Genomic DNA, 45,126 nt, shown 5'->3' on the forward strand with positions numbered 1-45,126 from the left:
GGAACTGGGCAAGACCAACGGTATTACCGCGGACAGCGGCATCAGCTTCGACAAGGTGATGCTCGCGTTCAACAACGACAACAACAGCCCCTTCTCCGACGAGCAGATCCGCAAGATGACGCGATACGCCATCGATGCGAAGACCATCGCCAAGAACGCGCCCGACGCGTACGCGCCGCTAGGAGGGCCGATCAGCCCGCTGGAAGACGGGTATGAGGACCTGAGCGGCCTGTACCCCTACAATCTCGAACAGGGGCAACGGATGCGCACGTATTTCGGAGTGAACTACATCGCGCCAATCGACATTCTGGTGCCGAAGGAATACGAAAGCATCGGCAACGACGTGAAAACCGCCATCGAAAACCTCAACATCAACACCAATCTGGAAGTGCTCGATTCCGCCGCGGACGTGACGGAACGCATGAACGCCGGCACCTATAACATCGCGCTGACCACCATGAGCGACGAAGGTGACGCAAGCGTCTTCGACAACGGCCAGTCCGTGTTCCATTTCGAGAACGGCGACGCGCAGCAGGCTTACGCCAATGCCATGGCCGCGACCAACGACAACGATTATCAGGCCCGCATGCGCGATTACGCGCGCGCCGTCAGCGAAAACGCGGCCAGCGACTGGCTGTACACACGTAAGAACTTCCTTGCCGTTTCCGATGGGCTGCAGGGGTATCCGAAGAATCTGACCGACCGTCTGCTGCCGTTGAACAGATTGACGCTGCACTGATTTTTCCACGGTTTTTTATGTGGATTTTCCGCGATTTGCCTGCGATTCCGGCATTCGGTTCGATAGGCGCTGATACGACGGCAGTTGTCACATTCGCTTTCTAGACTAGCGACTATGACTGAAAGCCAAGATAACACCATCAACGCGAACCTCACGCCGCTGCCCGACAGGGTCGGCGTGGACGGTCTCGAAGACAAGTGGCGTGGCGTCTGGGACGAGAGCGGAGTCTACAAGTTCCAGGGCACCCGCGACCGCAAGGCCGTCTATTCCATCGATACCCCGCCGCCCACCGTTTCGGGCCACCTGCATGTGGGCCACGTGTTCTCCTACACGCATACCGATGTGATCGCGCGTTTCAAGCGCATGAACGGCTACGACGTGTTCTACCCGATGGGCTGGGACGACAACGGCCTGCCGACCGAACGCCGTGTGCAGAACTATTACGGCGTGCGCGTGGACACTTCCCTGAAGTACGATCCGAATTTCGTGCCGCCGTTCGAAGGCACCGATGGCAAGAAGATCGACGCCAAGGACCAGGTGCCGATCTCCCGTAAGAACTTCATCGAACTGTGTGAAAAGCTCACCGCCCAGGACGAGAAGCAGTTCGAGGCGCTGTGGCGCTCCCTCGGCCTGTCCATCGACTGGTCGCAGACCTACCACACCATCGGCGAGCATCCGCAGCGCGTGGCCCAGAAAGCGTTCCTGCGCAACCTGGCTCGCGGAGAGGCGTATCAGAAGGACGCCCCGGGCCTGTGGGACGTGACGTTCCAGACCGCAGTGGCGCAGGCCGAACTGGAATCGCGCGAATACCCGGGCTTCTACCACAAGTTGGCCTTCCGTTTCGAAGACGGCACCCCGATCTACATCGAGACCACCCGTCCGGAACTGCTGGCCGCCTGCGGCGCGCTGATCGCGCATCCGGACGACGAGCGTTACAAGCAGTATTTCGGCCAGTACGTCTACTCCCCGCTGTTCCATGTGAAGGTGCCGATTCTGGCGCATAAGGCGGCGGAAATGGACAAGGGCGCCGGCATCGCCATGTGCTGTACGTTCGGCGACGTGACCGACGTCGAATGGTGGCGCGATCTGAACCTGCCGCTGCGTTCCATCATCCAGCGCAACGGGCGCATCGTCATGGACACCCCGGATTGGATCGAAGACGAGGAAGGCAAGCGTATCTTCCAGGAGACCGCGGGCAAGACCACGTTCTCCGCACGTAAGGTCATCGTCGACGAGCTGCGCGCTGCCGGCGATCTGGACGGCGAGCCGACCCCGACCAAGCGTATGACGAACTTCTACGAGAAGGGCGACAAGCCGCTCGAAATCGTCACCTCCCGCCAGTGGTACCTAAAGAACGGCGGCACCGACGAGAAGCTGAACGCCGAGCTCATCGCGCGCGGCAAGGAGCTGAACTTCCACCCCGATTTCATGCGCGTGCGCTACGAGAACTGGGTGCACGGCCTCAACGGCGACTGGCTGATCTCCCGCCAGCGCTTCTTCGGCGTTCCGTTCCCGCTGTGGTACCCGGTGAAGGAGGATGGCACCCCGGATTACGATCATCCGATCACCCCGAGCGAGGACCGTCTGCCGATCGATCCGACCGACGATGTGCCGGAAGGCTACACCGAGGACCAGCGTGACGTGCCGGGCGGCTTCACCGCCGAGCCGGACATCATGGATACTTGGGCCACCTCGTCGCTCACCCCGCAGATCGTGACCCGCTGGGAGGAACCGGGCGAGGAGAACCAGGCGATCTTCAATGCCACCTTCCCGATGGATCTGCGTCCGCAGGGCCAGGACATCATCCGCACTTGGCTGTTCTCCACCATGGATCGCGCGCATCTCGAGAACAAGTGCCTGCCGTGGGCCAACACCACGCTGTCGGGCTGGATCCTCGATCCGGACCACAAGAAGATGTCGAAGTCCAAGGGCAACGTGGTCGTGCCGGACAAGCCGATCAAGCAGTTCGGCGCCGACGCGGTGCGTTACTGGGCCGCCGCCGCCCGTCTGGGTCTGGATGCCACGTACGACGAAGGCCAGATGAAGATCGGCCGCCGTCTTGCCATCAAGCTGCTCAACGCCACCAAGTTCGCGCTGGCCATCGGACGTGAGGACGAGAACCATCACGTGGGCGCTCCGGCAGTCGCCGCATGGAACCCGGCCGACGTGACCGAGCCGATCGACCGTTCCGCGATGTCCAAGATGGCCGCCGTGGTCCGCGAAGCCACCGACGATCTCAACAACTACGAGCATTCCAAGGCTCTGGAAGTCATCGAGAACTACTTCTGGCAGTTCTGCGACGACTACATCGAGCTGGTCAAGAACCGCGCCTACGGCACCGCCGATTCCACCGGCAACGTGCCGAGCGAGGCCGCGGTGAAGTCCGCACGCACCACGCTGGGCCTGGGTCTTGATGCGTTCGCGCGCCTGCTGGCCCCGTACCTGCCGTATGCCACCGAAGAGGTGTGGAGCTGGATGCATGAGGGCGAAGGCTCCGTGCACCGCGCAGCATGGCCTGCGGCCGACGTGTACGCGGCCGCCGCCGGCGACGCATCCGCCGATCTGCTTGCTCATGCCGGTGAGGCTCTGGCCGCGCTGCGTGGCATCAAGTCGAAGGCCAAGGTTTCGATGAAGACCCCGATCCTGTCCGTGACGCTGGCCGCCGCGGATGAGGTTCGCACGGCCGTCGAGGCCGCGCTGGGCGATATTGCCGAAGCTGGTCGCGTGACCGGACCGATCGCCTTCACCGCACCGGCTGCCGCCGAGGGTGAGGACGAGGCCGCCGATGTGACGGTCGCCGAAAGCGAGCTAGGCGAACCGCCGGCCAAGAAACCGAAGAAGTGAGTCTCTGAGGTGAGCCGCCAGCGGCTTTTGTAGCGCAGCCGCTCACTTCACCCACATACGAGGGGCCTTTCCTTTGCATGAAGGAGAGGCCCCTCGTATATCCCGTCACTGTCTGCAACTAACCGTGCCCCCTTTTGCTCATATTCAGTCAAAATCGCGGGAAAAATGCTTTCGTGAGCGAAAAGGGGTATAAATCGCAGGCAAAACGGTCGAAATCATATCCCCTTTTGCTCACGTCCGTGCAGAATCGCCCTAAATCGCAAGACGTGCGCGCATAGAACCGTCCTTATCCCGTTCTCGGCTGTTCTCAGCGTACATTCCCGCCCCTGCGCACAAACCCGTACGCGAAAAAATGGTTTTTATGGGAGTAATCTCAACGAATGCACAAGCGGAGGCGGAAATCGCAATCAAAAACCCCGAAACGTACCACGTAAGCAACGGAGCACTATCGGATTTAGCGCATCGCACAAACCGCGTGCTCTACAACACCGGAACGGACAGGAGGTACTGCGGGCCAGCGGACGAATTTCCGGAACCGTTCCCACCCAATCCGGCCTGCAGCGCATCGTCGAAAACTTCCGCAGCGGCGGCCAATTCGACCGTCTCGTCAATCAAATCGCCATTATCCGGCGTGAAACCGGTTTTCGCCAAGCCATAGCCGGCAACCGGCAACGAACTGGACATCGAATCGGCGGAAGAAGAGGAATCGGAACCGCTGTTCTTCGAAGAGCCGTCCACTCCCCCGACTTTCGCCACATTCTTCGACGTGGTGTCCGCTGCGGCGCCGAACGACGGGCGTAGTCCGCCCGCGTAGCTCATCACATCATCCATGCTGATGGCGTTCTTGTCATCGACCAAGCTGGTCGAATCGGCGGTGTTGTTCTTCGCCTGCGCGCGTTCGGCCTTGCGTTGCGCACGGGACCGCCGTTTCTCGGCTTTCGCGCACAACGATTGGCTGGCGGAGGCGGAACGCAACGTGTCCAGCACAGAAGCGTCATCGGCAGCGCCCGATTCGGACGTGTCGTCATCCGAATCCAGCTGGTCGGCGAATCGCAGCACGATCTGGTGGAATGCGCTGGCCTGTCCGGTGTGCTCGCTGGCGTCCGCCAACGCGGTCATCGCCGCGGACACCTTGTCGGACGCGGTTTTGAGCTTCTCATTGTCTTTGATGCCGGCACGCACGTCGGCGATCGCCTGGGTTTTGTAGCTGCCAGCCGTGCCTGCGGTGGCGCCCAGTTCCTTAAGCCGAGCCGTGTATGCGTCGGTGAAATCCATCGAATACGGGATCATGGCCGCGGACAGCTGCGATTGGCCGGCACTGTAGTCTTTGGAGCCGCGCTGTTGTTCCTCGCCGGCGCGCTTGGTGAGCTCGTTCACCAAGCCGGATGTGCCACGCTGTTCGATGGTGCGAATCACCTCGTCGACGGCGTCGGCCGCGCCGATATGCCGGTATGCGGCGCTCACGTCGTTGACGGCGTTGGCCAGGTCTGCCACGGATTTAGCTACGGAGGTATCGCCGTTCAGTTCGGACGCGGTGCCGAGAATGGCGGGAAGCTGTGTGGCGTTGCCGATCGAACCGGACAGATGCGTGGTGTATGAGCCCACGTACGCGTCGATGTAGCCGTCGAACGCCTGATCGTGTGCTTTGGAACGTACGGCGATGGTCTGTTTGGCAAGCGCTTTCTCGTTGTCTCTGAGCTGTTCCAGTTGGGCGATGAGCTTGCGGTTGCGTTGCGAGCCGACGTTGGTCAGACCGTCCACCAAGGTGGTTGCGCGCTTGGTCAGGTCAGGCAGTGATTGCTGAACGTTGCCTTCCACCGCGGCGATGGACAGTGAGCTCATGGTGAAGTGCTTCGCCGTCACGTAGGCGTTGAAGGTCAGGTCCTCGCCCGGTTTGCCGACCGCAGCCACCAGGGTCGAGGTGTTGTCGGATGAGACGAGCACGCCGTCATCGGCGGTCACGTCACTGCCGACGCGTCCGGGAATGGTGAAGGCGACGATTGGCGTCAGATTGGCGGTCACGTCGGGTTTCGTGGCATGCAGGGCGATGCGTATGCCGATCATGCCGGAAGCGCCGGAAACGTCGGAAACGCTTACGTCGGGCCCGTTGAGGGTGAAGGAGGCGGATATTTTCCACGGCAATGCGACAACGCCTTTGGGAACGCGTTTCGACGTGGAGGATCCGCTGTTGGTCAGGAAAAGGCGGCCTGGTTTGTCGATGGAGGTGTAGGCGCTCATCACGTCATCATGCGATGCATCGGCCGCGTACTGCCCATTCTGTTGCAAGGCCGATATCGCGTCGTTCACGCCGACTGCCGCGACGGGAGCGGCGGTGATGACGGCGACCGCGATCGCCGCGGCAAGCGGGCGTCGGGCACCGGATGGACGGTTCGCGGTGGCGTGGCGCATGCCGGACCTCTCAATCGCAATCGAAACAACTTCCCAAGGCATTTAATGTAGTGCCCGGCATGCCCGTCGGCAATGGACGTTCGCGCGGGGCGCGCGGAAAACGGACGGCTCAGGCGAAAACGTCGAGTACGCCCGGGTCTCCCCCGTTTTCGGCGATGCGCTTGTGGCGGCGCTTGGCCTCGGTCACCACGAATTCGCGGTACATTTCGGCGATTTCCGGATCCAGTCCGGCTTCGTCGGCAATGCGATGCAGACGCTCGATCTGGGCATGTTCACGCTGGTAATCGGCCGGCGCGAAGCCCGCACGCGCCTTGAGCACACCCACCTGCGACGTGTATTTGAACCGTTCCGCCAGCAGCGAGACGATGGCGGTGTCGACGTTGTCTATCGATTGGCGCAGCGAGGCGATTTTAGCCACCACATCGGCCACTTCGGGGTTGTTCTGCGCGGTGCGCGCGTCGATGATGGTTTCGGATTCGGTTTCTTCTTCTGGCCGAAGCCAGTCATGTTCGCTGTCGCTCATGGGTATAAGCCTACCGCGCACCCTACCGCGGCATCTGCCGAACAGCGGTCACTTCGCGAAGTAACGCTGCAGCACGATGGTGGTTTCGGTGCTGACCGACACCGTGCGATGGATGAGGTTCAACAGCTCTTCGAGCTTGCTGGGCGATTCGACGCGAACGGTGAGCATGAAGCTGGGCGAACCGGCGACGGAATCGCAGGACATGATGCCGTCGATGTTTTTAAGCTTGTCTGGAATCTCGGCTTCCTGGGAGTAATCGATGGGCGTGACCGCGATGTAGGCGTTCACCGCAAGGCCGCGGCGCTCGTCGTCGATAACCGCCTTGTAGCCGCGGATCACGCCGCGACGCTCAAGCTTCTGCACGCGCGACTGCACGGCGGACACGGACAGGCCTGTCGCCTCGGAAAGGTGGGACAGCGTGGCTCGGCCATCCTTTTCAAGCATGTCGAGGATTACGCCATCGGTCGCGTCGAGCTGGCTCGCAACCGTACGTGCGTCTACCGGACCATTGTCACTGTTGGCCATTCATACCCCTTTTCCAACAATCCACTGCACCGGCCGCAATCGACCGTTCCCACTGCAGTTCCATGTTCTTTTTCTTCCTTACCATACCCACTACCGCGCACATACCGTCGCGGAATCGCCGCAGTTTATCCGGACGGCGCAACGCTGTCATGAAATATCTTTGTTTTATTTAGCTCATACCCCCATATCGACCATATATATATTTTTCCCATTTATCTTTTCTCGTCGTATTTTTACCTATTTTTTAATTGACAACGTTGTCCAAAAAGTGGCCAATTTCACGAAATTCGTCGAAACGTACGCATAGGAAAGGGGCTACACGGCGATTGCCATGCAGCCCCTCAAACCTTCAGATTCGCTTGCAGCCGACGACTCAGTTGCCGTTGGTGGCGTTGCCGCTCTGCTGGATGAGCGACGCCATGAAATCGCGGTTGGTCGCTGTCTTCTTCAGGCGTGGCACGAGCGTCTGGTAGGCCTGTTCCGGCTCGAGGCCGCCCAGCAGGCGACGCAGACGGTAGATGATCGGCAGTTCCTGCGGATCGGTGATGAGCTCCTCGCGGCGGGTGCCGGAGGCGTTCACGTCGATGGCCGGGAACAGGCGCTTGTCGGCGAGCTCACGGCTCAGGCGCAGTTCCATGTTGCCGGTGCCCTTGAATTCCTCGAAGATCACCTCGTCCATCTTGGAACCGGTTTCCACCAGCGCGGAGGAGATGATGGTCAGGGAGCCGCCGTTTTCGATGTTGCGGGCGGCGCCGAAGAACTTCTTCGGCGGGTACAGCGCCTGCGCGTCCACACCACCGGACAGGATGCGGCCGGAGGCCGGCGCGGCGATGTTGTAGGCGCGGGCCAGACGGGTCATGGAGTCGAGCAGCACCACCACGTCCTGGCCGAGCTCCACGAGACGCTTGGCGCGTTCGATGGCCAGTTCGGCGACGGTGGTGTGGTCGGAGGCCGGACGGTCGAAGGTGGAGGAGATGACCTCGCCCTGCACCGTGCGTTCCATGTCGGTGACTTCCTCCGGACGTTCGTCCACGAGGACGACCATCAGGTGGACTTCCGGATTGTTGGTGGCGATCGCGTTGGCGATGTTCTGCAGGGTGATGGTCTTGCCGGCCTTCGGCGGGGACACGATCAGGCCACGCTGGCCCTTGCCGATCGGCGCCACGATGTCGATGAGGCGGCCGGTGAGCTTGTTCGGCGTGGTCTCCTGCTTCAGGCGTTCCTGCGGATACAGCGGGGTGAGCTTGCTGAACTGCGGACGATGCTGCGCTTCCTCGACGCTCATGCCGTTGATGGAGTCGATGGACTGCAGCGGCACGAACTTCTGACGCTGGTTGCGACGTTCGCCTTCACGCGGGGCGCGGATGGAGCCGTGCACGGCGTCGCCCTTGCGCAGGCCATACTTCTTGACCTGGCCCATGGAAACATACACGTCGTTCGGTCCCGGCAGGTAGCCGGACGTACGCACGAACGCGTAGGAGTCGAGCACGTCGACGATGCCGGCGACCGGCACGAGGTCTTCCTTCGGCTCGTCGCGATGCTGGTCACGGTCGGCGCGATCCATACGATCGTTGCGCTGGTCGCGGTCGGCGTTGCGGTCCATGCGGTCGGCGCGATCGTTACGGTCGTTGCGATCATTGCGATCGCCCCTGCCGCGACGCTCGTCACGCTCGTCGTAATCGCGGTCACGGACACGCATACGGCGGCCACGGCGATCGTTGCGTCCACGGCTGTGACGGTATTCGTTGTCTTCGGTCTCGTCGCGACGCTTATCATCATCGGCGTCTTCCTGCGACGGCAGCGTGGCGAGGATGTCATCAAGGTCGCGCACGACGTCTTCGCTCTTCGGCCCGTCCGCCACGCGACGGCGGCGACGCGGCTCGAAATCGTCCCTACGGTCGTCATCACGACGGCGACGGCGGTCATCCTGCTTCGGAGCGGCATCGTCAAGGCCCAGTTCGGCGAGCAGGTCGGCGCCGGCTTCGGCGTCACGATGGCGACGACGCTTCGGCGCTTCATCGTTCGGCTTCAACGCGTCCACCGCTGCCACGGCATCCGCGACTTCGGAGGATTCCGCGGACTTGGCCTGCTTGGCACGGACGGGGCGTTCCTCCTGCTTGGCTTCATCGGCCTTCTTGTCCTTTGCCGATTTGACCTCAGCGTCTGCGGCGGGAGCGGACTTTGGCGCGCGCACGGTGACGCCGGCCGGAGCCTGGCCGCCGGAACGGGCGGCTTGAAGTGTTGCGATCAGTTCGGTCTTGCGCATGGTGGAGACACCACGAAGTCCCATCTGCTTGGCGAGCTCCTTGAGCTCGGGCAGTTTCATATCATCGAGATTAGGGCTTGTTGCCACTGGTAGTTGCCTTTCCTTGGCTTCCACAGGCATGCGCCCGCGACAGCTGTAAAAAAGAATTGCGGAAAATTTCCGTCGAATGAAAAGTCCGCCGCGAAACATCGCGGTTTTCGAACTGTCCTAACCATACAACGCAACCCAGACCAACGCAAAGCGGGCACGCGCGGTCCGCCCGTGCGGTTCGCGCACCGCGCAATCGCAATAAAAATCGCAATGAAAAAGCCCATGCCAAAAAGCATGGGCTTGATCAAAGTTACGCTGCGAAAAATAAATAACGCGTGCGAAGACGCCCGTCTGAGGCCGAAGGCGTACAAAGGTACGTCGAGCGCCGGAGAAAGGGCGTATGCGCACGCGTTATTTATTTTTCTACTTTTCTTCGTGGTAGGACTTGTCAGTGTTGACCGACCACACGTTGTCTTTCGACGTTTCGCCGCTCTTGATGTCCTTGACGGCTTCGATGGCGGTGGCCATGGAGTGGTCCATGTTGTTGTAACGGTGCTGTCCGTTACGGCCAACGCAGTACAGGTTGCCGAAGGAGTCGAGGTAGTCGACGAGTTCGGGCATGCGGTCGTAGGTGTCGAAGTAGGCCGGGTAAGCCTTCTTGACGCGTTCGCGGTGGGAGTCGAGCACGTCCTGCGGGCCGTTGATGACCTGCATGCGGGTGAGCTCCTGGATGGCGAACTTGGTGGCTTCCTCGTCGGTCATGTTCCAGAAGGAGTCGCCTTCCTCGCAGAAGTATTCGAGGCCGATCCACACGGTGTTGTCGACATCCTTGACCAGGTACGGGCTCCAGTTGTTGAAGATCTGCAGACGGCCGACCTTGTAGCCCGGATCCTGCACGTAAATCCAGCAATCCGGCACGATCGGCGGGTTGCCGAGGGTCGGAATGTCGGTGGTGTTGGTCAGGCGCAGGTGCTTGACGAGCAGGCCGACGGTGACGAAATCGCGGTACGGCAGGCCGTTGGCGATTTCGGTCATATCCTTCGGAGCCGGCTGGTCGGAGGCGTCCACGGCGTTGACAAGGTCCTTGACCGGCATGGAAGAAATGAAGTCGTCCGCGGCCATTTCGGTGCGGTTGCCTTCGGAATCCTCGTACACGACGGATGCGATCTTGCCGTCCTTCTGGCGAATTTCCACCACATTGGCGTCGGTGATGACCTTCACGCCGGCGGCTTCGCAGTTGGATTCGACGGTTTCCCACAGCTGGCCCGGGCCGAGCTTCGGATACCAGAATTCCTCGATGAGGGAGGTTTCGACTTCGGAGTTGTCGCGCTTCTTCGGCAGGAGCTTCTGGAAGGCGTTCTTCAGCACGCCCATGATGCTCAGGCCCTTGACGCGCTGTGCGCCCCAGTCGGCGGAGATTTCGGACGGGTGACGGCCCCACAGCTTCTCGGTGTAGCCCTCGAAGAACATGGAGTAGAGCTTACGGCCGAAACGGTTGATGTAGAAGTTCTCCAGGTTGGTTTCCGGCAGCTTGTGCACCATGGACTTCAGGTAGCTGAAGCCGGCGACCATGGTGAGCTTGAAGCCCATGGCCTTCAGGGTGTTGGCGCTCAGGGAAATCGGGTAGTCGAGGAAGTGGCGGTTCCAGTAGATGCGGGACACGCGGTGGCGCTTGAGCATCACCTTGTCTTCGATTTCCGGATCCGGGCCGCCCGGCTCCATATCATGCTCGCGGTGGAGCTTCTTGTCATCATAGCTGGGTGCGCCCTGCAGCGGCAGAACGTCCTTCCACCAGTCCATGATGCGGTCGTCCTTCGAGAAGAAGCGGTGGCCGCCGATATCCATACGATTGCCGTCATGCTTGACGGTGCGGGAGATGCCGCCGAATTCGCGGGTGGCTTCCAGCACGGTCACGTCGTACTGTTCGGAGCCACCGTCCTTGACGAGCTCCCAAGCGGCAGTCAGGCCGGCAGGGCCGCCACCGATGATGACCACGGATTGCTTTTGCGTCACTTTGAAGTCTCCTTACAAACAAAATCGAAGATATTCTACCCGAAGGTAGGGAAACGCACAGCGCACCTGTGCGCATGCACACAAAATCACCGCCAAGTCCGACAGCAATCGCCCTGATAGAAGGAAAACCAGCCGTACGGCTTCCGCCGAAGACTGGTTTTCCGTAGGTCTGCTACATGCTGTCGGGAATGTCGATGTCGGTTTTCTGCACTTCCTCGACGTTCACGTCCTTGAACGTGACGATGCGCACGTTCTTGACGAAACGGCTGGAACGGTAGACGTCCCACACCCACGCGTCGGTCAGCCGCACGTCGAAGTAGACGTCCTGGCCGGCGGAACGCACGTTGAAATCGACCTTGTTGGCCAGATAGAAGCGGCGCTCGGTCTCCACAACGTAGGTGAACAGTTTGATGACGTCGCGGTATTCCTTGTATAGGGACAGCTCGGCGTCGGTTTCGTAGTTGTCGAGGTCCTCGGCGCTCATCGTCTGCCTTCCGTGTCGCGCTTGCGGCCACGTCCAAGCGTGCGCCACCAAGCATCCTTCGAGGTTTTGCGCTCATCCGAGCTGTACGGCCAGTTGTTGTCGGCATCGCCGGCCTTCTGGTCCGTCTTCGCCGTTCCGGATGCTTCGTTCGGCTGCGATTCCTGCGATGGCGCGGCAGACGTCTCGTCGGCGGAGGTCTGCGCCGTGTCTCCACTCTGGCCTGCCGCTGCGGCATCGTCCGCATCGCCCTTATGTACGGAGTTGAGTTGGATGGCGATCGAGTGTTCGCGGGCGCTCAACGCCTCCTTGACGCCCGGATTGTCTTCGATCACGTGCATGCCGAACGCGTCGAGCGAGCGGATCGGGTCGAATTCGTCGACGAGCGTGTCCATGACGATGAGGTCCTGGTAACGGTTCTCCGACGCGTTCCACAGGGCATCGCGCGAACGGCCGGACGGCACGAAGCCGAGCGACTGGTAGACGGATACGGAACGCGTGTTCTGTTCCGGCACGGCCACCCAAATGCGGTGCATGCCGAGGCCCGCCGGTTCCGGCGCGAAGCCGTACGTCATCACGCGGGGCATGATGTCTCGCGAGTAGCCGCGGCCGCGGTAGTCCTTGCCGAGCACCACTTGGATGCGGGCGGAACGTGCCCAGCCGTCGATGTCGATGAGGAAGATCATGCCGATCACGTTGTCGGAAGAGGCCGCGTCAAGCTCGCCGTCGCCGTCATGGTCGGCTTCGGTGACGATGGACCATGCGATGGTACGACGAGATTCCGGATCCCCCACGCCGGATTCGTTCGATTTTTCGCCATTGGACCATGCCACGGAACGACGCACCCACGCGTTCACAGCGCCACGTTCGGCCACGCGGTCCTTGCCGGTGATGCCGGATGCGCCGACGTACGCCTCAATGACCTCCATGCGTGCGATGTCGTCGATGGTGGCGGGGCGCAAGTGCACCATCTCGCCCTTGATGGGCGGAATGACGATGCGTTCCGGCAGCTCCCTCGCCCGCTGGTCCGTCGTCTGTTCCTTCGCTGTGGTTTCAGCGTACTCTGACATGATTATCGTTCCCTATGTTTCTCGGCGCGGTCCCTCGCCGCACCCATACCGACGGTATTGTACCCGACTGAACGCCAGCTGGGAGTTTTGTTAGGCAAAATCCCTGTGAAACCTCCCCAGCCGACGCGTGAATCGTATGAAAAGGCATGTAAAAGCAGATAAAAAGCAACAAAATGCAGAAAGGCGTGCGTTTTTACGATTCCTCTCATCGCAAAAACGCACGCCTTTCGATGCCATCAATCAGGCAACGTTCGGCAATCGCCGGAATGTCACTTGATCTTGCCCATCACGATCTTGGTGACGGCCTTCGCGTCGGCCTGGCCGCGGGTGGCGCGCATGACAGCGCCGATAATCGCGCCCATCGGCTTCATGTTGCCGCTCTTGAGCTTCTCGACGATGTCCGGGTTGGCCGCGAGTGCCTCGTCGACGGCCTTTTCGAGCGCGCCGTCGTCGGAAACGACCTGGAAGCCGTGCTTCTTGACGACCTCGTCCGGAGTGCCTTCGCCGGCGAGCACGCCTGCGACGGTCTGCTTGGCGAGCTTGTCGTTGAGCTTGCCGTCGGCGATGAGCTTCTCGACCTCGGCGACGTCGGCCGGGGTGATCGGCAGCTCTTCAAGGCTCACGCCCTTGTTGTTGGCTTCGCGGGACAGCTCGCCCAGCCACCACTTCTTGGCGCCCGAGGCGGAAGCGCCGGCCTTGACGGTGTCCTCGAGCAGGTCCAGAGCGTCGGCGTTGAGCACGTCGCGCATCTCCAGATCGTTGAAGCCCCACTCGCCCTTCAGGCGGTTGCGGCGCTCACGAGGCATTTCCGGCATCTGGGCCTTCATCTCCTCGATGTGCTCCTTGGTGATGTGCAGCATCACCAGATCCGGATCCGGGAAGTAGCGGTAGTCGTCGGCGTCGGACTTCACGCGGCCGCCGGCGGTGGTCTGCGAGGCCTCGTCCCAGTGACGGGTCTCCTGCAGAATCTCGCCGCCTTCGGAAAGGATGGCGGCCTGGCGGCGGATCTCGTACTGGATAGTCTTCTCGATGCCACGGAACGAGTTCACGTTCTTGGTTTCGGAACGGGTGCCGAACGGATCGGACGGGCTGTTGCGCAGCGACACGTTCACGTCGGCGCGCATGTTGCCCTGCTCCATGCGGGCATGGGAGATGTTCAGCGCACGCACGATGTCGCGGATGGCGCGCATGTAGGCGCCTGCGATTTCGGGGGCGCGGTCTCCTGCGCCTTCGATCGGCTTGGTCACGATTTCGATCAGCGGCACGCCGGCGCGGTTGTAGTCGACCAGCGAGTGGTCGGCGCCTTCGATACGGCCGTCAGCGCCACCGACGTGGGTGTTCTTGCCGGCGTCGTCTTCGATGTGGGCGCGCTCGATCGGCACACGGAAGATGGTGCCGTCCTCAAGCTCCACGTCGAGGTAGCCGTTGCCGTTGGTCGGCTTGTCATACTGCGAGATCTGGTAATCGCGCGGCATGTCCGGGTAGAAGTAGTTCTTACGGGCGAACTGGCTCCATTCGGCGATTTCGCAGTGCAGGGCGAGACCCAGCTTGATCGCGTAATCGACGGCGGTCTTGTTGACCACCGGCAGGGAGCCCGGCAGGCCGAGGCTCACCGGGGTGAGCTGGGTGTTCGGCTCGCCGCCGAAGTGGACTTCGGCCGGGCAGAACAGCTTCGTGGTGGTGGACAGCTCCACGTGGGTTTCCAGACCGATGACCGGGTCGAACTTCTTGACGGCATCGGCGTACTTCATCAACTTTTCAGCCATTTTGTTTTCTTTCCTCCGATGCTTCCTACTTGTCCAGTCCGTCGAGCCACGGGGTCTTCAGGGACTGCCAGATCGGGCCGTTCCAGCTTTCCTCGAGGGCCGCTTCGAGAGCGGCGGCGGGCTTGTACATGACCTCGTCGCGCTGCTGCGGGGCGAGGAACTGGAAGCCGACCGGCAGGCCGTCGTCGCTCAGGCCGGCCGGGATGCTCATGGCCGGCACGCCGGCGAGGTTGGCCGGAATGGTGGTGATGTCGATGGCGTACATGGCCATCGGGTCCTCGGTCTTCTCGCCGAACTTGAAGGCGGTGACCGGGCTGGTCGGGCCGACGAGCACGTCGACCTTTTCGAAGGCCTTCTTGAAGTCGTCGATGATCAGGGTGCGGACTTTCTGCGCGGAGCCGTACCAGGCATCGTAGTAGCCGGCGGACAGCGCGTAGGTGCCGAGGATGATACGGCGCTTGACTTCGTCGCCGAAGCCGGCCTCACGGGTGTAGGCCATCATGTTGGCGGCGGTCTGCGGAACGCCTGCCGGCGGCATGACGCGCAGGCCGTAGCGCATGCCATCGTAACGGGCCAGGTTGGAGCTGACCTCGGACGGCATGATGATGTAGTAGGCGCCGAGGGAGTACGGCAGGTGCGGCAGGGACACTTCGATGACCTCCGCGCCCATTTCCTCAAGCTTCTTGACGCCTTCGTTGAAGCGGGCCATGACGCCCGGCTGGAAGCCTTCGCCGCCGAGCTCCTTGATCAGGCCGACCTTGAGGCCCTTCAGATCGCGCTTCATGCCTTCACGGGCTGCGGCGACCATCGGACGCGGGCCTTCCGGAATGGAGGTGGAATCGCGCTTGTCGTGTCCGCCGATCACTTCCTGCAGCAGGGCCGAGTCGAGCACCGTACGGGAGCACGGGCCGATCTGGTCGAGCGAGGAGGCCATGGCGATCGCACCAAAACGGGAGACGCCGCCGTAGGTCGGCTTGACGCCGACGGTACCGGTCAGCGAGCCCGGCTGGCGGATGGAGCCGCCGGTGTCGGTACCCAGGGCGAGCGGAGCTTCGAATGCGGCCACTGCGGCTGCGGAACCGCCGCCGGAACCGCCCGGCACGCGCTCGGTATCCCACGGATTGTGGGTGGTCTGGTAGGCGGAGTGCTCGGTGGAGGAGCCTTGCGCGAATTCATCGAGGTTGGTCTTGCCCAACAGCGGCATGCCCGCGGCCTTGAGCTTCTCGATGACGGTGGCGTCGTACGGCGGCACCCAGCCTTCGAGGATCTTGGATGCGGCGGTGGTTTCGATGCCCTTGGTGACGATCATGTCCTTGATGGCGATTGGCACGCCGGCGAGTTCCGGCATCTGCGCCTTGTCCTCATCGGACTTGGCGTCGAAGGCGTCGGCCTGTTCGAGGGCCTGGTCGGCGGAGACCTTCAGGAAGGCCTTGACGCTCGGTTCGGCGGATTCGATGACCGCAAGGTGGGCTTCGACCAGCTCACGGCTGGAAACTTCCTTGGCCTTGATCTTGGCCGCCATCTCGGCGGCGGAAAGCTTGACGAGTTCGGTGGTGCTCATATCACTCCTGTCCCAGAATGCGCGGTGCGACGAACATGCCGGCCTCGGAGACCGGGGCGCCTGCGGTGGCTTCGGCCTGGGTCAGCGGGGTCTCGGGTACGTCCGGACGCAGGTAGGCTTCCAGCGGGACCGGGTTCGCGGTCGGTTCCACGTCGTCGGTGGCGACTTCCTGGACCTTGTTGATGGATTCGGCGATGACGTTCAGATCGCCCTGCAGACGGGTGATTTCCTCGTCCGTGAGTGCGATTCGGGCCAGATCGCCCAAATGCACGATTTCTTCTTTGGTGAAAGTAGGCATGACCCTAACAGTAACGCGTCTGCGTGACGAGCGTGTGCCCTATTTCGTGCCCCGTTCGCAACCCGGCCGCGACTGGCCGCCATCCGTTCGACGGCCGTTCCGTCGCCTGGTCGGCGAGCACGCATCCGCTATTGCGGCAAAGCGACGCTTAACGGCTTTTCTTGCCGCGTGCCGATGGCGCGATCAGGCTTGCGGCGCGGCGTGCTGGGCGATCCAGGCGTGCATGGAGACCGCGGCGGCGGCGCCGGCGTTGATGGAACGGACCGAGCCGAATTGGGAGATGTAGACCACGTCATCGGCCAGTTCGAGCGCTTTTTCGGACAGGCCCGGGCCTTCCGCGCCGAAAAGCATGAGGCAGCGTTTGGGGAAATGGTAGGTTTCCATGGGCACCGCGCCGGGAATGATGTCGAGCGCGATGACGCGGGCGGCTTGCAGTTCTGCTATTTTCGCGTCCAAAGCTTCCAGTTGGGCCATGGTTTCGCTTGTGTTCGGGGCAGTGCCGGAAGTGCCGTCCGTCGCGGCTGCGGAGCCACGCATATGGAAGGCGATGGCGGCGGCTTGCGATTGGGCGGCGGCGATTTCGCCGGCGACGCGCAGTTTCCAACATTCGACAAGTTCCGTTATGGATGGATGGTTTTCGACGTGCTGGTACAGCTCCGTCATGAGCGCGCCCTTGCGATTCCATTTGTGCGGGCCGACAATGTGCACGCGGCGCGCTTGGAACGCGTTGGCGGTGCGCACCATGGAGCCGATGTTGAAATCGTGGGTCCAGTTCTCCACGGCGACTTCGAAATCGTGGCGCCCGCGGGAGTCCAGGTCGGCTTTGATGGCCGCGACCGTCCAGTAGCGGTAGCGGTCGAGCACGTTGCGGCGGTCGCCTTCGTCGAGCAGGGTGGAGTCGAAGCGGATGTCGTAATTGGGGGATGACGCATCGTCCGGGCGTGGTTCGCCTGGATGGGTTTGCGACCACGGTCCTACGCCGACCTCGCGGAACGTCGGTTCGCCGGATGCCTGTGCGGCAACATCGATGGGATTGGGATCGTGCACGTTCTCCCCTTCATAGGAACAGCAATACAAATATGTCAAAGGCCCGCGCATCCGTATGCATCATCATGCTTGTCATCGCACATTCGACGACGTCAACGGCAGATATGTTTGCGGTCGGTCGGCGGGAAACTCGGTGTTCAGTGGAGTTCGGATTCCTTGAACACTTCGACGAACGGCAGTTCGGATTCCTCCGAAGTGACCGGGTTGATGACCTTGATGGTCGGGTCGACCATGTCGACACCGCCGATCAGCGAGGCAACGGCCAGCACTTTGGCGCCTTCGTTCTCCACCACGGAGAAGTCGAGGCTCAGCTCGTTGCCGTTGCGCAGGGTGACCAGCGATGAGGTCTGCACATACGATTTTTCAGACAGCCAGGAGTCGATCAGCACCACGCGTTTGCCGGCAATCGACGGACCCTTGATGGACGGATAGACGAAGTCCATGACGAAACCGTCCAAATCCTCACCACGGGAGGCGGCGGCCTGGATCATGGCGGAGACCAGCGGCACGGCCGCGGCGGTCAATGCGCCGACCGCGTCGAAATCGTCGACGGAATAGCCGGCTTCCTCCAACGTGTCGAGCAGGATATGGCCGACGATGGAGGCTCCACGATGGTCGAACAGCACGGAGGAGAGTTCCGAGAACGGCTTGTCCTTCATTTCGGCCTGCAGCAGCGTCTTGAGCTGGTCGCGAGGTTCGAGCATGGCGAAATCGACGGTGGATTCCGTCGAAGCGGAAACAGACTGGCCCGCAGCGGAATCATGCGTCGGAACCGGTGTCGTCTTGCGGAAAGTGTTCTCTTCGGTCATGGTTCCAGCCTATCCTTTCGGCTCGTCATTCACCGCGCGGTATGGGTGATTTATGAGCGATTAGCATGGTCATTCGGCGTTGGTCTCGGGAGCGGACAACTCGCGGATATCCCCTTTTTCGGGCGCGATCATGTCGACGGTGCCGATGACCTTGCTCTGGTCGACGCGTTGCAGTTTGCGCACGGTGACCAGCACGCGCGATTCGAGCGACGCGGCGAACGAGTTGTATGCGCCGACCGTTTTGGTGATGGCGGAACCCAGTTTGGTGGCCCGCTCCCCCAATACTGCAAACCGTTCGTACAGCTCTCGGGACAGGTCGAACAGCATTTTCGCGTCATCGGTCAGGCTTTGCTGCTGCCATGCGTATGCCACGGATTTGAGCACCGCCCATAGGGTGATCGGCGAGGTCAGCGCGACTTTCTGCGCGAATGCGTCGTCCATCAGTGTCGGGTCGGTTTCCAATGCGGCCTGCAGCAACGATTCGTTGGGGATGAACGCGATCACGAAATCCGGAGCATCGCCGAACGCGTTCCAATAGGCTTTGTCTCCCAGGGTCTTCACATGGTCTCGTACCGCTTTGGCATGGGAATGCAGCAGCTCGTTCTTGCGGGCCAGTTCCTCCGGTGAGGCGGTGTCTGGAATCTCGCATGCGCGCTGGTAGTCGGCGTATGGCGCTTTCGCGTCGATCGGAATGGTTTTGCCGCCCGGCATGTGGATGATCATATCCGGCCGTTGCGTATGTCCATCGGCGTCGGTGACCACAACCTGGGTGTCGAAATCGACATGTTCCAACAGACCCGCCGATTCCACGATGTTGCGCAGCTGCGCCTCGCCCCACGCGCCACGCACCTTGTTGTTGCGCAATGCCGATGATAGGGCGCTCGTCTCGCGATCCAATCGCGCCTGCTGTTCGCCAAGACCTTTGAGCTGTTCGCCGAGCGCTCCCATCTCATGCTTGCGGCCCTCTTCGATTTGCGCGACCTTCGTCTGCAGGGCGTCGAGGTTCTTCTGCACCGGAGCCAGTGCGGAGAGCACCTTGCTTTGCTCCTGCAGTTTCCGTTCGCTTTCGGCTTGACGACGGTTCGCTTCTTCGGCGGCACGCTGCCGTTCACGTTCCACGCGCATTTCCTCGGCACGCTGGGCCTGAGCCAATTGCGATTTGAGATACGTCAGCTGTTGGCTGAATCCTTCCGCCTGCGTACGGTATTGCACAACAGCCGCGTTGAGATCGCTGATGTCCTGTTTGTCCGCCTCGATCTGCGCCTTCGCCTCGTTCAGGTCGGATTCCTTCGCGCCACGGGCCATATCCTGCCCTTTGGCACGGCCCGCGAAGAAGCCCGCAGCCGCTCCGAGCGCGGCCACGATCACCAGCAATATCACTACAAACACAGGATTATCGAACATACGTTCGATGGTATCACGTCGTCAGGAACACATCAATCCACGCATCCACATTCATTCGCAAGACCGACCGCATGCCACACAACCGTGCACTATGCTGAAATCAGCCGAACGCGAAATGCATCAGCCCAACACGAAGGGACATTATGGGATTCGATCTGTTTTTGGCGGCCGTGTCGATTGTGGCCGCATCCATCGCCACCTGGGCGTTGTTGCGGCTGTTTCCAAGCTCGGACGCACGCCAGGCGATTCCGCTGCGGACGGACGGCGGATTTGCCGACCCATCCCACACGACCGACGGTGGAGTGACGATAGACGGCAAAGTGACGGCAGACGGCGAATCGACATCTGACATCGACGGACAACCCACCGACCACCTCGGCAAGCGCCTCGTCATCGCGCTTATCCTGACCATTCCAACGTTCGTCATCACATTACTGGCGCTGGCCAAAATCGCCATGCCGGGCTGGCTGACGAATCCGTGGCCGCACGCCATCGTCATCACGCCGGTCATGTTCTATTGCGCGGCGCCGATTCACCACCGCGGCCTGCCCGCATTGCAGCGGCGACATCCGAACGGCGATTCGCTGGTTTCGCTTGGCATGGCGATTGTTTACGCGTACAGCCTGCTGCTGTGCGTGGTGTCGTGGATTTTCCCGGCCGGCTCGCGCGATCCGTATTTCGCGTTCGTCGGCGTGGTCGCGACGCTTTCGCTGGCTGGCACGCTTGTCCGGCGACACGCGACGACCGCGCAGCAGACGGCAGAAACAGAAAAGGCGCAATCGGCACAGTCAACAGAATCAACAGAATCGGCGCGATCTCAAGCGAAATCCCCTGAGCCAACGCAAGAAAAAAGCGCGGAAGAATTGCTCTTCCGCGCTGTGGTAGGTCATGCGATCCGCGCACGTGTGCTGCAGATCACCACGTCGGTGACGATGGTGGTCGCGGTGTGGACGTGCGCGTTGTGGCTGGCGTTCGGCGTGCAACCGAAGCTGGCGATCGCCATACTGCTCGGTTCGACCGTGCTGTCGGTCGCAGGCCTGGTATTGCAGGCTTACGACCGACAGGTAACCAATCGATAATCGTCACTCAGCTGGGTTCGGGACGTCGGCGGAATCGTCCGTCTTCTCCTCGCCCATATCCTCCAGCTGGTCCGCGGCCCACGCGGACAGCTCCAGGTGGTCGCCGCCGGTCTGGTCCACCAGCACGGTGTCGCCGTCGTGCACTTCGCCGGCCAGCAGCATGCGGGCAAGCTGGTCGCCGACTTCGGTCTGCACCAGGCGACGCAGCGGACGTGCACCGTACGCCGGATCGTAACCGGTGTTGGCAAGCCATTCGCGCGCCGAATCGGTCACGTCGAGCGTGATGCGGCGGTCGGTCAGACGTGCGGACACCTGCGCGACCTGAATGTCCACGATGCCGCCGAGCTCCTCGCGGGTCAGCGGATGGAACATGACCAGTTCGTCCAGACGGTTGATGAATTCCGGCTTGAACTGCATGTGCACGGCGTCCATCACGGCCTTCTTCTTGGCGTCCGCGTCCATGTCGGGATTGACGAGGAACTGCGAGCCCAGGTTGGAGGTCATGATCAGAATCGTGTTCTTGAAGTCCACGGTCCTGCCCTGGCCGTCGGTCAGGCGACCGTCGTCAAGCACCTGCAGCAGCACGTCGAAGACTTCCGGATTGGCCTTTTCCACCTCGTCGAACAGCACCACCGAATACGGACGGCGACGCACGGCTTCGGTAAGCTGGCCACCCTCTTCGTAGCCGATGTAGCCTGGCGCGGCGCCGATCAGGCGGGACACGGAGGCCTTCTCCATGTATTCGCTCATGTCGATGCGCACCATGGCCTTCTCGTCATCGAATAGGAAGTCGGCGAGCGCCTTGGCCAGTTCGGTCTTGCCCACGCCGGTGGGGCCGAGGAACAGGAACGATCCGGTCGGACGGTTCGGGTCGGAGATGCCGGCACGCGAGCGACGCACGGCGTCGGAAACCGCTTGGATGGCTTCCTTCTGGCCGATCACGCGCTTGCCGAGGTACTCCTCCATGTGCAGGAGCTTCTCGTTTTCGCCCTGCATAAGACGGCCCACGGGGATGCCGGTCCAGTCGGAGACGATTTCGGCGATGGAGTCGGCGTCGACGCGGTCGGGGACCATCGGCACGTCGGCGTTGGCATTGTCGACTCCGCCCGATTCCGCCTCGTTCTTCTCGGCTTGGGCGATTTCCTTCTGGATGGCCGGGATTTCGCCGTAGTTGATGGCTGACGATTTCGCCAGGTCGCCTTCGCGCTCGTACTTTTCGGCTTGCGTACGCAGCTCGTCGAGCTTCTTGCGCAGGTCGCCGATACGGTTGTGGCCGTTCTTTTCGGCGTCCCAACGCGCTTTCAGCCCGTTGAGCTTTTCGCTTTTGTCGGCGATTTCCTGGTTCAAATCGGCGAGACGGTCCTTGGCGCTGTCGTCCAGTTCCGCTTCGGCCTTTTCCGCGGCCTTGTCGTTCTTCGGATTGCCCAGCAGGTACGACTTCTCCATCTTGAGACGGTCCACCTGGCGGCGCAGTTCGTCGATTTCCTCAGGCGAGGAGTCGAGTTCCATGCGCAGGTGCGCTGCGGCCTCGTCCACCAGATCGATGGCCTTGTCCGGCAGCTGGCGTCCGGAAATGTAGCGGTTCGACAGGGTTGCCGCCGCGACCAGCGCGTCGTCGCCGATGGTCACCTTGTGGTGGGCCTCATACTTCGGCGCGATGCCGCGCAGGATGGCGACGGTGTCCTCCACGCTCGGCTCGCCGACGAACACCTGCTGGAAACGACGTTCGAGCGCCGGATCCTTTTCGATGTTCTCACGGTATTCGTCCAGTGTGGTGGCGCCGATCAGGCGCAGTTCGCCACGGGCCAGCATGGGCTTGAGCATATTGCCCGCGTCCATGGAGCCTTCGGCCGCGCCCGCGCCGACGATGGTGTGGATCTCGTCGATGAAGGTGATGATCTGCCCGTCGGCCTTCTTGATCTCCTCAAGCACGCTCTTCAGACGTTCCTCGAATTCGCCACGGTACTTGGAACCAGCCACCATGGAGCCCAGGTCAAGCGAGATAAGCTTCTTGTTCTGCAGGGTGGTCGGCACGTCGCCGGCGACGATGCGCTGCGCCAGGCCTTCGACGACGGCGGTTTTGCCGACGCCAGGCTCGCCGATCAGCACAGGATTGTTCTTGGTACGGCGGGACAGGATCTGGATGACGCGGCGGATTTCCTGGTCACGGCCGATCACCGGGTCGAGCTTGCCTTCCTTCGCGGCGGCCGTCAAATCGGTGGAGTACTTCTCCAAAGCTTTATACGAGCCTTCCGCGTCGGCGCTGGTCACCTTGCGGTCGCTGCCGCGCGCGGCGGTCAGGGCGTTACGCAGCTTATCCGCGGTAAGACCGTTCTTTTCCAAGATGTCCGCGCTTTGATTAGGTTTCGCGGCCGCGATTGCGACCAGCATGAGGTCGACGGTGACGTACTCGTCTCCCCTCCGTTGCATTTCTTTTTCGGCTTGCGATAGCACCGCCGACAGCTGCCTGCTGACGTCCGGCTGCGTTGTGGTCGATCCGCTGGCGCTCGGCAGCGATTGCATCGCCTGATGCACTTCGGCGCTCACGTTTTGCGCGTTGCCGCCTGCCGCTTCGATGAGCGCGCGGGCCATGCTGTTTTCCTGACGCAGCATCGCGTCCAGCAGGTGCAGGGTGTCTACCTGCGGATTGCCCAGCGCCGCCGCGTTCTGAACGGCGTCCGAAAGCGCTTCCTGCGCCATCTGCGTGAACTTCTGTTCCATATCATCCTCCATGGTTCGCGCCCGGCCGCCCGGCCTTCGCTACCGGGCCGGCGTTCGGACGCATATGTCGTTGTCTGATATGCTCAACCGACTTCATCGCCATTATATTCCCAAAACTTGAGTCCCACACACTCAACTTTTTGCGTTTCTCAAAACCGTCTTTCGACACAGGACGGCAGTCACCGACAATCACCAGCGCTCACCGGCAATCGCAATACATACGAAAAAGGCGGGCAGCAACGTAACGAAATCACGAAACGTTGCAAACCCGCCTAATCCAAAGTCCGCCAGCAAGCCGAAAATCAGCCGCGCACCACCACGTTGCGCAGATCGCCGATGCCCTCGACGTGCACGATCGCCTCGTCACCCGGATCCAGATGACCCGACGCGTTCGGCGTACCCGTCATAATCACATCGCCCGGCAGCAGCGTGGTGAAACTCGTAATCGCCGCGATCTGCTCAGGAATGCCGTGAATCAGATTCGCCGTGGTACCCGACGCCATCGGCACATCCTCACCGTTGAGCGTGAAGGAAATCTTCGCATCCTTCCAATCCACATCGTCACGCGTCACAATCCACGGACCCAACGGGCACGCCGTATCAAAACCCTTCGCACGCGTCCACGTCGGATCAAGACCCTGCAGATCACGCAACGTCACATCATTCACGCACGTGAAACCCAGCACATAATCCATGGCCTGCTCCACCGGCACATTCTTGGCGATACGACCCATCACCACAGCCAACTCCGGCTCGAAATTCATATCGTTCGAACACGGCGGAATCACAATCGGATCATCGGGGCCGATCACGGACGTGCTCGGCTTGGTGAAGATCACCATATCCTCCGGCGCATGCTTGATATCGGAATGACCGGCCTCATGCATGAACTGCGCATGCGCCTCATAATTCTTCGCCAAACCGTACACCTTCGACGGAATCACCGGAGCCAGCAGACGAATGCCGTCACCATCCACCGGATAGCGCTCGCCGGTCGGCTCGACGGCCTTGCCGGACAGCGGATAGCCATTCAAGGCCACGAGATAGTCCTTGCCGTCGTTCTTGTCGGTCTGAACGAAGGCGTACTGCGGTACATCATTATGCGTAAAACGTGCGATTCTCATACCCGCAAGTCTACCCGCTCGCCACGCCCGCCGTTCTCGACATGCGTCGCTTTGCGGACGATGCCGATTGCTCGCATTTTTTACGATTTTTGCGATTATTTGCGATGCAGTTCCGCCCGCAACGCCGCCACCTCGCGTTCCAGCTCGTCGATGCGGCGCACCTGCTGGGCGATGAGCAGGTCGCGCACGTCACCTCCCGACAGAATCGGGACTTCGGCTGCGTTGCGCGGCGCGGGCAGCGTCGCATTGCTTTGCGTTTCCGTCGTTTGCGTTGGCTGCACCGGCTGCGATACCGCAGATCGAGCAACCTCCGCAGATTCCGCCGACGGCGCCACATCCGCCGACGCCGATGGCACCACTCCACCATTCCCATCGACTGATACCAGCCGGTCCGTGCCCATACGGCAGGCAATCTTGCGCCAGCGCGCGAAACAACGTTCGATGCGCTTATAGCCGATCAGCGATGGGTCGAGTCCGGCTTCGCGGAACAGTTCGACCGGCGATTCGCCCGCATGGTACCGGCGCATGCAGTTGTGTTTGAACGATTCCGTGTAGGTGATGCGTCGCGACGTCGCTTCGGCCACCACCGGCAGCGAGCGCAGATATTCGACTTCTTCCGGACTGAACGCTCCCCCACCGTTGCACATGATGTTCCCTTTCGGCTTGGCGTGCGGCGGCTCCCTTCCACCGCACGGCAGTCGAATGGCCTCCGTCATGCCATTCCCCTGTTCGGCTTGCGATTCGGTTTGCGATGCGCGCTTGCGATACGTGTTTGCGATGCAAGGCAGCAATCCGATCCGTTGTTCGCTTCGTGTTCCATCATACCGGTACGAATGGCGTTTTTCCAACCATTTCAGGCGGTACTAAACCCTAAATCACCCGTATTCGTCACAACAAAAGCGGGTGAACCGTTGATCGCTCAACGACTCACCCGCCCGAACAAGCCCCGTTGCCTGTCTGCTGGCCCGCTCAGACCGCCATCGGCATATCGGATTCGCGGAAGCGCAGCACGAGCGCCAGTCCGGCTCCGGCACGGCGACGTTACGCGCGGCACGCATCACGGTTTTGCGATTGAAGGTGAAGCGATCGCGCATGATGTGTTCGTCGGCGTCGGCGTCGACATCGTCTTTGGCAGCATCATTCTTGTCGTTATCGTTGCCGTTTTGAGCCGACGCGGCATCCTTGTCGGCGTCATTCTTACCGTTCTTGTCGGCATCGTCGGCATCTTCAGCAGTGTTGCCATCGTTGTCAGCATCGTCCGCATCGCCGGTTTTGCCGTCATCGGCTGTCGCGCCCGCATCGCGATTCGCCACAGCATCCGTGCGATTTTCGCCGGCACGGTCGTTTCGATCGCCGTCTTGAGTCGGTGCAGCACCATTTGCAGGTACGTCAGCGTTCTCAGCCGTCGGCTGCCTAACCGCCTGCCGTTCCTGCTCCTTCTGCTCATTCGGCTGTTCCGTCTTATCGCACGGCTGCCGCTGTTCCGGCATCGTCTCCGACGGTTGTTCCGGTTGCGATTGCGACTGCAGTTGCGATTGCGCTTGTTCGTTCGATGGCTGCTGCGATTCGCCGTCGTCCGTAAGGCATTGTGCGTCGTCATCGTCCGTTGCGGACTGTCCGGCAACATCTTGCCCGGCAATGTCGGCAACGTCCGATCCGACTGCGTTTTCAGCATCGGATTGTTGTGTCGATTCCGGCTGGCTCGCTGCGGATTCGGCGGCCACGTTGCCGCCATCCGTCACCGTTTCGTCGGCGAACGCGGTCGCGCCGGCTCCCGTGGTGCCGGCCAGCATCGCAATCGTGACAAGCAATGCGGTGAATTTTCCCATCCGCGCGCCACACCGGCTTATGAAACCGGCAAGCGGGTCCTTCATCCACTTCATGACATGTCCATCTCTCATGGCGCTGCGGCGAATTGCCTATGCGCCTCCATGCCTTGAACCTTATGGATGAACGTTTTGAAACCCGTCCCCTCCATTGATGGGTTCGGGGAACGTACGGACCCGCGAAAATCGCGGCCTTCCCCCTTATCCTTTACGCGGCCAGGCGGAAGCGTGCCGCATGATTCGGTGTCGGGGCCGCATCGACCGCACGACCATGCAGCACAACAGCATGCCGCCCATCGTGCAAACGATGGTCATGGCGAGCGCGCCCAGTTCGGTCGCACGTTCGTCGCGCACGTCGGCCGGATCTGGCGCGGGCAGCGGTATTGCGACGCGATGCCCGGAGACTAGCAGCCGATGCGTGTTGATGCCGTATGGCGTGCAGGTCATCAACGTCAGCCGGTCTTCGCCGGGCACGATTTTCAACCGTGAGACGTCGTCCGGTTCGATCACGCTGATTCGGTCCACTTCGTATCCCAGCGTCTCGTCCATCACTTTGATGTACATGAAATCGCCGTCGTGCAGTTCGTCGAGCCGTGTGAACATCAACGATTTGACCAGGCCGCGATGCCCGGTGACCACCGTATGCGAGCCAGTGCCGCCGACCGGCAGGCTGGTGCCGTACAGATGCCCGGCACCGACGGCGAGCACCGGTTCGGACGTACCATGCCGAATCGGCAGTTCCACGCCGATTTTGGGCACCAATACCGTGCCCATGATGCCTGCGCCGGAATCCAGCAGGCCCTGATAGTTCGCGTCCGTGTCCGCAGCGGAAAGCCCGGAACCGCCGGAAGGCGCCGAATCGTCGGCGACATCAGCATCTCCGGCAGTGCCAGCCGGTCTGGTAGTGAACGGATCGGCCGCCTCGCCCAATACCGGCTGTCCTTCCACGGCAAGCCGCCGATTGTATGCGCGCGCCCGTTCCAACTCCTCCATCGCCATCGGATACGGCCATCCGGCAACCGTGCGAGCCGCCGAATCGGATGTCTCGGCCAAGCGCCGCGCGGAATGCGCCTGCATGGCGAACGGCAACGACGCGACCACCACCGCGCCCACGATCAGCAGCACGGACACGCACCGCACCAATATGAAACGAATCCGCCGCAGCCTGCGCGCGCGAACCACATCGGCAATGTCAATCGCCTCGTAAAACGACGGCGTTCCAGCGAACGTTCCAGCAGACGTTCCAGCGAACGCAACAGTTCCGGCATGACCACTGTCGGCAGCTGCATCGGCATCAGATCCAACTCCGGCGCCATTGCCGATGCCATCGTTATCATCACCGGCATCATAGGAATCAGCCGAGGCGCCCGCCACGGCACCGAACAGCCGCATGGGCGAACGCAGCACCGCATGCGCATGCACGTAGGAATCCGTCCTGCGGGCGAGCAGACGGACGGGTTTACTCATCAATCGAGAGGCAGACCAAAACATGGGTTTCTCCTTCGAACACACCCATGTTCACACCCGCCATACGAATGCCCTTGCCCCCTATAGGAGGGCTTACCCCTAGAAAGACAACGGTTTCAGGCACGAAACCGGCAATTATGGCACCAAACCGCGCAGCACCCCACCTACCGGCGGAACACAGCTCAGACAAGCCGTTTTTCAGAGGAATGTAAGCCGGACGAATGTAAGCCAGACGAATGCAATCCAGGCGGACGAGCCCCGCAAATCCTTAAAAAAACAGAAAAAGTCAAAGAAAGCGCTCAGATGAACGCACGCTCACCGAAAATCGCAGTGCCGACGCGCACGATGGTGGAACCTTCGGCGATGGCCAGTTCCATGTCGCCGGTCATGCCCATCGACAGTTCCCGGCAACGGTCCGTGCCCGGTTCGCCGGATGCGAGGATGAGGTCGCGGGTCTTGCGCAGGTGCGAGAAACCGCGACGAATCACCGTTTCGTCGTGCACATGCGCGCCGATCGTCATCAGTCCCCGCAATTCGATGCCGTCCAACGTGCCGATTTTCTGTGCGATGCGGATGGCGTGCGCCGGATCGCAACCGGATTTCGATTCCTCGCCGGATTCGTTGACTTCCAGCAGCACGCCGACAGTAATACCGCGAGCCACGGCTCTACGTGAAATTTTTTCTGCCAAATCGATTGAATCGACCGATTCGATAGTGTCGACCACCGGCAGCACTTTGCCGATTTTATTGCTTTGCAGCTGGCCGATCAGGTGGAATGGAATATGCTCCGCCGCAGCGTCCGGCGCGACGCCTGCGACGCCCAGCGAAAACCCGCGTTCCGCGCATCGCCGTGCCAGCCCTTTGGCCTTCGCCGTCACTTCCTGCGGACGGTTCTCGCCGATCATGCGCACGCCGGCATCAATCGCAACCATGATTTCGCCGATGTCGCGCGTCTTCGTGGCGGCCAGCAGGCGCACGGAGCCGGCTTCGCGTCCGGCTTGTTCCTCAGCTGCCGCGATGCGGTCGAGCACACGATGCACGCCGTCCGTGATCTCACGTGCGCGCGCATCGTCGATCACCTCGTTGGCGAGGTTCTTGTGATCCATGTATGCAGTCATCGTCCACCTCTCGCAAGTTCATTCGACCGCCGGTCCGCGGCCGGCACCACCGTTTCCGGCATGTCGGCTGATATTTCGATACCAGTGTTACCAGAAAACCGCCGACAACGTATAAAGAAGCCCGCGCGATGACCTGAAGTGAAGCGATAAAGCGGTCATAAATTCGCGCGGGCTATAAAACCAGACGGCAGTAGAAGGGGGACTTCAAAGACTCCGTCTACGCATTTAATGTATCAGATAAATGCGCGCAAACCGCCGGAAAAAACCAATAAATCTGAAAACTTTTTTTCAGATTTTATCCCCCTTGCGCAGCCCCTCCACCAAACGCTCCAATTTATCGACGCGATCGCTCAACACCATCACCTGGCATACCAGCGATTGAATCTTGCCCAACGGCACTTCCGACATCGCATTGTGGCTGTCCACAGCCGTATCATGCGGTTCCGGCTCTTCGGCCGCCTTGCGCATGATGTCCTCGTCACGCTTCCAGCGTGCGATATTGCGTTCGATGCGCTTGTGCCCGATGACCGATGGGCTCAATCCCGCGGAAATGAAGATCGCAGTTGGCTTCTCCCCCTGCAGATACCGCCTCATGCAGTCGATTTGGAATTCCCTCGCATACGTGATTCTGCTGTCCGTCACCGCGTCGATCGACGGCAATGTACGCAGGTATTCGATTTCCGCTCTACTGAACTGTCGCTTCGTCATATTCACCCCTTGTAAATCCCCTTTTGACCGGCCATACCGATAACGCATAGACCGAATTGCCGAAATCACCACCCAGAATACCGGATGACGCACACCACCTTACGCACACCCCAAACGAAACGCGCGGCCCGTATCACCATGCGCTAAATATCCTTCTCACACTGTGAGATACCTCACAGCGACGGCACGTTTCCGGAGCACGCTGCAGCCTCGGCATGGCACGTCACCGCACGTCCAGCAACGCATTCCGCAATCGCGTCCCACGAAACCCGCCGTTCCGGCCGCCGATGCAGGTACAGTTGCAAGCATCGGCGCGACCGGTCTCCGCACCGGCAACACCGAACCGCCCGCCAACGACAGGAAGGAACCCCGTGCCAGGTCGTTTCGCACCCACCCCATCAGGCCGCATGCACATCGGCAACATCTATGCGATGCTCGGCGCATGGCTGTCCGCGCGTAGCCGCGGCGACGGCATGCTGCTGCGCATCGAAGACATCGACGAACCGCGCGTGGTGCCCGGCGCGGCCGAACTGATGATGGACGACCTGCATTGGCTTGGCTTGGATTGGGACGGCGATCCGGTGTTCCAATCCGCTCGGCACGACCTGTACCGTGAGGCGCTGCATTGCTTGGAAAACCTGACGATTGACGACGCATACGATTCGCCGTTTGACGAGCGCAACGACCACACCCCCGCAGTCGGCAGCGCAGCCAACAACGCAATCGCTGGCACAACCCCGCTGATTTACCCTTGCTTCTGCTCGCGCGCCGACATCCGCGCAGCCTCCGCACCGCAGGAAGGCGACCGTTTCATGGTGTATCCCGGCACGTGCCGCCGGCTTATCGCCAGCAATCCGGATACCGTCCGGCGGCGGCTGGCCAACGGCGACCGCCATTCGCTGCGCATCGCCATGCCCGCCGACACAAACCCGCACGCAACCGTCCAATTCGATGACGCAGTGTTCGGCCATCAGGAATTCAATCTGGCGCACGACGTCGGCGATACCATCGTGCGCCGCGCCGACGGCCTGTTCTCCTACCAGCTGGTGGTGGTCGTGGACGATCTTGACATGGGCGTCGACGACATCGTGCGCGGCCGCGACCTGCTCCGGTCGAACGCCTTGCAAATCGCCATTCGCCGAGCGCTTATCAAGGCGGGATTCCGCAAGGCGAAAACGCAGGCCTCTGCACCATCGCAGCACGCACCACAATCGCAATACACCCCATATAACCCCGAAAACCCACGGTATGCGCATCTGCCGCTTATCGACAACGCGGCCGGCCGCAGGCTCGCCAAACGCGAGCGCTCTTTGGATATGGGGGCGCTGCGCGCGCATGGCGTCACCGCGGAACAGGTTGTCGGCTATTGTGCGTGGCTGCTTGGTTTGCAGGGCGATTCCGCGCATACCAGTCCGCAGCCGATGAGCGCCGTCGAGGCGTTGCAGGAGTTCGATTGGGGTAAGGTACGGGCCGATACGGCCGACCGCAGTATCAGCCAAGACGATTTCGACGCGTATTTCGGCCTGTGACAACGGCTGGCCGGGTCTCGCCGAATTGCCGAGACGACCCGGTCAGTCCGGAAAACAGCAGAAAGCAGCAGAAAATAACGGGAAGCAGTCGACGTTCAGCCGATCCACAGCTCCGAGTCAAGCGGATATTCGTTGACCTTGCAGCCGTCCAAATGCATGGATTGCTCCTGCATCAGCGGCGCCAACTGGCCTTCGCCGGCGCAGGTCGTTTCGTTGTCGATGTGCCCCAGCCGGTGTCCGACCTCGTGGTTGATCACCATCGTGCGGTATCGCGCCAGGTTGCCGCCGGCGGCGAGCCATTGTTGCGTGCCACCGTTCCAACGGTCGTCGTTGACGATCACGTTGTTGTCGACCCTGCAGCTGTATTCCACCGAGCATGATGGCGAGAACGACGTCATTTCCGATGCTTGGGACAGCACGAGATTGAAATCGCAGTTGCCGTCCGTGGATTGGTCGAATATGGCTCCGGCGCGTGGCCATCCGTGTTCGTCGTTGAGGATGCGGAACGCCGCGTTGCCGAATTCGTCGGCCGAACCGACGTTTCCTTTGGTTGCGATGCAGTAATGGTATTGCGTCACCGGTTTGCCGCTGTTTTGCGCGGTTTCCTGCGCTTTGTTCAGAATCGCGGTTTTCTCGTCGTCGCCCAGTGCCGCCGATTGCGCGCTCACCGCTTTGGCGACGGCCTGCTCTTCCTGCGATTGTTTGGTTTCCGGTTTGGTTTTTTTGGCCGTCTTATGCTGATTGGTTTTGGCTGTTTTCTTGGCTGGCTTCTTGGCCGACGTCGAATGCGTGGCTTGTGCCGTCGTCTGCGTGTTCGGCGTCATGCGGACCAGCAGTGCGTGCACGCTGCAGGACGTCATCGATGCGATCAGCAGGAACAGCACGAGCACCAGCACGGCGGCCCTGCGGATGCGAAACGCCTCAAGCCGTTCCCGTTGGCCCATTGTGGCGTCGGCTTTCGGATCGAGCGCACGTATGATACGACGAATCCGCTTCAATCCAGCCTCCCGATATGGTGATGTTTCTCTCTTCGGCAACAGTACCAGTCTCAGTCAACATGCCGAAGCCGCCGACCGCCATGCATACCACCTATGCGTAAGGCCCGCGATTCCGGAGGGAATCACGGGCCTTACCAGCATGCCAGACGAATGCCGGCAATCGTCAAAGTAATGCTCAGGCGAACAGCACCTTGAACAGGAACGCGCCGACGATAGCGCCTGCGATCGGGGCCACGACCGGAATCCAGGCCTCGCCCCAGCGGGAATCGCCCTTGTTCGGAATCGGCAGGATGGCGTGCAGGAGGCGCGGCATGAGGTCGCGGGCAGGGTTCAGGCCAGGGCCGGTCGGGCCGCCCATGGAGGTCACGAGGCCCCACACGATGAAGCCGACGACGATGGATGCGGCGGCCGGGTTCGCCTTGCCCCACGGCAGGGACAGGCAGCACAGGGCGCCGAGCACCAGCATGAAGGTGCCGAAGAACTCGTTGAGGAAGTAGTTCACGCGGTCGTTGTGCGCGTCGGTGGTGCAGAAGGTGCCGAGGATGGCTTCGGCATCGTCGGTGTCCTTGTAGTGCGGCAGGTAGGTGACGTACACGATGAGCTGGCCCGCCACTGCGCCGAGCAGCTGGGCGATGATGTACGGCAGGACCTCGTTCCACGGGAACATGCCGTTGACGGCCTGCGCGAGGGTCATGGCCGGGTTGATGTGGGCGCCGGAGACGCCGCCGAACATCAGGACCGGGAACATGACGCCGAAGCCGTAGCCCATGGCGATGTTCAGCCAGCCGGCATGGTAGCCCTTGGTGTTTTTCAGTTCCGCGTTGGCGACAGCGCCGTTGCCGAAGACCATCAGCACGGCGGTGCCGACGAATTCCGCGGCAAGCTTGGTGAAGAGTGTGTATTCCACTGCAGTTTCCTCTATTGCTTCTTCTCTAACGATTCTTACGATTCGTGCGATTCGAGATGAATTGCGATTCCGCTCTGGGCGGACAACAGCGCACTACCTTACTCCGTACGGAGGAAGTAACGCGGCTTTGGGTGGACACATGTCCGAAATACGAAAAAGACCCAAGCCATTGGCTTGGGTCTTGTCTGTGCCCCCTCAGGGATTCGAACCCTGGACACGCTGATTAAGAGTCAGCTGCTCTAACCAACTGAGCTAAAGGGGCGTTGGTCTTGGCGAGGTTTTTGTTCTCGCTGAGCACATGGAGTAAATATACTCAGAATCGGAAAGAACGCAACCCTCGGCGTGTCGCAATCATAAAACCGCTATTTTCCAACGTTTTCAGCAAATCGCCATCTATGGTGCACATCGCGTCATACGACGAAAAATGCGGCGCGATGGCGCCATAAAATCCAAGTAATCACATTTTCTTCACATTCTGGCGCAATGCAACCACTCCGACAGTCAACGGCACGAACTTTTCCATCACACATTTCCACCGCAGCGAGCCGAATAGCACGCATCATCGTCGAGCCCGTCGGCGCGCCAGAGGCCCTTTATAATAAGGACCATGGCGCGTCACAGGAGTATATGACGCGCATCAAGAAGGAGAAGAAAGGCTTACCTATGGCATGCCCAAATTGCGGTCAGCCGACCATCGAAGGCGCTAAATTCTGCGCCTCGTGCGGCTCACCGCTCACCCAAACGACCGCGGCGGCACCGCAAGCGCCGGCCGCGCCGGAATCCGATGACGGCACCATGCTGTCTTCCGCGCCGCACATGGCACCGGCCCCGCAGATGCCGACCGCTGCCGTCCCGCTGCCCAATAGCGCCGCACCGGCAGCTCCGCAAACCACCGTCCCGCAGCCCACCACACCGCAACCGGCGGCGCAAGCACAGCCGACCGCTCAGGCGCAGGCAACGCAACCGGTGGCACCACAGGCCGCGCCGACGCAGCAGTTCCAGTACGCGCCATCCCCGGCCCCGCAGCCGGCAGCAGCGCCGCAGCCAAGCCAGCCGACCCAGCAAATCGCCCGTCCGGCGGCCGATCCCACCATCACCGCGTTGACCACACCGCAGTCCATGAAGACCATGGGCGCCAGCCTCGGCATCGGTCTCGGCGCGAGCGTGGTGTTCGCGCTGCTCGCATCGATCGTCTTCTTCATGGGCAATGCCGCGGCCAGCAACGGGCTTGCCGGCATTCCGGGCTTTTCCGACACCGCCTCCTTCCTGGGCAACAACGGTGTGTCCGGCTCCGGCCCGAATTTCTTCCAGATTCTCTTCACCGTGATGACGCTCGGCGTTGGCGGTTCGCTGAATCTCAAAACCAGCTCCCAGGGCTTCTCGCTGAGCAATCTCGGCATTGACGCCTCGCACGTCAGCGTGACGCTGCCGGTCGGACTGCCCGGCGTGGCATTGGCGATCGGCGCCGCGTTCGGCGCATACATGCTGGCACGCAGGTTCGCGCTTCGTTTCAAGTGGACGGGCGTCATCAGCTCGCTGATCGTCGGCGTGCTGTCCGGCCTGGTGCTGCTGGTCTTCGCCGCCATCTTCCCGGTGACGGTGGGTGGTTCCTACAGCGACTATTCCGCTTCCGCGTCGCTTTCCGGCGTGTCCTTCCGCACGTTCTGCATGGCGTTCCTGCTGTCGGCGGCCGGTGCGCTGGCCGGCTACGCGTTGGCACAGTATGCGGGCGATTCGGGTAACGTCTTCTCCGCCGCTTGGCGTTGGGCGCATCGCGCTCGTGGCTTCGTGCGCACGCTGGTCGAATCGTTTGCGATCTACGGCGTGCTGTTCCTGGTGCTTGGCCTGGTGGCGACGATCGCCATGTCCGCCGCGAACCATCTCGGCGCAGGCGGTCTGCTGCTGGTTCCGCTGCTGTTCCCGGCTCTACCGCTTATGCTGATTTCGCTGTCCTCGTTCGGCGGCATCGCCTTCTCGACGTCCAGCTACAGCGTCCATACGATCACGTTGTTCAACGTGTCCTCCCTCAGCCACTATGGCTGGATTCTGTGGATCTGCTTCGTGCTGTTCCTGCTTGCCACGTTCTATATCGCGCTGCGTGAGACCGCGCGCAATATGTACGACCCGTATTACGCGGGCTGGCAGCATACGTGGAAGGCTCCGGTGGCCGCGATGGTGTTCTGGCTGGCCGCGGAGTTCCTGTTCACTTATTTCGCGGCGGGATACGCCTCGTCCAGCATGTCGATGACGACCCCGATGTGGTATTTCCTCGTCGCCGGCATCTGGGCGTTCCTAATCGAGGTGGCCGCGATGACGTTCGGTCCGACGCTGGTGGCGTCCCTGCCGGGCATGTGGCGGATCATCGTCGGTGGCACCGTGCAGCAGACCCCGCAGAACGTGGTCGATTACGTCAAGTCCTGCGATCCGTCCTACGGCATGAAGAAGACCTCTGCCACGGCGAGCGGCACGACCGCAACAGCGACCATGCCGACGGCTTCGGCTGCCGCACAGCCGGCCAATCCAACTACTCCGGCAGCTCCGGCCGCATCGGTCCCCCAGCCCGCGACGCCGGCTGCGCCGATGCCCGCGCCCACCGCTCCTACCGCAACACCTGTTTCACAGGCCGTTCCACAACCGGTCGCCCCGACGTCCATGCCCAATACGACAACGGGCAACACGGCAACGGGTGCGGTGCCGCTGCCGCAATCGCCAGCAGGCACGGCTTCTATGCCGGTCGCAGCTCCGGGGGCAGGTCAGCCGCTCGACCCAAAAACTAAGAAGACGATCCTTATCAGCGGCATCGTAATCGGTGCCCTGATTGTGTTGGGCATTGTCTACGGTGTGCTCAACTCGACCGTCTTCAGCGCGAAATCCGTGGCGCAAAGCTATCTGACGGCGATTGCCGACGGCAAGTATGACAAGGCCAATGGCATCGCCGATCCGCAGGTGGACAAGGACCAGCTCAAGCTGCTGTCCGACACCGTAGCGAAGGCCGACAACGCCACGATCGCCAACCCGCATATCGATAGTGTCAAAACCGTCGAAGGCGTGGCCAAGGTCAACGTGACGTATTCGCTGAACGGCAAGAACGTCAACGATTCGCTCACCATCAACAAGGACGGGTCGAAGTTCCTGCTGTTCCCGAATTGGAAGATCTCGAGCCCACTGCTCAAGACCATCACCGTGTCGGTGCCCAATGCCGTGGAATCGTTGTCCGTCAACGGTGTTGACGTGACCGCGAAGAATGCGGAGAAGTCGGACAGCGGCACGTGGACGCTGCGCGTCTACCCGGGTTCGTACAAGGTGTCGATCGGCAAGTCGGGGTATGTCACCAGCGGCATCACCATGGTGCGCACGAACGCGGACTCCGATGCCGCCGATCTCAAGATCATGCCTACGGCCAAGCTTAAGGAGGACTTGAGCAAGGCCGTGAACGCCAAGCTGGACGAATGCGCGAAGTCCACCGACTACGCGCCGGAAGGCTGCCCGTTCGGCTTCGACCTGTACGACGAGGACTACTACCGCAACTTCGCGTGGTCCATCAGCGTCTATCCGAAGCTGTCCGACATCGATCTCGATTACGGCACGTTCTCCACCCGGCAGGGCAAGGCGAAGTGCACGTATGAAGAGAAGAATTTCGACGATTCGTGGGAGTCTCAGGACGACAGCACCCACTTCACCGTCAACGGCAGCTTCAGCATCAGGGATGGCAAGCTCAGCGTCACGATTGACGATGAGGACTGATGCCGGCTAAAGAGCGGATATAGGAAAATCCCCCGCACCAATCGGTACGGGGGATTTTCGATGCTTAAGCTCAGACGTGTTTCAGCCTGAAGTCATTCACCGCCGGTCCGTAAGGACGTCGAGCGGTGAATGGGGCGAAATCACTCAGCGACGACCTTCACGAAGAAGTTGGCGGTGATTTCCGGGTGCAGGGCGACGGTTGCCGGGAAGTCACCGGTGGTCTTGATCGGCTCAACGGTGATGTTCTTCGGGTTGACCTCAACCTTGGAGGAGAGCGCGATGGCGATCTTCTCTGCGGAGATGCCGCCGAACAGCTTGCCGGACTCGGAGACCTTGGCAGCGATTTCGACGGTGGAACCCTCGATGATTTCCTTGGCGGCAACAGCCTCTTCGCGGGTGGCGACGGCCTTGGCCAGACGAGCGCGCTTCATGGCCTCGATCTGGGCGGCGGCACCCTTGGACCAAGCGAAAGCCAGGCCCTGCGGGAACAGGTAGTTGCGGGCGTAGCCGGACTTGACGGCCACGACGTCACCCGGGTGACCCAGGTGGTTGACGGACTTGGTGAGAATAACCTTAGTTTCAGCCATTGTTCAAACCTCTCTAAGATCAGCGGCCGGACGTGGCGTACGGCAGCAGGGCCATCTCGCGGGCGTTCTTGATAGCCTTGGAGATCTCGCGCTGCTCCTGCACGGTGACACCGGTGATACGACGGGAACGAATCTTGCCGCGATCGGAGATGAACTTACGCAGCAGGGCGACGTCCTTGTAATCGATCTCGGTGACCTTGGCGGCCTTCAGTGGATTCGGCTTCTTCTTAAACGGCTTGACCGGCGGCTGCGGCCTCTTGCGTGACATCTTGATGTTCTCCTTAAAATCTGGAAATACTGCGATTAAGCTGCTTGTTTCGCTGTTCGCCTATGTTGCGGACGGGTTTCGGTCCGTCAGAATTCCGGTTCGTCGCTGTCGCCGCCGAATTCGGAGGAACCTCCGAAGGACTGGGACGCGCCGAAGGAACCGAAGGACGAGCCGGAGTTATCCGAGCTTGACCACGGGTCCGAGGCCGGAGCGGACTGTGCGGGAGCGGCGTTGACCGGAGCGGAGGCTCCACCCTGATATCCGGCGCCGCCAGCATAGCTGGAGCCGCCCTGATATCCGCCGTTGTTGCCGCCGAAACCGCCGTTGTTGTTGGCGTTGTTGTAGCCGCCGCGATTGCCGCTGAAGCCTCCGTTGCCGGACGAGCTTTGACGGGTCACCTGGGCGGTCGCGTAGCGCAGGGACGGGCCGATTTCGTCGACCTGCATCTCGATGACGGTTCGCTGGGAACCGTCCTGCGCCTGGTAGGAACGCTGCTGCAGACGGCCTTGCGCGATGACGCGCATGCCCTTGGACAGACTCTGCGCGCAATGTTCGGCCATGTCGCGCCACGCGGAGCAGCGCAGGAACAGGGCCTGACCGTCTTCGAACTGGTTCGAGTTACGGTTCCAGGTGCGCGGAGTGGAGGCGATCGTAAAGCTGGCGACGGCGGCGCCGCTGCCAATGGTACGAATTTCCGGATCGGCCGTGAGGTTGCCCACCACGGTGATTACAGTTTCACCTGCCATGTCGTTACCTACTTACTTTGCAGCTTAGAAAGCTTGGTTTACTTACTTGCGAAGAATCTTCGTACGGATGACGGATTCGTTCAGGTTCAGCAGACGATCGAGTTCGTCGCTGGTGGCCGGCTCAGCGGAGTAGTTGACCACGACGTAGTTACCTTCGGTCTTGCCGGCGATTTCGTAGGCAAGCTTGCGACGGCCCCAGATGTCGATGTTCTCGACGGCACCGCCTTCCTTGGTGACAGTTTCCAGATACTGCTCGGTCAGCTTCTTCAGACCGCGCTCATCCAGCTCAGGATCAGCAATGAACATCAGTTCGTACTTATGCGCAGACATCACCCACCTCCTTCGGACTATCGGCCATGGACCTTCCATGGCAGGAGTGTGTATGCGTGCTGCCTTCAGGCATCGATAAGTCGCAATGAACATATGGATACGATTGATGGCAACTTGTATAGGCTACCCCGACGCCGCGACGTATCGAAACGGCGTCTGCCGGGCGCGAAATCACGTGCGGAGGCAAGCAAAAAGCCCCGCTCGCAAGCGGGGCTTAATCGCAAAAAAATCGTAATAAATCCTGAAATATCACGAGAGCCGTATGGCAATCGCACGAAATATCAGGCGTAGATGTTACGCGGACGCATGTCTTCGGGCAGGCCGTTGAGCAGCGTAGAAACGGAGCCGGATTCGAACACGGAGCGGATGCCAGCGGCCAGCAGCGGGGCCACGGACAGGACGGTCATGTTCGGCAGGCGCTTCTCTTCGGACACCGGAACGGTGTCGGTGAGGACGATTTCGCGTGCGCCGCAGTTCTTCAGGCGTTCCACGGCCGGGCCGGACAGCAGGCCATGGGTGGCGACGAGCGTCACGGACTTCGCGCCGGCGTTGTTCAGCGTGCGCACGGCCTCGCAGATGGTGCCGGCGGTGTCGATCATGTCGTCGACGACCACGCAGTCGCGTCCCTTCACGTCGCCGATGATGCCGTGTGCCTCGGCATGGTTCGGGCGCGTGGTGTCACGGGTCTTGTGGATGAAGGCGAGCGGCAGTCCGCCGAGCTTGGCGGCCCACTGTTCGGAAACCTTGATGCGGCCGGCGTCCGGGGACACGATGGTGGTGTTCTCCAGCGGCATGCTGTTGCGCACGTAGTCAAGCAGGATCGGCATGGCGGTGAGATGGTCGACCGGGCCGTCGAAGAAGCCCTGCTCCTGGGCTGCGTGCAGGTCGACCGTCATGATGCGGTCGGCGCCGGCGGAACGGAACAGGTCGAACATGAGGCGTGCGGTGATGGGCTCGCGGCCCTGATGCTTCTTGTCCTGACGGGAGTAGCCGAGGAATGGCGCGACCACGGTGATGGAACGTGCGGAGGCGCGCTTCATGGCGTCCACCATGATGAGCTGCTCCATGATCCACTTGTTGATCGGCTCGGTGTGGGCCTGCATCACGAAGGCGTCGGCGCCACGGACGGGCTCGGTGTAGCGCACGTACATCTCGCCGTTGGCAAAATCGTATGCGGTGGTCTCAAGTACGTCGGTTCCCAGGTATTTTGCGGTTTCCTGAGCCTGCTCGGGGTACGCGCGACCCGTCACCAGAGCCAGTTTCTTATCCGGAGTGCCTTCGAGAATCGCCGACATGCTTGCCTTCCCAATTGTTCGATATGTGAAAATAAGCCAAACTCCAATATAACAATGCGGGTGCCCACGGCACGCGGCCGTTGCGGAAGCGTTTCACCATACCGCTCCAAACTGCCGTCGGCAACATCAAAAAATCCCCAAACCATCGACGCAGAAGGCACATACCAACGCCAATGGTTTGGGGAAAATCAGATTACGGGCTGCCGGACCATTCGGCAGACGCGGACTATTCGGCGGACGCGAACGCCTCGCGGATCTGCGCCGCGTTGCCGTAGGACGCCTGCGCGCCGCAGCCGGTGGCCGCGTACGCCGAAACGTACGAGGCGAGTTCGGCGGCTTCGGACAGCGCCAGTCCGGATGCCAGGCCGGCCAGCACGGTGCCCATGAAGGAATCGCCGCAGCCGGTGGTGTCGACGGCCTTGACGCGTACCGGGGCGATGCGCTGGACACGGTGTTCCGGATCGTCCGCGGTGCCGTCGAGTACCACGGAACCGTCGCCGCCAAGCGTCACGATCGCCTGTTCGAAGCCGAATCCGCGCAGTTCGTCAAGCGCGTGCCACCAGTCGAACGAATCCCAATCGTCGTTCTCCGGCTCGTCGATGCCGAGCAGTTGCGCCATTTCATGCTCGTTGACGAGCAGGATGTCGGATGCTTCGATCAGTTCCGCCGGCAGGGACGGGGTGAACGGCGAGTCGTTGAGCAGCACCTTCACGCCCGCTTCATGGCACATGCGTGCGGCCGCGGTGACGGTTTCGATGGGGCTTTCCAGGCACAGGCCGAGCACTGTGGAGTGGGTCAGCGCGTCACGCACGGATTCGACGTAGTCGACGGTCACCTGCGCGTTGGAGCCGGGCGAGTACACGATGGTGTTCTCGCCGTGCGCGTCCACGGTGATGACGGTGGTGCCGGACGGGCCGAGCACGCGGCGCACGTGCGTGGTGTTGACGCCCGCTTCGCCGAGCGCTCCGAGCAGGAAGTCGGCGTTGTTGTCGGAGCCGACCGCGCCGAACATCTGCACGGTGGCGCCGATGCGTGCGGCCGCCGCGGCCTGGTTGCCGGATTTGCCGCCGGGCAGCAGCTGCAGCGGGCCGCCGGTGATGGTCTCGCCCGGCCCGGGCAGTCGCTGTGCGGTGACGGTGTAGTCCGCGTTCATGGAACCGATCACGGACACAGTGCCGTGGATACGATCCAATGCGGAGAGAATTTCGGTTGCGCTCATGATCGCTTTCCTTTCTTGCGATTATTGCGATTGCCGTCGGTCACTTGGCCGGCCACTCAGTCGGTCACCCGGCGTTGGCGGCGAGGCCGGAGATGCGGGTCATGAATTCGTTGAGGAACCTCGGCACGTCCACGCCGACGGCGACCTTCATGGTCTTGACCGGGTCGTTGAGCCGGGTTTCGTCGCCGATGGTGCGTCCGCGGGTCGGGCCGTCCACGTCGACCTTCATGTTGATGTCGAGCGTGGTGACGAGCGTCGGGTCGACGGCGACGCCGACGGCGAGCGGATCGTGCAGGCCGCAGCCGCCGAGGTGCGGCGAGGTGGTCTCGTAGGCCTTGATGTAGAAGTCGGTCATGTCGGCGAGGAACGCACCGGCCTTGGTGCCCAGGTCGCGCCACCGCTGGGTTTCCTTATAAGTGAGCAGGGTCTGCAGGGTCACGTCGAGGCCGATCATGGTGGTCGGGGTGCCGGAGCGGAACAGGTAGTCGGCGGCTTCCGGATCCTGCGAGATGTTGGCTTCCATACATGCGTTGCAGTTGCCCGGCACGGTCAGTGCGCCGCCCATGAGCACCACGCGGCCGATCTCGTCCTTGATTTCCGGAGCCTTCTTCAGAGCGGCTTCGATGTTGGTCATCGGGCCGGTCGGCACGTAAACGAGATCCTTGCCGTAGGTCTTCACCGCATCGATGATGAAGTCGACCGCGGATTCGGTTTCGACGGAACGGTTGGAATCGGGGATGTCCACGTCGCCGATGCCGTTGTCGCCGTGGATGAACGCGGAGATCGGCAGCACTTCGAAGTGGTCGGTGGTGCTGGAGTGCGACAGGCCTTGATACACCTTGACTTCCGGATGGCCGAGCAGGTCGGTCACGGCGAGCGCGTTGCGTACGCCCTGTTCCACGAGCACGTTGCCGTAGGTGCCGGTGATGCCGATGAGTTCGACTTCCGGGCTGCCCAGCGCGTAGGAGATGGCGAGCGCGTCGTCGACGCCGGTATCGAGATCAAGAATGAGCTTCTTCATGATTGCGCCTTCCTCGTTGATTGGCTGTGACGGCCGTTTGCGTCCGCGCGGCTGCCGCCTTTGTTGTGTTCTTTTTTTGTGCGATGTTTTATGCGATTGTTGTGTGGCGTTGAGTACGGTCTCTGTATCACCTCACAACATTATGATAAAACGTTTTATCTAGATTTCCAAATCATCCTTTCGACGTGCGTGTCGCGGCGGAAAAACGCCCCTTTCTCCGATACGCGCCCCACGTTACACGCGCAATACGCATTACACGCATCGCACGCGCTATGCGCGTTATGCGCAAGCGGCCTGCACCAGTTTCGGCGTCAACACCTTCACCTGCGGCGAGGCGAGCCACGGACGGCCCGCACCGGAATCGCCATCGCCACGCACCACGGCGTCGATTCGACTGCCCAGCATGCCCCAGCCGGCGGCGGCCAAATCGACCACGCTCTGTTCGACGGTGGTCATGCGCAAACCCAATCCGAATCGTCTGAGAATGTTGTCGTAGCCGATCACCTGCATGTCTTCGGTGACGTGCAGCCCGCGTTCCGCCATACGCTGACGGAAGCCGAGCGCCATCACGTCGTTGCAGCAGAACACGGCGGTGGCACCGCCGTCGATGATCCGGTCGGCAGCATGATAGCCGCCGTCGAAACGGTAATCGCCGGACACGCACAACGCGGGATCGAACCGCTCCCCCGCCTGCTCGATCGCATCCACGAAACCACGGCGACGGTCGGCCGCGCTCGATTCGGCCACATCGCCGGTCACGATGCCGATGCGCTTATGCCCGCCTTCCAGCAGGTACTGGGCCGCAAGCCGACCGCCGAGATAGTTGTCGAAGCCGACCGCGTCACACCAACCGCATTGCGTCAGTCGGTCGATGAGCACCACCGGGCAGGTGACACGCTCCACGTCCTCACGCAACGCGGCGCCGGCACCGGCCGCGCAGGATTCGCGCGCGGGAATCAGCAGCACGCCATCCACCCCACGTGACGTCAGCCTGCGCAGCAAAGCCTGTTCCGACTCACGCGAATCATCCGAATTGGCCACAATCAGCGAATACCCCTGCGCCGCACACTCATCCTCCACGCATTTGGCGAGCGCCGCGAAAAACAAGTTCTCAATATCAGGCACAATCAACGCCACCAACTGGGATTGCTTGGTCACCAAGCTTCGCGCGCTCTGATTCGGCACATAATTCAGTTTCTTCGCCGCATCGGCAATGACCCTGCGCTTCTCCTCGGACACGCGAGCAGGACGATTATTCAACACCAGCGAAACCGTCGTCACAGACACCCCTGCGGCAGCGGCCACATCCTTCAGCGTCGCACGATACGCCATCCAAACCCCCTTAAAACGTTTATCCCTCCAGCATAAATACCACGCAAACCTGACGCGCCCAGCATCGCAATAACAAACAAATTCCTTTCACAGCAAAATAATCCACACTATTTCCACCGGTAAATCGTTTTTCGAAAGTGTTTTTGCACACTCGCAACGTTTGTCCAAAATGAGAGCCGCACAAGAAAAAAGGAACCAGCAATGCGGCCAACCACGCAGAAAAACAATGCGAGACCGCGCAAAACCATCGTCATCGTCGCAGTGATCGCAGTGGTCGCCATCGCACCCACCAAACGCTATGAGAGGTCGAGATCTCCGTCCGCGTAGAAACTCCATCAGGTTGAGATGCCTTACGCCGTCACGTTGCATTGGCAGCTGGTCCAAACTGAACAGGTATTTCGGATACCCGTCAGCCAGCTTCGTGAACGGACGGAATTCACGCTCCTCAACATTAGGATCCTGCACACTCATCGACACCTGCACATAGGCGTACCGTTCCCGCTTACGCACAATGAAGTCGCACTCCAGCTTACCAATAATGCCCACGCTCACCTCGTAGCCTTTCGACCTCAAATGCACGTACAGCGCATTTTCCAAGGCTGGTCCGTAACTCATTCGCGTACCAGCGTTACGCGCGAATCGTATGCCAGGATCCGCAAGATAATACTTCTCCCCTCCTCTCAACGACCTGCGCGAACGCAAATCGAATCGCGGGCATTTGTAGAGGACCTTCGCACTCTCCAACAGCCGGACATAGTTCGCAAGAGTCTCACGTTTGACCGTCACGCCTTCGCCATGTTTCATATAGTCGACGATCCCCGACAGATTCGTGGGAGCTGCATAGTTGTTGATGAGATAGTCCTGCACACGCTGGAAGGTATCGCGGTGACGCACCACTTTGCGTGCGCCTATGTCTTTGCTGAAGATCTGCCCTATGACCTACCACAACCAAGAACCTAACCCACGAAAACAGCAGAAGCCCCTCAACTCTTCAATTCCACTACAAAGGTCACATCACGGCATACGCACGCCGACGCGCGTATGCGTGCACGACTCCAGCAACGAGCCGTACCCGCCGTTAGATGGCAGGCTTCAGTATCGTGACGCCATGCGTTAGCGTCACCATGCAACGATAGGAACACACTATTCAATAGTGCATCATGAAAGCGTGACGTTGCCCTTGCGCAGGTGCCGTAAGACTCCGCGGACAAAGCAATGAGGCTTCCCCGTGAGAAGGGAAGCCTCATATTCCATTCATTCTATTCAGCGATGATGACGCCGAATCACCGATCATCCTTTGGGAACAACGCGTCGAAGGCATG

The 45,126-nt window shown here is 61.1% G+C and carries 36 protein-coding genes and 1 tRNA gene (1 of these 37 cut by a window edge); 5 read left to right on the forward strand and 32 right to left on the reverse strand.

Going from position 1 to position 45,126, the window contains the following annotated elements; translation table 11 throughout:
* Together KSX58_RS08070 and valS are read left to right on the forward strand one after the other, a co-directional pair.
* Positions 1-739 carry the final stretch of an ABC transporter substrate-binding protein gene (locus KSX58_RS08070; RefSeq protein ID WP_217736129.1) on the forward strand. It extends 809 nt beyond the left edge of the window, so 739 of the gene's 1,548 nt are visible here — the last part of the coding sequence; its start codon lies beyond the left edge, outside the window; its stop codon occupies positions 737-739.
* Positions 740-853: 114 nt separating this feature from the next.
* Positions 854-3,583: a valine--tRNA ligase gene (gene valS, locus KSX58_RS08075; protein ID WP_217736130.1), complete on the forward strand. Its 2,730-nt coding sequence runs from the start codon at positions 854-856 to the stop codon at positions 3,581-3,583.
* A 480-nt stretch (positions 3,584-4,063) separates the two neighbouring features.
* Here the strand turns inward: valS and KSX58_RS08080 are convergent, their stop codons facing one another.
* From KSX58_RS08080 to rmuC, 13 genes are all read right to left on the reverse strand, one after another.
* A complete protein-coding gene (locus KSX58_RS08080) occupies positions 4,064-6,034 on the reverse strand; it encodes a hypothetical protein (RefSeq protein WP_217736131.1) in 1,971 nt (656 codons plus the stop codon).
* A 67-nt stretch (positions 6,035-6,101) separates the two neighbouring features.
* Positions 6,102-6,515 (reverse strand): chorismate mutase, encoded by a 414-nt coding sequence (locus KSX58_RS08085; protein ID WP_011743741.1) that lies wholly within the window; start codon positions 6,513-6,515, stop codon positions 6,102-6,104.
* A 48-nt stretch (positions 6,516-6,563) separates the two neighbouring features.
* Complete coding sequence (locus KSX58_RS08090; RefSeq protein WP_035011312.1) at positions 6,564-7,040, reverse strand: Lrp/AsnC family transcriptional regulator; 477 nt, start codon at positions 7,038-7,040, stop codon at positions 6,564-6,566.
* A 373-nt stretch (positions 7,041-7,413) separates the two neighbouring features.
* Positions 7,414-9,393: a transcription termination factor Rho gene (gene rho, locus KSX58_RS08095; protein ID WP_070122633.1), complete on the reverse strand. Its 1,980-nt coding sequence runs from the start codon at positions 9,391-9,393 to the stop codon at positions 7,414-7,416.
* 366 nt (positions 9,394-9,759) lie between these two features.
* Positions 9,760-11,349, reverse strand: coding sequence for an NAD(P)/FAD-dependent oxidoreductase (locus tag KSX58_RS08100; protein ID WP_003810046.1), 1,590 nt, complete (start codon positions 11,347-11,349; stop codon positions 9,760-9,762).
* Positions 11,350-11,521: 172 nt separating this feature from the next.
* Positions 11,522-11,833: a DUF2469 domain-containing protein gene (locus tag KSX58_RS08105; RefSeq protein WP_021913485.1), complete on the reverse strand. Its 312-nt coding sequence runs from the start codon at positions 11,831-11,833 to the stop codon at positions 11,522-11,524.
* Complete coding sequence (locus tag KSX58_RS08110) at positions 11,830-12,900, reverse strand: GNAT family N-acetyltransferase (RefSeq protein ID WP_033499967.1); 1,071 nt, start codon at positions 12,898-12,900, stop codon at positions 11,830-11,832. Before KSX58_RS08110 ends, KSX58_RS08105 begins: the two co-directional genes overlap by 4 nt.
* A gap of 269 nt (positions 12,901-13,169) precedes the next feature.
* Entirely contained in the window at positions 13,170-14,666 is a 1,497-nt protein-coding gene (gene gatB / locus KSX58_RS08115; protein WP_011743745.1) for an Asp-tRNA(Asn)/Glu-tRNA(Gln) amidotransferase subunit GatB, read from the reverse strand.
* 25 nt (positions 14,667-14,691) lie between these two features.
* Positions 14,692-16,227, reverse strand: a complete 1,536-nt coding sequence (gene gatA / locus KSX58_RS08120; RefSeq protein WP_003810060.1) for an Asp-tRNA(Asn)/Glu-tRNA(Gln) amidotransferase subunit GatA — start codon at positions 16,225-16,227, stop codon at positions 14,692-14,694.
* 1 nt (position 16,228) lies between these two features.
* Positions 16,229-16,525, reverse strand: coding sequence for an Asp-tRNA(Asn)/Glu-tRNA(Gln) amidotransferase subunit GatC (gene gatC / locus KSX58_RS08125; RefSeq protein WP_011743747.1), 297 nt, complete (start codon positions 16,523-16,525; stop codon positions 16,229-16,231).
* Positions 16,526-16,708: 183 nt separating this feature from the next.
* Positions 16,709-17,572, reverse strand: a complete 864-nt coding sequence (locus KSX58_RS08130) for a TrmH family RNA methyltransferase (protein WP_035011309.1) — start codon at positions 17,570-17,572, stop codon at positions 16,709-16,711.
* A 137-nt stretch (positions 17,573-17,709) separates the two neighbouring features.
* Positions 17,710-18,381, reverse strand: a complete 672-nt coding sequence (locus tag KSX58_RS08135) for an orotate phosphoribosyltransferase (protein WP_011743749.1) — start codon at positions 18,379-18,381, stop codon at positions 17,710-17,712.
* 69 nt (positions 18,382-18,450) lie between these two features.
* The gene (gene rmuC, locus KSX58_RS08140) at positions 18,451-19,785 is read right to left on the reverse strand and encodes a DNA recombination protein RmuC (RefSeq protein WP_217736132.1); all 1,335 of its coding nucleotides are present in this window, start codon (positions 19,783-19,785) and stop codon (positions 18,451-18,453) included.
* Between the two features lie 143 nt (positions 19,786-19,928).
* Between rmuC and KSX58_RS08145 the strand changes: the two genes are divergently transcribed.
* A complete protein-coding gene (locus KSX58_RS08145; RefSeq protein WP_217736133.1) occupies positions 19,929-20,864 on the forward strand; it encodes an ATPase P in 936 nt (311 codons plus the stop codon).
* 3 nt (positions 20,865-20,867) lie between these two features.
* On the opposite strand, the gene clpB is transcribed toward KSX58_RS08145, so the two are convergent.
* From clpB to KSX58_RS08180, 7 genes are all read right to left on the reverse strand, one after another.
* Complete coding sequence (gene clpB, locus KSX58_RS08150; protein WP_217736134.1) at positions 20,868-23,585, reverse strand: ATP-dependent chaperone ClpB; 2,718 nt, start codon at positions 23,583-23,585, stop codon at positions 20,868-20,870.
* Positions 23,586-23,887: 302 nt separating this feature from the next.
* Positions 23,888-24,709, reverse strand: a complete 822-nt coding sequence (locus KSX58_RS08155; protein WP_195347653.1) for a fumarylacetoacetate hydrolase family protein — start codon at positions 24,707-24,709, stop codon at positions 23,888-23,890.
* A gap of 95 nt (positions 24,710-24,804) precedes the next feature.
* The gene (locus KSX58_RS08160; RefSeq protein ID WP_033499997.1) at positions 24,805-25,356 is read right to left on the reverse strand and encodes a hypothetical protein; all 552 of its coding nucleotides are present in this window, start codon (positions 25,354-25,356) and stop codon (positions 24,805-24,807) included.
* Positions 25,357-25,584: 228 nt separating this feature from the next.
* Entirely contained in the window at positions 25,585-26,592 is a 1,008-nt protein-coding gene (locus tag KSX58_RS08165) for a hypothetical protein (RefSeq protein ID WP_217752067.1), read from the reverse strand.
* Positions 26,593-26,736: 144 nt separating this feature from the next.
* On the reverse strand, positions 26,737-28,002 hold the full coding sequence (locus KSX58_RS08170; RefSeq protein WP_254882498.1) for a class C sortase: 1,266 nt from the start codon (positions 28,000-28,002) through the stop codon (positions 26,737-26,739).
* A 299-nt stretch (positions 28,003-28,301) separates the two neighbouring features.
* A complete protein-coding gene (locus KSX58_RS08175) occupies positions 28,302-29,120 on the reverse strand; it encodes a YggS family pyridoxal phosphate-dependent enzyme (RefSeq protein WP_217752069.1) in 819 nt (272 codons plus the stop codon).
* A gap of 288 nt (positions 29,121-29,408) precedes the next feature.
* Positions 29,409-29,828: a hypothetical protein gene (locus tag KSX58_RS08180; RefSeq protein WP_011743759.1), complete on the reverse strand. Its 420-nt coding sequence runs from the start codon at positions 29,826-29,828 to the stop codon at positions 29,409-29,411.
* A 371-nt stretch (positions 29,829-30,199) separates the two neighbouring features.
* On the opposite strand from KSX58_RS08180, the gene KSX58_RS08185 reads away from it, so the two are divergent.
* Entirely contained in the window at positions 30,200-31,357 is a 1,158-nt protein-coding gene (locus KSX58_RS08185) for a glutamyl-Q tRNA(Asp) synthetase (RefSeq protein ID WP_041777424.1), read from the forward strand.
* A 95-nt stretch (positions 31,358-31,452) separates the two neighbouring features.
* Here the strand turns inward: KSX58_RS08185 and KSX58_RS08190 are convergent, their stop codons facing one another.
* From KSX58_RS08190 to KSX58_RS08200, 3 genes are all read right to left on the reverse strand, one after another.
* The gene (locus KSX58_RS08190) at positions 31,453-32,394 is read right to left on the reverse strand and encodes a DUF3152 domain-containing protein (protein WP_231837060.1); all 942 of its coding nucleotides are present in this window, start codon (positions 32,392-32,394) and stop codon (positions 31,453-31,455) included.
* A gap of 136 nt (positions 32,395-32,530) precedes the next feature.
* A complete protein-coding gene (locus KSX58_RS08195; protein WP_003810106.1) occupies positions 32,531-33,262 on the reverse strand; it encodes an MIP/aquaporin family protein in 732 nt (243 codons plus the stop codon).
* Positions 33,263-33,450: 188 nt separating this feature from the next.
* Positions 33,451-33,524, reverse strand: a tRNA-Lys gene (locus KSX58_RS08200).
* A gap of 401 nt (positions 33,525-33,925) precedes the next feature.
* Here KSX58_RS08200 and KSX58_RS08205 point away from each other — a divergent pair.
* A complete protein-coding gene (locus tag KSX58_RS08205; RefSeq protein WP_254882499.1) occupies positions 33,926-37,006 on the forward strand; it encodes a zinc-ribbon domain-containing protein in 3,081 nt (1,026 codons plus the stop codon).
* Between the two features lie 140 nt (positions 37,007-37,146).
* Here KSX58_RS08205 and rplI read toward each other — a convergent pair whose 3' ends face one another.
* The 9 genes from rplI to KSX58_RS08250 form a co-directional block, all read right to left on the reverse strand.
* On the reverse strand, positions 37,147-37,593 hold the full coding sequence (rplI, locus tag KSX58_RS08210; RefSeq protein ID WP_003810110.1) for a 50S ribosomal protein L9: 447 nt from the start codon (positions 37,591-37,593) through the stop codon (positions 37,147-37,149).
* 19 nt (positions 37,594-37,612) lie between these two features.
* The gene (gene rpsR / locus KSX58_RS08215) at positions 37,613-37,861 is read right to left on the reverse strand and encodes a 30S ribosomal protein S18 (protein ID WP_003810112.1); all 249 of its coding nucleotides are present in this window, start codon (positions 37,859-37,861) and stop codon (positions 37,613-37,615) included.
* A gap of 86 nt (positions 37,862-37,947) precedes the next feature.
* Positions 37,948-38,607: a single-stranded DNA-binding protein gene (locus KSX58_RS08220; RefSeq protein WP_003810116.1), complete on the reverse strand. Its 660-nt coding sequence runs from the start codon at positions 38,605-38,607 to the stop codon at positions 37,948-37,950.
* A 42-nt stretch (positions 38,608-38,649) separates the two neighbouring features.
* On the reverse strand, positions 38,650-38,937 hold the full coding sequence (rpsF, locus tag KSX58_RS08225) for a 30S ribosomal protein S6 (protein WP_003810120.1): 288 nt from the start codon (positions 38,935-38,937) through the stop codon (positions 38,650-38,652).
* Between the two features lie 281 nt (positions 38,938-39,218).
* Positions 39,219-40,232 (reverse strand): ribose-phosphate diphosphokinase, encoded by a 1,014-nt coding sequence (locus KSX58_RS08230; RefSeq protein WP_038445096.1) that lies wholly within the window; start codon positions 40,230-40,232, stop codon positions 39,219-39,221.
* A gap of 226 nt (positions 40,233-40,458) precedes the next feature.
* The gene (locus KSX58_RS08235) at positions 40,459-41,451 is read right to left on the reverse strand and encodes a ribokinase (RefSeq protein ID WP_217752070.1); all 993 of its coding nucleotides are present in this window, start codon (positions 41,449-41,451) and stop codon (positions 40,459-40,461) included.
* Positions 41,452-41,515: 64 nt separating this feature from the next.
* Positions 41,516-42,472: a nucleoside hydrolase gene (locus tag KSX58_RS08240; RefSeq protein ID WP_217752071.1), complete on the reverse strand. Its 957-nt coding sequence runs from the start codon at positions 42,470-42,472 to the stop codon at positions 41,516-41,518.
* 279 nt (positions 42,473-42,751) lie between these two features.
* On the reverse strand, positions 42,752-43,804 hold the full coding sequence (locus tag KSX58_RS08245; protein WP_085346938.1) for a LacI family DNA-binding transcriptional regulator: 1,053 nt from the start codon (positions 43,802-43,804) through the stop codon (positions 42,752-42,754).
* A gap of 87 nt (positions 43,805-43,891) precedes the next feature.
* Positions 43,892-44,671, reverse strand: coding sequence for a hypothetical protein (locus KSX58_RS08250; protein ID WP_254882500.1), 780 nt, complete (start codon positions 44,669-44,671; stop codon positions 43,892-43,894).
* Positions 44,672-45,126 lie beyond the last annotated feature (455 nt).

It is taken from the genome of Bifidobacterium sp. MSK.17.10 (assembly GCF_019129655.1).
Lineage (GTDB): Bacteria > Actinomycetota > Actinomycetes > Actinomycetales > Bifidobacteriaceae > Bifidobacterium > Bifidobacterium adolescentis.

Excerpts from the sequence above, each read along its gene's own strand:
- KSX58_RS08230 (WP_038445096.1), bottom strand. The coding sequence starts at position 40,232 with ATGTCGGCGATTCTCGAAGGCACTCCGGATAAGAAACTGGCTCTGGTG.
- gatB (WP_011743745.1), bottom strand. The coding sequence starts at position 14,666 with ATGGCTGAAAAGTTGATGAAGTACGCCGATGCCGTCAAGAAGTTCGAC.
- rpsR (WP_003810112.1), bottom strand. The coding sequence starts at position 37,861 with ATGTCACGCAAGAGGCCGCAGCCGCCGGTCAAGCCGTTTAAGAAGAAG.
- gatA (WP_003810060.1), bottom strand. The coding sequence starts at position 16,227 with ATGAGCACCACCGAACTCGTCAAGCTTTCCGCCGCCGAGATGGCGGCC.
- KSX58_RS08145 (WP_217736133.1), top strand. The coding sequence starts at position 19,929 with ATGGGATTCGATCTGTTTTTGGCGGCCGTGTCGATTGTGGCCGCATCC.
- clpB (WP_217736134.1), bottom strand. The coding sequence starts at position 23,585 with ATGGAACAGAAGTTCACGCAGATGGCGCAGGAAGCGCTTTCGGACGCC.
- KSX58_RS08105 (WP_021913485.1), bottom strand. The coding sequence starts at position 11,833 with ATGAGCGCCGAGGACCTCGACAACTACGAAACCGACGCCGAGCTGTCC.
- KSX58_RS08090 (WP_035011312.1), bottom strand. The coding sequence starts at position 7,040 with ATGGCCAACAGTGACAATGGTCCGGTAGACGCACGTACGGTTGCGAGC.
- KSX58_RS08205 (WP_254882499.1), top strand. The coding sequence starts at position 33,926 with ATGGCATGCCCAAATTGCGGTCAGCCGACCATCGAAGGCGCTAAATTC.
- KSX58_RS08175 (WP_217752069.1), bottom strand. The coding sequence starts at position 29,120 with ATGACTGCATACATGGATCACAAGAACCTCGCCAACGAGGTGATCGAC.
- KSX58_RS08235 (WP_217752070.1), bottom strand. The coding sequence starts at position 41,451 with ATGAGCGCAACCGAAATTCTCTCCGCATTGGATCGTATCCACGGCACT.
- KSX58_RS08180 (WP_011743759.1), bottom strand. The coding sequence starts at position 29,828 with ATGACGAAGCGACAGTTCAGTAGAGCGGAAATCGAATACCTGCGTACA.
- KSX58_RS08245 (WP_085346938.1), bottom strand. The coding sequence starts at position 43,804 with ATGGCGTATCGTGCGACGCTGAAGGATGTGGCCGCTGCCGCAGGGGTG.
- KSX58_RS08110 (WP_033499967.1), bottom strand. The coding sequence starts at position 12,900 with ATGTCAGAGTACGCTGAAACCACAGCGAAGGAACAGACGACGGACCAG.
- KSX58_RS08080 (WP_217736131.1), bottom strand. The coding sequence starts at position 6,034 with ATGCCTTGGGAAGTTGTTTCGATTGCGATTGAGAGGTCCGGCATGCGC.
- KSX58_RS08160 (WP_033499997.1), bottom strand. The coding sequence starts at position 25,356 with ATGTGCAACGGTGGGGGAGCGTTCAGTCCGGAAGAAGTCGAATATCTG.
- gatC (WP_011743747.1), bottom strand. The coding sequence starts at position 16,525 with ATGCCTACTTTCACCAAAGAAGAAATCGTGCATTTGGGCGATCTGGCC.
- rplI (WP_003810110.1), bottom strand. The coding sequence starts at position 37,593 with ATGGCTGAAACTAAGGTTATTCTCACCAAGTCCGTCAACCACCTGGGT.
- KSX58_RS08155 (WP_195347653.1), bottom strand. The coding sequence starts at position 24,709 with ATGAGAATCGCACGTTTTACGCATAATGATGTACCGCAGTACGCCTTC.
- rpsF (WP_003810120.1), bottom strand. The coding sequence starts at position 38,937 with ATGTCTGCGCATAAGTACGAACTGATGTTCATTGCTGATCCTGAGCTG.
- KSX58_RS08220 (WP_003810116.1), bottom strand. The coding sequence starts at position 38,607 with ATGGCAGGTGAAACTGTAATCACCGTGGTGGGCAACCTCACGGCCGAT.
- KSX58_RS08085 (WP_011743741.1), bottom strand. The coding sequence starts at position 6,515 with ATGAGCGACAGCGAACATGACTGGCTTCGGCCAGAAGAAGAAACCGAA.
- KSX58_RS08170 (WP_254882498.1), bottom strand. The coding sequence starts at position 28,002 with ATGAGTAAACCCGTCCGTCTGCTCGCCCGCAGGACGGATTCCTACGTG.
- KSX58_RS08165 (WP_217752067.1), bottom strand. The coding sequence starts at position 26,592 with ATGAAGTGGATGAAGGACCCGCTTGCCGGTTTCATAAGCCGGTGTGGC.
- rmuC (WP_217736132.1), bottom strand. The coding sequence starts at position 19,785 with ATGTTCGATAATCCTGTGTTTGTAGTGATATTGCTGGTGATCGTGGCC.
- valS (WP_217736130.1), top strand. The coding sequence starts at position 854 with ATGACTGAAAGCCAAGATAACACCATCAACGCGAACCTCACGCCGCTG.
- KSX58_RS08135 (WP_011743749.1), bottom strand. The coding sequence starts at position 18,381 with ATGACCGAAGAGAACACTTTCCGCAAGACGACACCGGTTCCGACGCAT.
- KSX58_RS08240 (WP_217752071.1), bottom strand. The coding sequence starts at position 42,472 with ATGAAGAAGCTCATTCTTGATCTCGATACCGGCGTCGACGACGCGCTC.